General features: G+C 66.9%; 54 protein-coding genes (2 of these 54 cut by a window edge). 21 read left to right on the forward strand and 33 right to left on the reverse strand.

Annotated elements, in window-relative coordinates:
- Nucleotides 1-61: the start of a rhomboid family intramembrane serine protease gene (locus HF690_RS03285; RefSeq protein WP_113065314.1), read on the reverse strand. 605 nt of this gene lie to the left of the window's left edge; only the first 61 of its 666 coding nucleotides appear in the window; its start codon is at nt 59-61; its stop codon lies off the left edge, out of view.
- Nucleotides 62-144: 83 nt separating this feature from the next.
- Here HF690_RS03285 and HF690_RS03290 point away from each other — a divergent pair, with 83 nt between their 5' ends.
- Complete coding sequence (locus tag HF690_RS03290) at nt 145-762, forward strand: 2OG-Fe(II) oxygenase (RefSeq protein WP_168608415.1); 618 nt, start codon at nt 145-147, stop codon at nt 760-762.
- Nucleotides 763-802: 40 nt separating this feature from the next.
- On the opposite strand, the gene HF690_RS03295 is transcribed toward HF690_RS03290, so the two are convergent.
- The 3 genes from HF690_RS03295 to HF690_RS03305 all read right to left on the reverse strand — a co-directional run bounded on the left by HF690_RS03295 (nt 803) and on the right by HF690_RS03305 (nt 3,947).
- Nucleotides 803-1,561: a COG4705 family protein gene (locus tag HF690_RS03295; protein WP_168608416.1), complete on the reverse strand. Its 759-nt coding sequence runs from the start codon at nt 1,559-1,561 to the stop codon at nt 803-805.
- Between the two features lie 264 nt (nt 1,562-1,825).
- Entirely contained in the window at nt 1,826-2,521 is a 696-nt protein-coding gene (locus HF690_RS03300; RefSeq protein ID WP_168608417.1) for a YggS family pyridoxal phosphate-dependent enzyme, read from the reverse strand.
- A gap of 7 nt (nt 2,522-2,528) precedes the next feature.
- On the reverse strand, nt 2,529-3,947 hold the full coding sequence (locus HF690_RS03305) for a M20 family metallopeptidase (RefSeq protein WP_168608418.1): 1,419 nt from the start codon (nt 3,945-3,947) through the stop codon (nt 2,529-2,531).
- A 218-nt stretch (nt 3,948-4,165) separates the two neighbouring features.
- On the opposite strand from HF690_RS03305, the gene HF690_RS03310 reads away from it, so the two are divergent.
- From HF690_RS03310 to HF690_RS03320, 3 genes are all read left to right on the forward strand, one after another.
- Nucleotides 4,166-4,438, forward strand: a complete 273-nt coding sequence (locus HF690_RS03310; RefSeq protein ID WP_113065317.1) for a ComEA family DNA-binding protein — start codon at nt 4,166-4,168, stop codon at nt 4,436-4,438.
- Nucleotides 4,439-4,616: 178 nt separating this feature from the next.
- Nucleotides 4,617-5,078, forward strand: a complete 462-nt coding sequence (locus HF690_RS03315) for an SET domain-containing protein-lysine N-methyltransferase (RefSeq protein WP_168608419.1) — start codon at nt 4,617-4,619, stop codon at nt 5,076-5,078.
- Nucleotides 5,079-5,081: 3 nt separating this feature from the next.
- The gene (locus tag HF690_RS03320) at nt 5,082-5,621 is read left to right on the forward strand and encodes a GNAT family N-acetyltransferase (protein WP_113065319.1); all 540 of its coding nucleotides are present in this window, start codon (nt 5,082-5,084) and stop codon (nt 5,619-5,621) included.
- A 94-nt stretch (nt 5,622-5,715) separates the two neighbouring features.
- On the opposite strand, the gene HF690_RS03325 is transcribed toward HF690_RS03320, so the two are convergent.
- Nucleotides 5,716-6,618, reverse strand: coding sequence for a hypothetical protein (locus HF690_RS03325; protein ID WP_168608420.1), 903 nt, complete (start codon nt 6,616-6,618; stop codon nt 5,716-5,718).
- 2 nt (nt 6,619-6,620) lie between these two features.
- Nucleotides 6,621-8,849: a M1 family metallopeptidase gene (locus tag HF690_RS03330; RefSeq protein WP_240151536.1), complete on the reverse strand. Its 2,229-nt coding sequence runs from the start codon at nt 8,847-8,849 to the stop codon at nt 6,621-6,623.
- Nucleotides 8,850-9,102: 253 nt separating this feature from the next.
- On the opposite strand from HF690_RS03330, the gene HF690_RS03335 reads away from it, so the two are divergent.
- The 10 genes from HF690_RS03335 to HF690_RS03380 all read left to right on the forward strand — a co-directional run bounded on the left by HF690_RS03335 (nt 9,103) and on the right by HF690_RS03380 (nt 18,348).
- Entirely contained in the window at nt 9,103-9,789 is a 687-nt protein-coding gene (locus tag HF690_RS03335) for a response regulator (RefSeq protein ID WP_113065322.1), read from the forward strand.
- 89 nt (nt 9,790-9,878) lie between these two features.
- Nucleotides 9,879-11,213 (forward strand): sensor histidine kinase, encoded by a 1,335-nt coding sequence (locus tag HF690_RS03340; protein WP_168608536.1) that lies wholly within the window; start codon nt 9,879-9,881, stop codon nt 11,211-11,213.
- Entirely contained in the window at nt 11,210-12,655 is a 1,446-nt protein-coding gene (locus tag HF690_RS03345; protein ID WP_205300786.1) for an efflux transporter outer membrane subunit, read from the forward strand. The genes HF690_RS03340 and HF690_RS03345 overlap by 4 nt, the downstream gene beginning before the upstream one ends.
- A complete protein-coding gene (locus HF690_RS03350; protein ID WP_168608421.1) occupies nt 12,655-13,785 on the forward strand; it encodes an ABC transporter permease in 1,131 nt (376 codons plus the stop codon). Before HF690_RS03345 ends, HF690_RS03350 begins: the two co-directional genes overlap by 1 nt.
- A 4-nt stretch (nt 13,786-13,789) precedes the next feature.
- A complete protein-coding gene (locus HF690_RS03355; protein ID WP_168608422.1) occupies nt 13,790-14,530 on the forward strand; it encodes an ABC transporter ATP-binding protein in 741 nt (246 codons plus the stop codon).
- Nucleotides 14,527-15,453, forward strand: a complete 927-nt coding sequence (locus tag HF690_RS03360) for an HlyD family secretion protein (RefSeq protein WP_168608423.1) — start codon at nt 14,527-14,529, stop codon at nt 15,451-15,453. The genes HF690_RS03355 and HF690_RS03360 overlap by 4 nt, the downstream gene beginning before the upstream one ends.
- An 87-nt stretch (nt 15,454-15,540) precedes the next feature.
- On the forward strand, nt 15,541-16,389 hold the full coding sequence (locus tag HF690_RS03365) for an alpha/beta hydrolase (protein ID WP_113065327.1): 849 nt from the start codon (nt 15,541-15,543) through the stop codon (nt 16,387-16,389).
- A gap of 21 nt (nt 16,390-16,410) precedes the next feature.
- Nucleotides 16,411-16,770: an EamA family transporter gene (locus HF690_RS03370; protein ID WP_113065328.1), complete on the forward strand. Its 360-nt coding sequence runs from the start codon at nt 16,411-16,413 to the stop codon at nt 16,768-16,770.
- Nucleotides 16,767-17,147 (forward strand): EamA family transporter, encoded by a 381-nt coding sequence (locus HF690_RS03375; RefSeq protein ID WP_168608424.1) that lies wholly within the window; start codon nt 16,767-16,769, stop codon nt 17,145-17,147. Before HF690_RS03370 ends, HF690_RS03375 begins: the two co-directional genes overlap by 4 nt.
- Nucleotides 17,131-18,348 carry a DegT/DnrJ/EryC1/StrS family aminotransferase gene (locus tag HF690_RS03380; protein WP_168608425.1) on the forward strand — a complete coding sequence of 406 codons (1,218 nt, stop codon included), beginning with the start codon at nt 17,131-17,133 and terminating at the stop codon, nt 18,346-18,348. The genes HF690_RS03375 and HF690_RS03380 overlap by 17 nt, the downstream gene beginning before the upstream one ends.
- Nucleotides 18,349-18,358: 10 nt before the next feature.
- On the opposite strand, the gene HF690_RS03385 is transcribed toward HF690_RS03380, so the two are convergent.
- Together HF690_RS03385 and HF690_RS03390 are read right to left on the reverse strand one after the other, a co-directional pair.
- Nucleotides 18,359-19,240 (reverse strand): arginase family protein, encoded by an 882-nt coding sequence (locus tag HF690_RS03385; RefSeq protein WP_425495894.1) that lies wholly within the window; start codon nt 19,238-19,240, stop codon nt 18,359-18,361.
- Entirely contained in the window at nt 19,215-20,294 is a 1,080-nt protein-coding gene (locus HF690_RS03390; protein ID WP_113065330.1) for a peptidogalycan biosysnthesis protein, read from the reverse strand. Before HF690_RS03390 ends, HF690_RS03385 begins: the two co-directional genes overlap by 26 nt.
- A 109-nt stretch (nt 20,295-20,403) precedes the next feature.
- Between HF690_RS03390 and HF690_RS03395 the strand changes: the two genes are divergently transcribed.
- Nucleotides 20,404-20,682, forward strand: coding sequence for an acyl carrier protein (locus HF690_RS03395; RefSeq protein WP_113065331.1), 279 nt, complete (start codon nt 20,404-20,406; stop codon nt 20,680-20,682).
- Nucleotides 20,683-20,723: 41 nt separating this feature from the next.
- Entirely contained in the window at nt 20,724-21,944 is a 1,221-nt protein-coding gene (locus tag HF690_RS03400; protein ID WP_168608426.1) for a beta-ketoacyl-[acyl-carrier-protein] synthase family protein, read from the forward strand.
- Between the two features lie 96 nt (nt 21,945-22,040).
- Here HF690_RS03400 and HF690_RS03405 read toward each other — a convergent pair whose 3' ends face one another.
- The 12 genes from HF690_RS03405 to HF690_RS03460 form a co-directional block, all read right to left on the reverse strand.
- A complete protein-coding gene (locus HF690_RS03405) occupies nt 22,041-23,438 on the reverse strand; it encodes an aspartate aminotransferase family protein (RefSeq protein WP_113065333.1) in 1,398 nt (465 codons plus the stop codon).
- Between the two features lie 11 nt (nt 23,439-23,449).
- Nucleotides 23,450-24,139: an MtnX-like HAD-IB family phosphatase gene (locus tag HF690_RS03410; RefSeq protein WP_205300788.1), complete on the reverse strand. Its 690-nt coding sequence runs from the start codon at nt 24,137-24,139 to the stop codon at nt 23,450-23,452.
- A gap of 255 nt (nt 24,140-24,394) precedes the next feature.
- Entirely contained in the window at nt 24,395-24,715 is a 321-nt protein-coding gene (locus tag HF690_RS03415; RefSeq protein ID WP_113065335.1) for a non-heme iron oxygenase ferredoxin subunit, read from the reverse strand.
- Complete coding sequence (locus HF690_RS03420) at nt 24,712-25,263, reverse strand: GNAT family N-acetyltransferase (RefSeq protein WP_425495900.1); 552 nt, start codon at nt 25,261-25,263, stop codon at nt 24,712-24,714. The genes HF690_RS03415 and HF690_RS03420 overlap by 4 nt, the downstream gene beginning before the upstream one ends.
- 51 nt (nt 25,264-25,314) lie before the next feature.
- A complete protein-coding gene (locus tag HF690_RS03425; RefSeq protein WP_205300789.1) occupies nt 25,315-27,108 on the reverse strand; it encodes an amidase in 1,794 nt (597 codons plus the stop codon).
- A 167-nt stretch (nt 27,109-27,275) separates the two neighbouring features.
- Complete coding sequence (locus tag HF690_RS03430) at nt 27,276-28,526, reverse strand: aminotransferase class V-fold PLP-dependent enzyme (protein ID WP_113065338.1); 1,251 nt, start codon at nt 28,524-28,526, stop codon at nt 27,276-27,278.
- Nucleotides 28,527-28,558: 32 nt separating this feature from the next.
- On the reverse strand, nt 28,559-28,915 hold the full coding sequence (locus tag HF690_RS14970) for a cupin domain-containing protein (protein WP_113065339.1): 357 nt from the start codon (nt 28,913-28,915) through the stop codon (nt 28,559-28,561).
- Nucleotides 28,912-30,237 carry a Fe-S cluster assembly protein SufD gene (gene sufD, locus HF690_RS03440; protein WP_168608430.1) on the reverse strand — a complete coding sequence of 442 codons (1,326 nt, stop codon included), beginning with the start codon at nt 30,235-30,237 and terminating at the stop codon, nt 28,912-28,914. Before sufD ends, HF690_RS14970 begins: the two co-directional genes overlap by 4 nt.
- Nucleotides 30,237-31,001 (reverse strand): Fe-S cluster assembly ATPase SufC, encoded by a 765-nt coding sequence (gene sufC, locus HF690_RS03445; RefSeq protein ID WP_168608539.1) that lies wholly within the window; start codon nt 30,999-31,001, stop codon nt 30,237-30,239. Before sufC ends, sufD begins: the two co-directional genes overlap by 1 nt.
- 5 nt (nt 31,002-31,006) lie before the next feature.
- A complete protein-coding gene (locus HF690_RS03450; protein WP_168608431.1) occupies nt 31,007-31,654 on the reverse strand; it encodes a class I SAM-dependent methyltransferase in 648 nt (215 codons plus the stop codon).
- Nucleotides 31,651-33,123, reverse strand: coding sequence for a Fe-S cluster assembly protein SufB (gene sufB, locus HF690_RS03455; RefSeq protein ID WP_168608432.1), 1,473 nt, complete (start codon nt 33,121-33,123; stop codon nt 31,651-31,653). Before sufB ends, HF690_RS03450 begins: the two co-directional genes overlap by 4 nt.
- Nucleotides 33,120-33,578: an SUF system Fe-S cluster assembly regulator gene (locus HF690_RS03460; RefSeq protein WP_113065344.1), complete on the reverse strand. Its 459-nt coding sequence runs from the start codon at nt 33,576-33,578 to the stop codon at nt 33,120-33,122. The genes sufB and HF690_RS03460 overlap by 4 nt, the downstream gene beginning before the upstream one ends.
- Nucleotides 33,579-33,811: 233 nt before the next feature.
- Here HF690_RS03460 and HF690_RS03465 point away from each other — a divergent pair, with 233 nt between their 5' ends.
- On the forward strand, nt 33,812-34,150 hold the full coding sequence (locus tag HF690_RS03465) for a P-II family nitrogen regulator (protein ID WP_113065345.1): 339 nt from the start codon (nt 33,812-33,814) through the stop codon (nt 34,148-34,150).
- A 20-nt stretch (nt 34,151-34,170) separates the two neighbouring features.
- The gene (locus tag HF690_RS03470) at nt 34,171-35,502 is read left to right on the forward strand and encodes an ammonium transporter (protein WP_168608433.1); all 1,332 of its coding nucleotides are present in this window, start codon (nt 34,171-34,173) and stop codon (nt 35,500-35,502) included.
- A gap of 42 nt (nt 35,503-35,544) precedes the next feature.
- On the opposite strand, the gene HF690_RS03475 is transcribed toward HF690_RS03470, so the two are convergent.
- Both HF690_RS03475 and HF690_RS03480 read right to left on the reverse strand, forming a co-directional pair.
- On the reverse strand, nt 35,545-36,960 hold the full coding sequence (locus HF690_RS03475) for a mannose-1-phosphate guanylyltransferase/mannose-6-phosphate isomerase (protein ID WP_168608434.1): 1,416 nt from the start codon (nt 36,958-36,960) through the stop codon (nt 35,545-35,547).
- 29 nt (nt 36,961-36,989) lie between these two features.
- Nucleotides 36,990-38,267 carry a nucleotide sugar dehydrogenase gene (locus HF690_RS03480; protein WP_113065351.1) on the reverse strand — a complete coding sequence of 426 codons (1,278 nt, stop codon included), beginning with the start codon at nt 38,265-38,267 and terminating at the stop codon, nt 36,990-36,992.
- A gap of 120 nt (nt 38,268-38,387) precedes the next feature.
- Between HF690_RS03480 and HF690_RS03485 the strand changes: the two genes are divergently transcribed.
- Nucleotides 38,388-39,416 carry an aminoglycoside phosphotransferase family protein gene (locus tag HF690_RS03485; RefSeq protein WP_168608435.1) on the forward strand — a complete coding sequence of 343 codons (1,029 nt, stop codon included), beginning with the start codon at nt 38,388-38,390 and terminating at the stop codon, nt 39,414-39,416.
- A gap of 1 nt (nt 39,417) precedes the next feature.
- Nucleotides 39,418-40,119, forward strand: coding sequence for an N-acetylmuramate alpha-1-phosphate uridylyltransferase MurU (gene murU, locus HF690_RS03490; RefSeq protein WP_168608436.1), 702 nt, complete (start codon nt 39,418-39,420; stop codon nt 40,117-40,119).
- Between the two features lies 1 nt (nt 40,120).
- Here the strand turns inward: murU and HF690_RS03495 are convergent, their stop codons facing one another.
- Genes HF690_RS03495 through wecB form a run of 4 tightly spaced genes read right to left on the reverse strand, consistent with a single transcriptional unit; the run spans nt 40,121 to nt 47,373 of the window.
- On the reverse strand, nt 40,121-41,083 hold the full coding sequence (locus HF690_RS03495; RefSeq protein ID WP_168608437.1) for a DUF4434 domain-containing protein: 963 nt from the start codon (nt 41,081-41,083) through the stop codon (nt 40,121-40,123).
- Entirely contained in the window at nt 41,080-44,004 is a 2,925-nt protein-coding gene (locus HF690_RS03500; RefSeq protein WP_168608438.1) for an NfrA family protein, read from the reverse strand. The genes HF690_RS03495 and HF690_RS03500 overlap by 4 nt, the downstream gene beginning before the upstream one ends.
- Nucleotides 44,001-46,235: a glycosyl transferase family protein gene (locus HF690_RS03505; RefSeq protein WP_168608439.1), complete on the reverse strand. Its 2,235-nt coding sequence runs from the start codon at nt 46,233-46,235 to the stop codon at nt 44,001-44,003. Before HF690_RS03505 ends, HF690_RS03500 begins: the two co-directional genes overlap by 4 nt.
- Nucleotides 46,236-46,254: 19 nt before the next feature.
- Nucleotides 46,255-47,373, reverse strand: a complete 1,119-nt coding sequence (gene wecB, locus HF690_RS03510; RefSeq protein WP_113065357.1) for a non-hydrolyzing UDP-N-acetylglucosamine 2-epimerase — start codon at nt 47,371-47,373, stop codon at nt 46,255-46,257.
- A 384-nt stretch (nt 47,374-47,757) separates the two neighbouring features.
- Between wecB and HF690_RS03515 the strand changes: the two genes are divergently transcribed.
- Nucleotides 47,758-49,560, forward strand: coding sequence for a DUF2334 domain-containing protein (locus HF690_RS03515; protein WP_168608440.1), 1,803 nt, complete (start codon nt 47,758-47,760; stop codon nt 49,558-49,560).
- 70 nt (nt 49,561-49,630) lie between these two features.
- Here HF690_RS03515 and secF read toward each other — a convergent pair whose 3' ends face one another.
- From secF to HF690_RS03550, 7 genes are all read right to left on the reverse strand, one after another.
- On the reverse strand, nt 49,631-50,596 hold the full coding sequence (secF, locus tag HF690_RS03520; RefSeq protein ID WP_113065359.1) for a protein translocase subunit SecF: 966 nt from the start codon (nt 50,594-50,596) through the stop codon (nt 49,631-49,633).
- 15 nt (nt 50,597-50,611) lie between these two features.
- On the reverse strand, nt 50,612-52,504 hold the full coding sequence (gene secD / locus HF690_RS03525) for a protein translocase subunit SecD (RefSeq protein WP_113065360.1): 1,893 nt from the start codon (nt 52,502-52,504) through the stop codon (nt 50,612-50,614).
- A gap of 76 nt (nt 52,505-52,580) precedes the next feature.
- A complete protein-coding gene (gene yajC / locus HF690_RS03530) occupies nt 52,581-52,925 on the reverse strand; it encodes a preprotein translocase subunit YajC (RefSeq protein ID WP_113065361.1) in 345 nt (114 codons plus the stop codon).
- A 166-nt stretch (nt 52,926-53,091) separates the two neighbouring features.
- A complete protein-coding gene (tgt, locus tag HF690_RS03535) occupies nt 53,092-54,216 on the reverse strand; it encodes a tRNA guanosine(34) transglycosylase Tgt (RefSeq protein WP_168608441.1) in 1,125 nt (374 codons plus the stop codon).
- Nucleotides 54,217-54,491: 275 nt separating this feature from the next.
- Entirely contained in the window at nt 54,492-55,523 is a 1,032-nt protein-coding gene (gene queA, locus HF690_RS03540) for a tRNA preQ1(34) S-adenosylmethionine ribosyltransferase-isomerase QueA (RefSeq protein ID WP_168608442.1), read from the reverse strand.
- A gap of 223 nt (nt 55,524-55,746) precedes the next feature.
- Entirely contained in the window at nt 55,747-56,349 is a 603-nt protein-coding gene (locus HF690_RS03545; RefSeq protein WP_168608443.1) for a response regulator transcription factor, read from the reverse strand.
- Nucleotides 56,346-57,203: the 3' portion of a sensor histidine kinase gene (locus HF690_RS03550; protein ID WP_240151537.1), read on the reverse strand. Its footprint extends 336 nt past the window's final position; the window shows 858 of its 1,194 coding nt (coding positions 337-1,194); its start codon lies beyond the right edge, outside the window — the gene reads right to left on this strand; it ends in the stop codon at nt 56,346-56,348. The genes HF690_RS03545 and HF690_RS03550 overlap by 4 nt, the downstream gene beginning before the upstream one ends.

The following is a 57,203-nucleotide window of genomic DNA, read 5'->3' on the forward strand; positions in this document are numbered from 1 at the left end:
AAAAAACCGCCACATTGGCGATCAACAGGGCCCGAGTGGCCTTGGGCAGGTCGAAGGACATGGAATCTCCAGTTGCAAACGGCCGCGAAGAGCGTATCTTGCGCGCCCACGCCGCGCCATCGCGAGGCAGGATATCTTTCATAGATGGGCACGACACCCTCGAAGTTCCAGCCCCTGGCCGACGCCATTGAGCGCGACGGCTGGTGCGTATGCGACCATCTGTTCGACCCGGCCCTGATCGATGCCCTGGCCGACGAATGCCGCGAACTCGATGCGCAATCGCGCCTCAAACCCGCCGCCGTCGGTCGCGGTGATCGTCGCCGCCTCGCCACCGCCGTGCGCAGTGACCGCACCCGCTGGCTGGACGACACATTCAGCGAGCCGCAGAGCGCCTATCTGGCACGCATGCTGGAGCTGCGCGACGCACTCAATCGCCGCCTTCTTCTGGGTCTGCACGAACTGGAAGCGCACTATGCCGTCTACCCGGCGGGCGCCCGCTACGATCGACACCGCGACCGCTTCCGCGATGACGACGCACGCGTGCTTTCCGCCGTGCTCTATCTCAACCGGGAGTGGACACCGGCCGATGCCGGCGCGCTGCGGCTGTACCTGACCGAGAACGAGCATCGCGACATCCTGCCCGCCTTCGGCCGCCTAGTGCTGTTCCTGTCGGCCGAGTTCGACCATGAGGTGCTCGCGCCAACGCGTCCGCGCATGAGCATCGCCAACTGGTTCCGGCAACGGGATGTCGGCGTGGCCTGAACCACCCGCATGACCCAGTCGTTCTGCGCGGGACGCTACGTCAATGTGCCTTGCTGGCGGCTCGCTGGGGCAGCAGCGCCACCAGCATAACAATAGCGGCCAGCAGCAATCCGGTCGCGGTGTATCGGCTGAAGTCAAGACCGCCGTGCACCAGCGGCTTGTCGAGAAAATCGCCGACCACCGCTCCCAGCGGCCTCGTCAGCACGAAGGCGAACCAGAACAGCGCGGTGCGGTTGGCCCGCGTAAAAAAGTAGGCCAGCGCAAGGACGGCCAACAGAGCGGTGAAAATCAGGATGCCACCGGCATAGCCGATCCGGGCGCTGTCCGCCGTCCAGTCCCCCAGCGCCGTGCCCAGCGTCTGCGAGAACATGATCGTCAGCCAGTAGAACGTCTCGGCTCGCGGTGTGCGCACGGTGGCGACATTGATCGAACCCAGCGCGCGATGCCACACGACAAGAGAGGCGACCAGCAGGCTCGACAGCAGCAGCGTCCCACCGAGGTAGCCGATCCCCAGCGAACGATCGGAGAAATCGGCCAGTGTGGTGCCGACGGTGGTCGAGGCGATGATCGCGAACCAGTACAGCGCCGGCTGGAAACCCTTCGCCCGGATCTGCGCCACCACCGCCACCACGAAGACGCCCGCGAAGATCAGGGTACCGAGCAGGTAGCCCAACCCCATCGACATCGTCACCGCATCGCCTCCTGTCTCACCCAGGGTGGTGGCGAGGATCTTGATGATCCAGAAGCCGAGAGTGACCTCGGGCACCTTGCTCAGGGTTTGCTGCAGCGAGCGGGACATGTACATCTCCGGGACAACCATGGGTACCAAATGCCACGCATGGAATCGCGGATACCTCGTGATCGATGCGTGACGGTGCATTCAACCTAGCCACCGAAACTTACGACCCGCTCAGCACCCGCTGAACAGACACACAACGTTCAGCGAGTCCTCAACTTACCGCGAGACATATCGTGATGGCCGAACGGACACCGGATGCCTCGGCCTGCGGTGTTCGGAAGGCGCGCAAGGAGCCGGATTGCGGTCGCAGCCTCGCTCGACCGATCAGACCGAATCGCGTGCGCCGAAAATCGCCGTGCCGATGCGCACCTCCGTGCTGCCCTCGGCAATGGCCAGACCGAAATCGCCGCTCATGCCCATCGACAGGCGCGGCAAATCGTGGCCGGCAGTCCGGGCGCGATCACGCAATTCATGCAGCATGCGGAAACAGGCACGCACCGCCGCGTCGTCCTCGGACTGGACGGCCATGGTCATCAGACCACGCACGCGAAGGCGCGGATAGTCGCGCAGCGTGTCGAGAAAATCGATCAGCTGCGCAGGCGGCAGACCGTACTTGCTGGGTTCGGGCGAAGTCTTGACCTGCACCAGCGCATCCAGCTCGCGCCCTTCCAGCTCCAGACGACGCTGCAGGGCCTCGGCCAGATCCAGGCGATCCAGCGACTGGATCTCGGCCGCCAGTTGCGCCACGTACTTGGCCTTGTTGGTCTGCAGATGACCGATGACCACCCATTCGACACCACGATCCGGCAACGCCGCGGCCTTGTCGCGGATTTCCTGCACGCGATTCTCGCCGAAACGATGCAGACCCAGCGCCAGCGCCTGCTCGATGACCTCGGGCGGATGCGTCTTGCTGACCGGAAGAATCGTCACCTCGGACGGATCGCGGCCCGCCGTACGGCAGGCCGCATCCACACGTTCACGCACATGTTTCCAGCGTTGCGCGAGCGTATCCTGCGCCATGAGTCGCTCAGGCGCTCTTGGCGTAGTGCTGCGCCAGCACGTCGGCGACCACCATGGTCACGCGCTTGCCGGTCGGAATGTGCAGGAACTCGTTCGGACCGTGGGCATTGGAATGCGGCCCCAGCACGCCGGTGATGAGGAACTGCGCATCCGGGAACTTCTCGCCCAGCATGCCCATGAACGGGATGCTGCCGCCCTCGCCCATGTAGGCCGCGGGCTTGCCGTAGTAGTGCTCCGAGGCCTGCGACACGGCATCGGCCAGCCACTGCGACAGCGCAGGCGCGTTCCAGCCGCCGCCGTTCTTCTCCAGCGTGAACTTCACCTTGGCGCCGTACGGCGGGTCCTTCTCCAGCAGCTCCTTGACGAACTTGCCGGCCTGCTCACCGTTCAGCGTCGGCGGCAGACGCAGACTGAGCTTGGCCGCCGTGCCCGGACGCAGCACGTTGCCCGCGCTCTTCAGCGGCGGCATGCCGTCGATGCCGGTCACCGCCAGTTGCGGACGCCAGGTGCGATTGAGGATCAGCTCGACCAGATCGTCGGTGACCGGCCCCATGCCGTCCACGTACGGGAACTTGTCGTACACCTCCGAACCGAGAATCTCCGCGCACTGACCCGCCTGCTCGCGGCGCTCGGCCGGCACCTCGACGTAGAGCTCTTCCGGCTTGATGCGACCGCTGGTCTCGTCCTCGAGGCGCGAGATCAGATCGCGCAGCACGCGGAAGCTGTCCGGCACGATGCCCGAGGCATCGCCCGAGTGCACGCCTTCGGTCAGCACTTCCACCGACAGCTCGCCGCCGGTCATGCCGCGCAGCGAGGTGGTCAGCCAAAGCTGATCGTAGTTGGCGCAGCCCGAATCCAGGCACACCACCAGCGACGGGTTGCCAATGCGGTCGGCCAGGTGATCGACGTAGTGCGGCAGGTCGTAACTGCCGGACTCCTCGCAGGCCTCGATCAGGATCACGCAGCGCGCATGCGGCACGCCCTGATCCTGCAGCGCCAGCAGCGCGGTCAGCGAGCCGAAGATGGCGTAGCCGTCGTCGGCGCCGCCGCGACCGTAGAGCTTGTCGCCCTTGATGACGGGCTTCCACGGGCCGAGATCGTCGGCCCAGCCGGTCATCTCCGGCTGCTTGTCCAGATGGCCGTACAGCACGACGGTGTCGTCGCCCTGTCCCGGCACGTCGATGTAGATCAGCGGTGTACGGCCTTCCAGGCGCACCACTTCGAGCGTCGCGCCCGGCAGCTTGTCCAGCTTGGAACGCGCCCAGCGCTCCATCAGCGCGACCGCGTCGTCCATGTAGCCATGCTCGACCCATTCGGCGTCGAACATCGGCGACTTGTTGGGAATCTTGATGTATTCGACCAGCTGCGGCACGACTTCGTCGTCCCACATGCCCTCGACATAGGACTGGATGCGGCTGCTGTCCATCATCTGCTCCACAGTTCGACAAACCCCGATTGTATCAGCCCCCGGGCAACGCACAGGCGGGGACTACCCCTCACGTAAAGCAAGCCCGACAAGCGTGATCGCCCGCGTCCGACCGTACCGTCCGGTCGCAACCGGCAGCTGTGCCGCGAACGTGGCGGCATCATGGCTCCACGACACGAGGACGTGTCCGATCACCCATTCACACACGGAGGTTTCCCATGCTGCGCAAATTCGCCACGCTCGCCCTGGCCCTGAGTTTCACCCTGCCCGCCCTCGCTGCCACGCCGGTCAACGTCAACACCGCCGATGCCGCCACCATCGCCAGCTCGCTGGACGGCGTGGGCCCGGCCAAGGCGAAGGCCATCGTGGCTTACCGCAAAGCACACGGCCACTTCAAGAGCGTTGACGACCTGACCAAGGTCAAGGGCATCGGCCAGGCGACCCTGGCGCATAACCGCAAGGACATCCGCCTGGGCGGCGGCAAGAAATAAGCGCGTCCGGCGGCGCCCCACCCCTCGCGCCGCCACACATCGGCCAAGGAAGGCCGACGATATCGGACCTGCCCGCCCGCAGGTCCAGCCGGGGATGCCCAGGACGGCGCATCCCCGGCATTGCGCACCGATCCGGGCAGGCCTAGACTCGCACGTCCGCCACCGGCCCGGATCGCGCATGATCGTGCCTCGTTATCGCATCGCCGCCTCGCGCATTCCGCACGCCGGCAAGGGCCTGTTCCTCGAAGAGTCCGTGGCAGCGGGAAGCGTGCTGACTGCACCCGACGCCATCGACCGCACCTGGGAACTCAGCGAAATCGAGGCCTCCGAAGCGCTGCAGGCGTTGTCGCATGCCCGCGCACGCTGGTTCGAGGACCGCTACACACTGTCGCCGGACTGGCCCGACGAGTGCTACGTCAACCACAGTTTCCAGCCCTCCGGCCTGTGGCATCTGGGCTTCATCTTCGCCACCACGAACCTGCCCGCAGACACCGAAATCACCGTCGATTACCGCCACCTGCTGGCGCCCGGCGAGGAAGAAGGGTTCAATGACGCCCTCACTGGTGAGAAAATCATTGGATACACATGGCCGCAGAGCCTGGCCATCTCGACCCAGGCGCTGGCCGCGCTGATCCGTTAGCTCATGACCGACATCCCCATTCTGGAAACCCCGCGCCTGCGACTGACCGCGTTGGCCGAACGGCATTTTGACGACTACGCCGAAATGCTGGCCGACCCGGAGAGCACCCGCTACGTGGGCAGCGGCGTGCCGCTGGACCGCGTCAATGCGTGGCGCTCAATGGCGATGCTGCTGGGCCATTGGACCCTGCGCGGCTTCGGCATGTGGGCGGTGGAGCGACGCGAGGACGATCAGTTCGTCGGTCGCGTCGGACTGATGTTTCCGGAAGGCTGGCCCAACATCGAACTGGGCTGGATGCTGCGCCCCGAGCACCGCGGCCAGGGCTACGCCACCGAAGCCGGGCGCGCCGCGCTCGATTTCGCTTGGCGACAACTGCGCATTCCACGGGTCATCAGCCTGGTCCGCGACGGCAACGAGGCGTCGGACCGCGTAGCCAAGCGCCTGGGCGGCGAATACATCGAAGCCATCGATTTCCTGGGCAGCCCCACCCACGTGTTCGCCTACTATCCGCCGCAACGCAACGAGCCCGGCACGCCCAAGTAGATCAGCCGTAGAGCCTCGGCACTCCCGCCCCATGAAACGAGAACGGCCACCCGGATACCGGATGGCCGTTTCGTTCTGACCGCTTCGCCTGGCTTCAGGCCGGCGCCACGGTGTTGCTCCCCGGCTTCAGCGTCGCCTTGGCAACAGCGCCCATGGCCGCCACGCGCGCGGTGCGCATCCACGCCATGGAAACAATCAGCAGCAGCGTCACCAGCAGCGCGAGTGAAAAGCCGACCGGTCCCACTGCGACCTGATGCATGCGCCAGAGGCCCAGCAGGAAGGTGATCGCGAAGCCGGTCACGGTCACGGCAAGATACAGGCCCAGCGTGACCAGCGGACGCTTGAACACCAGGGCGATACCGCTGAAGAAGGCGCGCGTGGCCGAACGCTGGGCTGGGTCAGCGACGATCCGGCCACGACCGGCCTCGACCATGCTCTGCGCAATCACCAGCAAAACGATCAGCACCGTTCTGGCCACCATGGCGGCGAAGTCGGCCTGCGATTCCAGGATCGCCTGGTCCGCCTGATGCGAGGCCCACATGGCAGCCAGCCGACCCAGCATGAAGGCGATGCCGTACAGCGCCAGCGCCCAAAGCATGAAGCGGAACAACCGCCAGTACTCGCTGAGGCCGCCATGCATCAACTCGCCGAACCCCGGGCGATGCGGACCACGCACGGCCGTCACCGACATGCCGACCAGGAACGGGGCCAGCAGCAATGTCAGCAGCATACCCAGGACGGCCGCCGCGCTCAGGGCAGGCAGGCCTTGACGCCCCACCTGCACCAGCACGTCGGTCATCGCCAGACCGTGAAAACTGCGCGCCCACTCGCCGGCGTGCACCGAGTGGTCGAGCAGCGTCGACAACAGGCCATGCAGCGGACGCGCCACGATCAAGGCGGGAATCAGTGTGAAAAGGAACCACAGCAGTAGCAGCTTCCACTGCAGTGCGGCAGCGAGGGCGCGCGGAAACGCGCCGAATCCGACTCGTCGTTTCATGGTCATAGCGTCCCCACGAAGGTGTAGAAGGTCTGCAGCAAGGCCTGCGCGTCCGCGGTCCAGCGGCTGGAGGCGCTGCCGTCCTTCTTCACGCGGTAGCTGTCGTTGAGTTTGTTGGCGTCCAGATACAGCTCGCGTTTGGGATCGAGCTCGGCCGAAACCGCCTTCACCGGCTTGAGGAACGTGAAACGCTTCCAGCGACTGCCGTCATCCCACTTCACGGTCTCGCTGCTGCCGTCGGCGAACTTCACCTCCAGCCTGCGCGGAACCGGCGCACCGGTACGGCGCACCGTGACCGTGGTCAGCCACGGATACGGGCCACCGTGCTTGGCGTCCTTGTGCGCCTTCTTCCACGCGGCGCGCGCATCGGCGATCTGCTTGTCGACTTGCTTCTCGGTGACGGTCACGCGCTTGCCGTCCTTGACCACTGTGCCGGCCTGCGGCAGTTGCTCCGCACTGTCGACATCGACCACGCTGGCGTCCACGCGTTGCGTGCCGTAGACCTGTGAATCGAAGATCTGGTGGATCAGCGCGGGACGCCCCGTGCCCTCGGCCAGCGCGTCACGCAGATCCGCAGCACTGGGATGCCGGAACTTCCAGCGCTCGTAGTAGAGCTTCATGGCCTTGCCCATCGCCTCGCGACCGACGAGGTTCTCGATGGTGCGCATGGCCGAGGCGGTGCGCGAGTACACCGAGCCGTAACTGGAATTGGACAGGCGATCCCAGGAATTGGCATCCAGCGAATCGGCCGGGAAGTTGATACCCAGCACGCCACTGGCCCGCTCCATGGCGAAGGCGCCGAGCACCGGCTGGAACCCGAGCTTCTTCATCCACGGCTTGGTCACGTCGATGCCCTGCTTGCGATCGGCAAGCATGCGGTCGTCCCAGTACTCGTTCATGCCTTCATCAAGCATCGGTTCCTCGAACTCATTCGAGCCGAGAATGCCCATGAAGTAGCCGTGCCCGAATTCGTGGATGGTCACGAAGTCGATCCAGTACTGGCTGAAGGTGCCCTTGGTGTACTCCTTCGAATGCTCCGCCGTGAAGAAGGTCGGGTACTCCATGCCACCCGCCTCCGTGGCGTTGTACGGCGGGATCACCGCGGTCACCGTCTTGTACGGATACGGGCCGAGCGTGTCGGAGAAGTACGTCAGCGCGTCCGTGGTCGCCTTCATGGTCGGCTCGGCCACCACCTTGTACTCGGGCGGATAGATCACCCGCACCTTCACCTTCGGGCTGCCCGGACCGGTCCAGGTGGTGTCCATGGTCTTGTAGCCGGGGGCGGCCACCCAGGCGAAATCCTCGACGTCGGTCTGCTTGAAGTGGTACGTGACCTTGCCGTCCGCATCGACCGGCGCGCTGGCCTCGTGACCGACCGCGCCGACGGTGTAGCCCTTGGGCACGGTCAGCTTCACGTCGTAGTTGCCGTAATCGGCGTAGAACTCGCTGTGGTAATGGAACTCATGGGCGTTCCAGCGCACCCGCGTGGCGCCGCGCTCACCGGGCAACTCCAGCACCGCGATCTTCGGGAACCACTGCGCGACCAGGTGGAACTTGCCCCACCAGCCGGTGCGTTCGACCACGCGCGGAAGCTGGTCATGGAAGTCCATGTTCAGCGTCAGCGTGCCGTGCGCCGGCACCGCTTGCGGCAGATCCATCTCGACCACGGTGTGGTCGGTCTTCGGACCGTTGTCGGGCTGCACGTACCGCCAGGTCACTTCCTGGCCGTTCTGCTGCACCTTTTTCAGATCGATGTAGCCCCATTCGCCCTTCTTCAGCTTGGCCGCACCGCGAGAATGGCCGCTGCCGGCATACATGCGGCGCTCGGTGAAGAAGGTGCTGCCCGGCCCCTCGAACGCGTTGAGGTACATGTGCAGGTAGATCTTGTCCACCGGACGGTCGCTGCGGTTGCGCCAGGTCATCACCTGGTGCGCGTCGACCGTGTGCTTGTCCGGATCCAGCGTGGCCTGGATGGCATAGGTCGTCACACGATCGGACAGCGTGGCGTCGGACGGGGTGCGCGGTCCGCCCCAGGCGTCCGGCGCGCTGGCCGTGCGGATGTTGGCCGCGTGCGGCGACACGAATGGAATCGGCGCCAACGCGGCGGTACTGGCCGTCGCTGGGGCCGAAGCAGCCGCCGTCGGCGCGGCGGGAGGCGGTGCGGCCAGCGCCGCGGTGGACAGACCGATGCAACAAACGGCCATCCACGCCCGTGAACGAGTGCGAATCATGCGAGACATTGGCTCCCCCGATGCTCAGGATGCGTTATCCAGCGCCGCTTTTGCGGCACAGCACTTTCATACTGCGCTGATGCCTGCAAACCGGCAACGGGCCAAAGGTCATGGACCTCGTGCGGACTGGAGAAGCTATGCTTCGAAAGCAGTTCCTAAGCTTTGCCGCGTAGCGTGCGTATCCGATGTGTCCCCCACGGATGCAGAAGGTCCGCGACGCCCCCACGTCGCATTCATGGCGAGATCACAGCCATTGCGAGTCCTGGTTGCCGAAGACGACGATGCCATCGCCGCTGGCCTGAGTGCCGGCCTGCGGGAGAGCGGCCATCATGTCGACCACGTCGACTCCGGCCGCCAGGCTGATTGCGCACTGCTCGATCATGCCTACGACTTCCTGGTCCTGGATCTGGGACTGCCCGGCATGGACGGCGCCGAAGTGCTGCGTCGCCTGCGCCAGCGTGGCAGCGAACTCTCGGTGCTGGTGGTCACGGCGCGGGACGATGTCGACGAACGGGTCCGCGTACTCGATCTGGGCGCCGACGACTACCTGGTGAAGCCCTTCGCGCTGAACGAATTCGCGGCGCGGACTCGCGCCTTGCTGCGCCGACGCACGCATCACGGCACGCCCGAATTGAGCGTCGGTCGCCTGCGGCTGGATCTCCCCGGCCGCCGCGCGTGGGTCGACACCGACCCGCTGGAACTCACCGCGCGCGAATTCGGCCTGATCGAAGCGCTGGCGCTGCGCCAGGATCGGCTCATCAGCCGCGCGCAGCTGATCGAATCGCTGTGCAGTTGGGACCAGGACCTGACCGACAACGGCCTGGACATCGCCGTGCACCGGTTGCGCCGCAAATTGCGCGGCAGCGGCGCGCGCGTCCGCACGGTGCGCGGGCTCGGTTACCTGCTCGAGGAAGGCGACGACCCGAAGGGCAACGCGTGACTCCGTCCGTATCCGCTGCACCCCTGCCGACGCCAACGCGGTCGCGACCGAGCCTGCGCCGACGCCTGCTCGCGTTCCTGCTCATCCCGATGCTGGTCCTGCTGCTGCTGGACGCCATGCTGACCTACGCCGTGGCGCTGTCGTACTCCAACCATGTGCACGACCGCGACCTCGCCGGCGACGCCCAGTCCATCGCGGCCCTGCTGCAGCACGACGCACTGCCCGGCGAAATCTCCGCGCAGGCGCGCTTCCTGCTCGACTACGATCCCGCCGGCCGCAACTACTTCGACATCCGCAGTCGCCAGCACGGACTGGTCAGCGGCAACGGCCACCTGCACGGACCGACCGTCCACGCGCACATCGGCCAGGCGCCGATCCTGTTCGACACCCGGCTCGGCCACACTCCGCTGCGCGCGGCCACGGTGGCGATTCCCGATCCGCGCCATGCGCAGGACGTGCTGGACATCACCGTCGCGGAAACCCTGCACGACCGGCACATGATCGCGCGCGAAATCCTGCTGCTCAGCGTGTCCCTGCAACTGCTGCTCATGCTTCTGCTGCTGGGACTGGTCTGGTTCGGCGTGGACGTCGGCCTGCGCGGACTGGAACCGCTGACCCGTCGCCTGGCGCGACGTGAACGCACACTGGCACCGATCGACGACAGTGATGTCCCCCGCGAACTGCTGCCGCTGACCCGCACCATCGACACCCTGTTCGGACGCCTGCGCGGACTGATGGCACTGCAGGAACGCTTCATCGCCGACGCCGCGCACCAGTTGCGCACACCGCTGACCGGACTGTCCCTGCACGTGGAGCGGGCGCAGGCCCACGCCCACGACCCGGCACTGCGCGATGCGTTGCACCACATCGAGCGGCTCAATGCGCGCGCCGCTCGCACTGCGCGCCAGCTGCTGGCGCTGACGCGGGCGCAGACTCCGCACGAAGACGAGCAGGACCGCGCCATCATCGATCTCGGCACGCTTGTTCCCGAGACCGTCGGCGACCGCGTCCACGAAGCCATCGCCGCGGGCGTCGACCTCGGCTACGAGGGCACCACCGAGGCGACGCCGATTCTCGGCAACGCCGGCGCCTTGCGCGAGCTGCTCGACAATCTGCTCGACAACGCCCTGCGCTACGCCGGTCGCGACGGCCAGGTCACCGTCAGTCTGCGAGCGGCCGATGCCGATGGCGGTCCCCGGATCATCGTCGAGGACGACGGTCCCGGCGTCGCCGACGAGTTCCTGTCACGCTTGGGCGAACGCTTCTTCCGCACGCCCACCTCGCACGGCGACGGCACCGGACTTGGCCTGGCCATCGTGCAACGCATTGCGGAACGTCACGCAGCCAGCGTGGTCTACGCTCGCGCCCCGTCTGGAGGATTGTTGGTGGATATTCGTTTTCCTGCCATGAGCATTACGGCATGAATGCACGCAGGACCCTGTTCGTGCAGGCACGTCGCCTGCTGCTCCCTGTACTGGCCGCATCGGGCATGACGTTGCTCGGCGGCTGCATCAACACGCCCCTGCCAAAGCTCGACCACGCGCTTCCCGCCCACTGGCGGCACGCAACCGCCACACCCGCGAAAAGGCCACCGGCCGACCTGCACGACTGGTGGAAGACTTTCCATGATCCGCTGATCAACCACCTGGTCGATCAGGCGTTGACCGGCAATCTGGATGTCGCCATGGCGCGCGAGCGCCTGCTCGCTGCGCGCGCGCTGTATCAAACCCGCCATGCGCCCGTCCTGCCGAGCCTGCGCGTGCGCACGGACGATCCGGTCGACCCCGATGCCTCGTCTTCGTATTTCGTGATCGGCTTCGACGCCACCTGGGAACTGGGTCTTTTCGGCCGCGCTCAGGGCATCAGTCGGGTCGCCGCGGGGCACTTGTTCGCCGCACGTGCGACGCTGCGCGATGCACGCGTGTCGCTGGTCGCCGAAGTCGTTCGTGAAGCGATCGCGCTGCGCTCGGCGCAGGCCAGCGAGCGCTGCCTGCAACAGATTCTCCGCGCACGCCAGCGGCAGGCGGCGCTGGTGCGCCGTCGCGTGCAACTCACGCTGGCCGACCGCAGCGACCAGGCGCGCGCGGATGCCGCCGCGGACACCGCACGCGCCGCACTCGCGCAGCCGCGCATGGAGATCCAGCACGCCGCCCAACGCTTGGCACTGTTGCTCGGCAAGAACGAACCCGATCCGGCCTGGCTGCATCCGGGCGCACAGCCCCGACTCGGTCCGACCGGTCCCGTCGCAGCGCCGGCATCCTTGCTGCGCACCCGGCCAGGCATTGCGCAAGCCGAGGCGAACGTGGTGGAAGCGGCGGGCGAACTCGGCATCGCGCACGCCGACCTGTATCCGCACATCGGCTTCGGCGCCTCGATGCTGTGGTCGACGAACATCGCCACCTACAAGCACGACGGGGGCACCAACGCGATCGGCACACTGGGACCGATCATCGACATCCCGCTGTTCGACTGGGGCATGCGCATCTCGCACGACCACGCACAGTCGCACCGCCTGCGCGCTGCAGTGATGGCCTACCGCAAGGCCGTACTCGCCGGCGTCGCCGACGTCGAGAACGCGCTCGGCGATCTGCAGCAGCAACGCCAGCGCGAACGCGCCGACGCTCGTGCCGCGGATGCGTGGCGGCGCGCCAGCGGCTCTCAGCGCGTGCGTCGACGGCTCGGCCTGTCCAGCGACCTCGACACCATCGATGCGCGTGTCGCCTACGAACGCGCGCGGCTCGAACTCGTGGCGGCGAGACAGGATCGCGATCTCGCCTATGTCGCGCTGTACAAGGCGCTGGGCGGCGCGCCGCCACTGCCGGCCCGCGACGACCACGCCGCCACCGCGCACCCGGAGACGCACTGATGGTGGCCCTGGCGCGCAAGACGCTGATCTACGAATGGCGGCGCTTTCTGCCCGCGGTACTCGCGGTGGGCTTCGCCGGCCTGCTGCAGTTGCTGCAGGCCGCGCTGGTGCTGGGCATCTTCGGCGGCGCGGCGGTCTACATCACCGGTTCCAGCGGCAACCTGTGGGTCGGCTACCCCGGCACGCAAAGCGTCGACCAGGGACGCGGCATCTCGCCCGACGTGGCGACGCTGCTGTACATGCAGCCGGAAGTGACCCGCGTCGAGCCGTTCCTCTGGGTCGACGGCGACTGGCGCGGCGGCGGCACCGGCGGCGTTTCGGTGTTCGTCTCCGGTATCGACCCCGGTCCGCACGGCCTGATGTTCGCCCACGCCCTGTCGCCCTCGCTGCGCGAGCGGCTGCGCGAACCCGATGCGGTCATCGTCGATCGCGCGGACCTCGACAAGCTCGGTGTCGGCATCGGCGGCAGCGCCAGCATCAACGGACACCGTGTGCACGTGGTCGGCGTCGCCAGCGGCCTGCGCGCGCTGGGCGGCGTCAACGTGGTCGCCTCGTTGGACACGGCGCGGCGACTGGACAGCGACCCGAGCGACGTCGGTCGCCCGACCTATCTGGTCGCCCGTCTGCGCGACCCGAAGCAGGCCGCGCAGATCGCCCGCACGCTGAACGGCCGTCACGGCTTCGGCCCCTACCGCGTGTGGACGGCCAAACACTTCGCCCGCCGCACCATGCTGTTCTGGCTATTCGACACCGGCGCCGGCGCCGGCGTGCTGTTCCTGGCCGGCATCGTGTTCCTGGTCGGCGCCGTCATCACCAGCCAGGCGCTGGCCGCGGCGGTGATCGGCTCGATCCGCGAATACGCCACGCTCAACGCACTCGGCGTCGGCGTGCGCGCCCTGCGCTGGGTAATCCTCGAAGAAGCGCTGTGGGTCGGTGCGCTGGGGCTGGCCGGCGCGGCCATTCTCGGCAGCCTGCTGATTCTGCTGGCACGCCGCGAGGACGTGCCAGTGGTGCTGAACCTCCCGGTGACGCTTGCCTGCGTGTTCCTGGTCCTGGCGCTGGCCGTCGTCTCCGGCCTGGGTTCCATGCGCAGCCTGCGCCGCGCCGATCCCGCCACGCTGCTGCGGTGATCCGATGAATACCGTCACCTCGCCCTCGCTGGAAGCCCGTCATGTGTGCAAGTCGTTTCGCGCCGGACGCATCGTGTCGACCGTCCTGGACGACTTGTCGCTGCACGTGGACGCCGGCGAACTGACCCTGATCTGCGGCCCCTCCGGCTGCGGCAAGAGCACGCTGCTGTCGATCCTCAGCGGCCTGCAGCCGGCCGACAGCGGCCATGTCCACGCGCTCGGGGAATCCCTCGACGACATGGACAAGCGTGCGCTGGAGCGCTTCCGGCTGCTGCACACCGGCTTCGTATTCCAGGGCTTCAACCTGTTCCCCGCGCTGACCGCCTTCGAGCAGGTTGCGCTGCCGCTCGGCTACCTCGGTCTGAAGCGCGACATCGTCCGCGCCAGGGCACGGACCGCGCTGGACGAGGTCGGCCTGGGACCACGCATGCACCTGCGCCCCGCCGAGCTCTCCGGCGGCGAGAAACAGCGCGTCGCCATCGCCCGCGCACTGGCCAAGGAACCGGCGCTGCTGTTCGCCGACGAACCGACCAGCTCGCTCGATGCCGCCAACGGGCAGATGGTCATCGACATGCTGCACCGGATCGCCCGCCGCCACGGCACCACGGTGCTGTGCGTCAGTCACGACCCGCGCCTGATCGGCCACGCCGACCGCCTGCTGACCATGGAGGACGGCCACATTCTCGAAGATCGACGCCCCTCGGCGACCGACACCGTCCACCCCATCTCCGGAGCGTCCCGATGATTCGTTCGCAGACTTCCTTCCTGTTGCTGACCGCGCTGGTCACGGGCATGCTCGGCGCCTGTTCGCACCCGCAGAACGATGCCCAGACGCCGGCTGCTCACGAGACGCCGAAGTACGCCGCCGTGGCGCGCGGACGCATCGACATCGAGGCCGGGCTGCTGCCGCTCGACGCCTCTGTGTCCGGCGTGGTCGCGCACGTGAAGGTCCACACCGGCGACCGCGTGAAGCGCGGCGAGGTGCTGGCGAAACTGCACACCGACCAGGCACAGGCCGCCGTGACCGTGGCCCGTGGCACACTGCAGCAGGCACAGGCGCAGGCACGCCTGATCGCCGCCAAGCGCAAGGCCGCCCGGCATCAGGCCGGACTGCTGGCCAAGGCCGCAGCCGCCGGCGCGGACTCGGGCCAGCACGCCGCCGCCGCCGCCGAACACGTGACCGAACTCGACGCCCAGGCTGCTTCGGCCCAGGCCGCCGTGACCGTGGCGCAGGGTCACCTGCAGCAGGCCGAACGCGTGCTGCAACTGCACACGATCCGCGCTCCGCGCGATGCTCAGATCGTCGACGTCGCCACGCAGCCGGGACAGACCGTATCGCCGCAGAGCGGACCATTGTTCCACCTGCTGCCGGACGCACCGCGCATCGTCGTGGCCGAACTCGACAGCACGTTCGCCGACCGGGTCCATGCCGGCATGCAGGCCGAGATCGTACTCGACGACGACAGCGCGCAGTCGCTGGGCCGCGCTCACGTGATCGAGGTTGGCCAGGTCTACGAGACCGCGCGTCTGGACGGCGACAGCCCGCAGCGCGGACACGCGCGCACGGTACGCTGCCTGCTGCGATTCGATCACGCCGTGGCGCGGCGCATCGGCCAGCGCGTGCTGGTGCGCTTCCTGAAAGGCACCGGCCCGAGCACGCACGGCTGAGCACGCGCGTCTGAAAGGTTGCCGAAACCGCCGCGTGCGATGTTGCGAGGGGCGCACTGCGCCGTCCGATTCCGTTCGCGAGACAACATGATCGAGAAGGTCGACTTCCTGTTCGAAGGCGGACCCCGCGGGGTGCTGCTGATCCACGGCCTGACCGGCACGCCCGCCGAAATGCGCCTGCTGGGCAAGGGCCTGCATCGCGCCGGCTTCACCGTGCACGGCATGCAGCTGGCCGGACACTGCGGCGACGAGGACGACCTTCTCGCCACCGATTGGCACGACTGGTACGCCAGCGTGCAGGACGCCGCCGATGCCCTGCAACAGCGATGCACACAGGTCTTCGTGGCCGGCCTGTCCATGGGCGCGCTGCTGGCGCTGCTGCTGGCCGCGGACCGCCCCGACCACATTCACGGCGTGGGCGTCCTCGGCGCGACGTTCCGCTACGACGGCTGGAGCATTCCGCGACTCGGTCGCCTGTCCTTCCTGCTTCCGCTGGTGAAAAAACTGGGCATCGGCCGCCACCGCTGCTTCATGGAGCAGCCGCCCTACGGCTTGCGCGACGAACGCATCCGCGCCACCGTCAGCGCGGCCATGCTGGGCGGCGACAGCGCCGCCGCCGGCCTGCCCGGCAATCCCTGGCACTCGCTGGCCGACATGTATCTGCTCGCCGCGCACACCCGTCGGCGACTGCCTCAGGTCCAGGCGCCCTGCTTCATCGCGCACGCCACCGAGGACGACGTTGCCAGTCTGCAGTCGAACGCCATGCTGGTGCACGACCGCGTGTCCGGTCCCGTGGAAATGCTGCCGCTGGAGGATAGCTACCACATGATTACCATCGACCGGCAACGCCGCCTGCTGCATGCACGCCTGAGCGCCTTCTTCGACCGCCACGCCACGGCACCGGACGCCGACGCGCCCCTGGCCAGCGTGGCCTGAGCGCCCTGCAGACTGCCTGCCATGCAACCGACCGTCTTTTCCCTGTGGCTGCTGACCGTGGTGCTGGACACCGTGGGGCAGCTGGCCTTCAAGGCCGCCGCCGGCGATCCCGAGGCGGGCGACGGCCTGGCCCGCTGGCGCCACATGCTGGCGCGACCGTGGATCTGGCTCGGCGGCGTCTGCTATGTCTTCGAATTCCTGGCCTGGATCGCCTTCCTGACGCTGGTGCCGCTCGGACGCGGTCTGCTGCTGGGCTGCATCAACATCGTGGCGATCATGCTCGCCGGTCGGCTGCTGTTCGGCGAGACACTGACGCCCCGACGCGTGACCGGCATGGTGCTGATCACGCTCGGCGTCGCCCTGGTCGGAGCCGGCCTGTGAAGCGCTTCTACTTGATCGGATTCGGCGCGCTGCTCACGTTCGACACGCTGGCGCAGATCTGCTTCAAGCTGGCCGGCATGCATGCGCTGCCGCTGCAGCCGAATCTCGCCTGGCTGCTGCGCCTGTTCGCCCACCCGTGGGTGTACGGCGCCGTCATCGGCTACCTGGGCGCGTTCTTCACCTGGATGACGCTGCTCAAGCATGCGCCGATCGGCCCGGCGTTCGCCGCCTCGCACCTGGAAGTGGTGACGGGCCTGCTGCTGGCAGTGCCGATCTTCGGCGAGCACATCACGCCCGTGCAGGGACTCGGCGCCATCGCCATCGTCGGCGGCATTCTCGTTCTGGCCAAGGGCGAAGGCGATGCCGCACCGGACTGACCGCCGCGAGATCCCGCCCACAGCCGGGCTGCCGCTGCAGTTCGGCGACCTGTACGGCCGCGCGGACCCACTGCCTCATGCTCTTGCCCCCTTCCTCGGCACCACCGACGCGCTGACGACCTGCTCGGGCACGGCCGCGCTGGTCGTGGCGCTGCGCGCGCTGGCTTCGATCAGTGAACGCCGCGAAGTGATCGTGCCGGCCTACACCTGCCCGCTGGTCGCCATTGCGGTCGCCCACTGCCATCTGCAACTCGTGCTGTGCGACACCCTGCCCGGACACTTCGCGCTGGACCCCGAGTCACTACAGCGGCTCGCCGGCCCGGAGACGCTGGCCGTCGTGCCCGCGCACCTGGGCGGATGCCCGGTCGATCTCGGCGAGGTGTGCGCCATCGCCCACGCCGTCGGCGCACGTGTGATCGAGGACGCCGCGCAGGCGCTCGGCGCCCGCCACGCCGACGGCACGCCCGCTGGCATGGCGGGCGACATCGGGCTGTACAGCCTCGCCGCCGGCAAGGGACTGAGCACCTACGAAGGCGGACTACTGGTCACGCGCGATGCAAACCTGCGCGACGTGCTGCACGCCAGCGCGCGGGACACGCTGCCGCAGCGCTTCGGATGGGAGTTCCGGCGCAGCATCGAACTGCTCGGTTACGGGCTGCTGTACCGCCCACGCGGCCTGCGACTGGCCTACGGCGCGCCGCTGCGCCGCGCCCTGCGTCGCGGCGATCCGGTCGACGCAGTCGGCGACCGGTTCCCGATGGAGATCCCGCTGCATCGACTCGGACGCTGGCGTCAGCGCGTCGCAGCGCGCGCGGCCAAGCGTCTGCCGGCGTTCCTGCATCGAACACGCACGCAGGCCATGCAGCGGCGGGCACGTCTGGACGCCCTGCCCGGCCTGCGCGTGCTCGACACACCACCCGGCGCACAGGGCACCTGGCCGTTCTTTCTGCTGCTGTGCGATGACGCGGCCACGCGCGACGCGATCATGGCTGCCCTGTGGACGAGCGGTCTCGGCGTCAGCCGGCTGTTCATCCACGCGCTGCCGGACTACGCCGATCTGACAACGATTCTGCCTGCGGCGACCACACCGCACGCACGGGACTTCGCCGCACGCAGCTTCACATTGACCAACAGTCCATGGCTGGACGACGCACGCTTCGAACGCGTCGTCCGACAACTGCGCGCCACACTAAGCGGGTGACCGCGCAGGCTCAGCCCGCGCGCCGGGCGGCGTCGATGACCGTCAGCAGACGCCGGTTCACCGCATGCTGCTGTGCCTGCCAGGCGGCCAGGTCCGCGTCCGAAACCGGCGGCTGCCGATCCAGTGCGGACAGGACGCGCTTCCACCACTGCGCGTAGCGCGCCATCGACACCTCGCCGGTGACGTCGCTACCGACAAGACGACCGTCCAGCGCGCGGATCGCCGCATGCAGATCGTGTTCGCGCAGACAGCCCTGGTCCCAGTTGGTGCGTGCGTCCTCGGGACTCAGCACGTCCTTGTCGATGGACAGATAGACCGGCGTCTCGCTGCGCGCCATCTCCGTACGGAAAGTCTGCAGCAGCGACGGCACGTCCGCGAAGTTGCGGAACGCGGCGCCCAGCCCCACCGCACGCGCCCAACCGGTGCGCGCGCCGATGGACCAGTAGGTCAGGCGCCCCCGCCGCAGCGGACCGAGATGATTTTCCCAGGCATGGACCGGGCCGATGTCCGACGAAGTGATACCGACCACGTGCACGTGCAGCACGTTGGGCAGCTGCGTGACATCGCGCACCCACGAACCGCAATGCACGCCGAAGGCGAACCGCATGTTGTCGGGATGGTTGTCGAAGACCACCACCTCCAGCGGCCCATGCTGCAACGCGGCGCGCTCGATCAGCGGCAGGCTCAGGTGATGGAAGTCGCCGCTGCCGGTGAAGAACGTACCGCCCTCGCGCGGCAGCAGCTCGCCCAGCCGCTGCGCGAAGCCGCGCAGCTGACGCCGGCTGCAAGCGAAACGCAGCGGCGCGTTCCAATGCGCGAGCGGCACCACCACCGCCTGCGGCAGGGTGTCCACGGAGCCATCCAGATCAAGCACCACCGGGCGCATGCGCATGCTTTTCCTCGTACCAGTGACGGTCGCTTTCGAAATGCCGCGAGAGCCGCTTCAGCGCCCCGCGCAGCAAAAGATTTCGCGGACGCACCGCGTGCCGCGTGAAGGTCATGCGGGCGCCGAGATGGGCCTTCACCTCCGGATCGGTCCAGCCGGCGATGTAACGACGCAGGCCCTGCGTCCGCGCGTATTCGAGATTGTGCATCCAGCTCACCGCGTACAGATTGCATTCGCGCGCCTGCGGATAGGCGAAGCCCACGTACTTGTCGACCAGCGCATCGCCGTGGCGGTAGCACAGGTTCCAGCCGATCATCTCGCCCTCGCGCCGGTAGACGAAGACCACGCCACCGCTGTCGCCGTCCTGGAGCACGTCACGGAAGAACGCCTCGGTCAGGCGGTCGAAATGGATCTCGCTCTGCGCATAGACGGCGGCGTACAACCGCATGAACGCAGCGCGCACCTGCGGATCGCCGAAGCGCGGATCGCCCGTCGCCACGGTCTCCACCTGCAGTTGCTCACGAGCGCGCAGTTTGCGGCGAATATCCTTGCGCGCACCTTTCGACAGGCGCGCCAGATACGCGTCGACGTTTTCGAAATCGATCGGCACCCAGGCCAGCGCCTGCCCTTCCAGCAGCACGAAGCCGCGGTCGGCACAGGCTTCGGCGAAGGCGTCGCACCAGGCGTTGCCGTGCGCATCGAGCAGCGGCGAATCCTGCGGAATGTCCTTGACGATGAGGAACGGACATTCGCGCCCGTGCGTGTCGACGAGTTCCCCTGCCAGCGCGGCCGGATCGGCAGACGCCGGCAACCAGGCGTACTCGCTGACCGTGGTGCCGACGAAACGCGTGCGCGGCTGCAGCCAGCGCGACCAGCGGCGATAGCCGGGCAGACCGCTCACTCGCGCGCGCAGCGCCGGGTCGGCGGTGGTCAGGAGGTCGAACGGCGCGACGAAGCCCGGCATGCCGCCGACGACCGTGTCGGCGGCGAAGTCTTCCGGCGGATGCCGCAGGAAATGCCGCACCAGGGCCTCGGGTTCCAATTGCGATACGAAAGGCATGTGCAAGATTGCCTGACTAGATTGCGGGATACACGACGGCTACGCCGCCGTCCTTGCGCCACTGCGGCGCGGATGCGGCGGCACGGCGGTCCCCGCTGGGAGTCCCCACATGAACGCATCCGTACAAGAGCAAGTTTTCAAGATCATCGCCGAACACGGCAAGGTCGACGTCGACCAGGTCACCCCCGAGTCGACACTGAAGGATCTGAACATCGCGTCCCTCGAAGCGATCGAGATCATCTTCGACATCGAGGAGCACTTCGACATCAACATGCCCGACCGCGACCCGGACTTCGACGCCGACTCGGCCAAGGGCCTGGTCGACGCGGTCGAGGAAGCGCTCGCCGCGAAACAGGACGGAGCCGCCGACGCCGGCGCCAAGGCCTGACCCGGACGACCGTCCGCCCCCTCCGAAAACAGGAAACGCACATGCGACGCATCGTCATCACCGGCATGGGCGCGATCAGCGCTTGTGGCATGGGCGCCGAGCCGCTCTGGCAGGCCATGCGCGACGGCCGCAGCGCGATCGCGCCGCTGGTCTCGCCCGATCCCGCCGCGCAACTGCGCATGAAGGTCGCCGCGCAACTGCGGGATTTCGACCCGACCGCGCATTTCGACAGCGCGCGCCTCGGCCTGCTCGACCGCACCGGCCAGATGTGTCTGGTCGCCGCGCGCGAGGCAGTCGCCCAGGCCGGCATCGACTTCGGCCGCGACGGTCTGGCGGCGCGCACGGCCACGGTGATCGGCACCGGCGTCGGCGGCGAGATCGCTCGCGACGAGCAGGGCCGGAAGGTCCACGGCGAGGGTTCCTCGCGCGTGCACCCACTGTCCATCGTGCGCATGATGCCGAACGCGCCGGCCAGCCATCTCAGCATCGAGTTCGGCGTCACCGGACCGGCCTTCGGCGTGGTCAGTGCCTGCGCATCCTCGAACCACGCCGTGATCCAGGCCGCCGCCATGCTGCGCAGCGGCCTCGTCGACGCTGCGTTGGTCGGCGGCACCGAATCGTGCTTCAGCCTGCCCGGCCTGCGCGCCTGGGAAGCCATGCGCGTAGTCGCCGACGACACCTGCCGGCCGTTCTGCAAGCAGCGCCGCGGCATGGTGCTGGCCGAAGGCGCGGGCGTGTTCGTGCTGGAGACGCTGGAGCATGCCCGCGCGCGCGGCGCGACGATCCTGGCCGAGTTGGCCGGCTTCGGCATGAGCGCGGACGCCGGTGACATTGTCGCGCCCTCGGCGGACGGCGCAGCGCAGGCCATCCGCGCCGCACTCGACGACGCCGGTCTGGCGCCGGAGCAAGTCGGCTACATCAACGCCCACGGCACCGCGACGCCGGCCAACGATCCGACCGAGACGCGCGCCATCCGCCAGGTCTTCGGCGCGCATGCCGAACGGCTGGCCGTATCCTCGACCAAGGGCGTGCACGGCCACGCACTGGGCGCCGCCGGCGCGCTGGAACTCATCGCGGCCATCGGCGCGCTGCGCGAAGACATCCTGCCACCCACGGCGAACTTCCTCGACGCCGATCCTGCCTGCGACCTGGACTACGTGCCCAACACGGCGCGCGCGCAGCGCGTCGACGCGGTGCTGTCCAACTCGTTCGCCTTCGGCGGTCTCAACGCCGTACTGGCGCTGCGCCGCTGCGAGGACTGAGCGCCGACCTGCACCACTGCACAAAGCAAGGCCCCGGCGCGAACGCCGGGGCAGACTTGCAGCGGACTCCCCCATCATGCCTTGCACCGGGCGCGCTCAGGCAGCGCGCTTGGCCTTGGTCAGCAGCTGGTCCAGCAGCGCGATGCCGAGGTCGATCTCCTCGGTGGTGATGTGCAACGACGGCGCCAGCGTGATGACATTCTTGTAGTAGCCGCCGATATCCAGCACCAGACCGATCTTCTTGCCGTTGTGCTCCAGCTCGCCGGCCAGACCGATGTCGACCATGCGATCGACCAGCGCCTTGTTCGGCGTGAAGCCGTCCTCGGTGCAGATCTCGCAACGCAGCGCCAGGCCCAGGCCGTCGACGTCGCCGATCTCCTTGTGCCGCTTCTGCAGGTCCTGCAGACCCTCCAGGAAATGCGCGCCCTTGGCCATGACCATGGCTTCGTAGTCGGTCTCGTGCATCATGCGCAGCGCCTCCAGCCCGACCGCGGTGCCCAGCGGGTTGGCGTTGAAGGTCGAATGCGTGGAACCCGGCGGGAACACCTCGGGATTGATCAGCTCTTCGCGCGCCCACAGGCCCGACAGTGGATTGAGGCCATTGGTCAGCGCCTTGCCGAAGACGATCATGTCCGGCGTCACGCCGAAGTGCTCGATGGACCACAGCTTGCCGGTGCGGAAGAAGCCCATCTGGATCTCATCGGACACCATCAGGATGCCGTACTGGTCCAGCACCTTCTTCAGGCCCTTGAAGTAGTTCATCGGCGGAACGATGTAGCCGCCGGTGCCCTGCAGCGGCTCGATGTAGAACGCCGCGTACTCGCACTCGCCGACCTTCGGGTCCCACACGCCGTGGTACTCGGTCTCGAACAAGCGCGCGAACTCGGCCACCAGATGCTCGCCGTACTCTTCCTTGTCCATGCCCTTGGGGCGGCGGAACGGATACGGATACGGCAGGAACATCGCGCGCTCGCCGAAGTGGCCGTAGCGGCGGCGGTAGCGGTAGCTGGAGGTGATCGCCGACGCGCCCAGGGTACGGCCGTGATAACCGCCCTCGAAGGCGAACATCAGGCTCTTGCCACCGGTGTAGTTGCGCACGATCTTCAGCGAATCCTCCACCGCCTGCGCGCCGCCGACGTTGAAGTGCACACGCCCCGGCAGACCGAACTTGCGCTCGGCGTCGACGGCGATGGTCCGGGCCAGCTCGATCTTCTCGCGGTGCAGATACTGGCTGGCGACCTGCGGCAGGTGATCGATCTGGCGCTTCAGCGCATCGTTCAGACGCGGATTGGCGTAGCCGAAGTTCACCGCCGAGTACCACATCTGCAAATCCAGGAACGGCGTCCCGGCGGTGTCGTACATGTAGCTGCCTTCGCAGCGGTCGAACAGCTTCGGCGGATCGGTGTAGTGGACGGTGTCGCCGAAGGAGCAGTATTTCGCCTCGTCGGCCAGCAGGGCCTCGTCGGTCTCGGTCGCGGTCTCGGGGACCCGCATTGCAACGGTATTCATGCCAGATGGACTCGCAGGGGGAAGAGTTCGGGGAAGGTGTCGCCGAGCCGCTCCGGCAGCGTGTCGAGCAGTGCGCACGCGTCGGAGAAATCGACGATGGTCCGGTGCGGGATGCCCGCGCGCCGGCAATGGGAAATCAGTTTCTTCTTGGCGAACACGTAATCGGCGATGCCGGCGACGCAGAAGTCGGACTGGCCGTCGCCGATCATCAGCACCTTTTCGTGGCCGCGCGCGATCGCGCACTTGCACGTGCCGCTGGCGGCGGCGCAGGCGACGTCGGCATGCGGCGAGTTCAGTTGCCAGCCGCGCTCGCCGTCGTGCAGCAGGCGGTTGGCGCGAACCGGAAGGTCGCCCAGGCCGTGGCGCGCCAGGATGCGGCGGATCGCGTAGTCCAGGCCGTCGCTGACGACCTGCACCGCCATGCCGCGGCGCTGCGCTTCGGCCACGAAGCCGGGAAAGGCGGGATCGATGGGCAGGGCATCGAGCGCCGCGTCGACCTCGTCCAGCGAGGCGTCGATCAGCGCGATCTGCGCCGTCATGCACTCGCGCGAACCGATGGCACCGTCACGCCAGCGCGCTTCGATCGCCTCCCATTCGGGAAGCGCGAAACGACTCAGCAGTGCATCGGTGACATCGTCGAGGGCGATGGTGCCGTCGAAGTCACACAGAATGGTCCAGTCGTGCAAGGCAGCGGTTCCGCAGCAGTTCGATGGGCTTTCAGCCTAGAACCGCATTCTTTCGACGCCCTTTCCCGCTCCTGCCGCCGCACAGAGGTACTCAGCCCGTCTTCAGCCGAACCGTCGTGCAGCGTGAAACGGACGCGATTCCCTGTCTAGCAGCCGTCCGCATGCTCGAACCCTGCCTGCTCCACGCAGCATCGACCGTCACGGACGAAGCATGTCCACGACGAAACCATGCGCGTGCCGCCCGCGCGACGAATCTCAGTCGAAACGGTCGTCCCGCGTCCAGATCACGCCGTCTTCCTGCTTGACCGGGAAGCAGGCGATCGGCTCGTAGGCCGGCGGACAGGTCGGCTTGCCCGAACGCACGTCGAAACGCGCACCGTGCCGCGGGCATTCGACCTCGAAACCGTGCACCTCGCCACCGGCGAGGTCGCCGCCATCATGCGTGCAGGTGTCCTCGACCGCGTAGTAATCGCCGTCGATGTTGTAGACCGCGATCGGCGTGTCGCCGTCCCACACCACCTTGAACTCGCCCGGCAGCAGTTCGCCGCTGGGACCGACCTCGATCCACTCGCTCATGCGGCGTGCTCCTCGGAAAGGGGCTTGGACAGCCATTCGAAGCGCAGATCATCGCGCTTGGGGATGCCGAAGCGTTCGTCGCCGTAGGGGAATGGCGCGTGCTCGCCGGTGCGCCGGTAGCCGCGACGCTCGTACCAGGCGATGAGGTCGTCGCGCACGTCGATGACGGTCATGCGCACCTCGCGGCAGTGCAGGTCGTCGCGCAGACGGCGTTCGGCCTCGGCCAGCACCGCGCGCCCCAGGCCGCCGCCCTGGCGTCCCGGCTGCACGGCAAACATGCCGAAGTAGCCGAAATCGCCCTTGCGCTCGATGTGGCAGCAGGCCAGCAGTATGCCGTCCTGCTCGGTCAGCAGTACCTGACTGCCGGCGCGTTCGATGTCAGCGGCGACGCCCTCGGGATCGATGCGCTGGCCGTCCAGCAAGTCGGCCTCGGTGGTCCAGCCGACGCGACTGGCGTCGCCGCGATAGGCCGATTCCACCAGCGCCACGATGGCGGGGATGTCCGCGCGCTGCGCGGCGCGGAAACTGAGGGAAAGCTCGTTCGTCATAGCCGCCATGATAGCGTCCGCGCGGCCGGATCGGCCACGCGGACGCTGCGGTCAGAATCCGGACGGACGCTCGTGCGCGACCTTCAGCTTGCGCTCCATGGCGCGCCCGACGCGGGCGATCACGCCTTCCTCGAACAGGCGGCCGACCAGCGTCACGCCGTACGGCACGCGACGCGGCGGCGAGAAGCGCGGCAGCGGATGTGCCGGATCGGGCGCCCAGTCGCTGCGCGCCTGCGAGATGTGCACGAAACCGGTGCGCAGGGTCAGCGACGGCTGCCCGGTCATGTTGCTGATGACCATCATGTCGTCGCGCATGGACGGAATCAGCAGCAGGTCGACTTCAGACATGAGTTCCGCCATCGCCTGGGCGACCTTGCGCCGCAGACGGTCGGCCTGCACGTAGTCCACCGCCGACAGGAAGCGCGACTCACGGAACAGGTTCGGCCAGGCGTCCGGCGTCTGTACGGTCAGCTCGGCGTCCTTGCCGCTCAGGGTCAGCTCCTCGAACGCCGCCGCGGCCTCGGCGAACAGCAACAGGTTGAGCGAGTCGTAGGGCCAGTCCGGCAACGAGACCGGCTTGGTTTCCAGTCCCAGTTCGCGCAGGGTCTTCACGGCGTCGCGATCCAGCTCGGTGGCCGGCGCTTCCTTCATCCAGTCCGGGAAGTAGCCGACCCTCAGCCCCTTCACCGACGCGCCGGCGTCGTAGTCCAGTCGGCTCGGCACACTGTAGACGTCACCCGCGTCCGGTCCGGTGATGGCGTGCAGGATCAGCATGGTGTCTTCGACCGAACGCGTCAGCGGGCCGAGCTTGTCCATGGTCCAGCACAGCGTCATCGCGCCGGTGCGCGGCACGCGGCCGAAGGTCGGGCGCAGACCGGTGACGCCGCAGCGCATCGCCGGATCGATGATGCTGCCCTGGGTCTCGCTGCCGATGGCGAAGGCCACCAGACCCGCGCCGGTCGCCGAGCCCGGCCCCGCGCTGGAGCCGCCGGAGCCCTCTTCCGGCACCCACGGATTCATGGTCTGCCCGCCGAACCAGATGTCATTCAGCGCCAGCGCGCCCATGCTGAGCTTGGCCACCATCACCGCGCCGGCGTCGTGGAGCCGCTTCACCACCGCCGCGTCTTCCTTCGGCACGCGGTCGCGGAACGGCTCGGCGCCGTAGGTGGTGCGGATGTCAGCGGTGTCCAGCAGATCCTTGCCGCCCCAGGGAATGCCGTGTAGCGGACCGCGGTACTTGCCGGCGGCGATTTCGCGATCGGCCTGACGCGCCTGCTTCAGCGCGTGGTCTTCCAGCAGCGTGATGACGCAGCGCAGCTTCGGATTGAAACGCTTGATACGCGCGATGTAGATCCTGGTCAGGCGCTCGGACGTGAGCCTGCCGCTGCGGATCCACTGGCTCAGCTGGACTACGCTGGAGAAGGCGATGTCCTCGTCGCGCGTCGGAAGCGGGCCGGCGTCGTCCATGGCTGGCTGGAAACGGTCCGCGGCAGGGCCGACCGCATGACCGGGCAGCTGCGGATTCCACACCGTGGCTGGCGCCAGACTGTCCTCCAGCGCCACCTTGTTCGGCCCCGTGCGGCGCTCCAGCACGCCCGCCATCGACGTGCGCCAGCTCGACGCGGCCTGTTCGCGCTGCGCCGGAGTCATGCGGACCTGCACCAACTTCTCGGCCTGCGCGAAGGTCATGTCGGTGACCTCCGGACCGGCACCGGCGCCGTCGTTGAAGGTCGGCGCCGTGCCCGGCACATTCTTCGTGGTGGCCTGGGCCTGGAGCTTGAAGGCAGCGAAGGCGCCCAGCACGCCGATGGGCAGGCGGGTCAGAAACTGGCGACGCGATTTCATGGACATTCCCCAACAGGGCGCGTCCGCTGCTCCAGCCACGCATGCCGGCCGCTGGACGACGCGCCGGTGATCGGTGGCGTCCATGTGCTCCCTGGACTGCGTGCTTCCGGCCGGCCTCGAGCTTCAGAGCATAGCGCATGCCCGAGCCGCTGGACGCCCGATGCGGATCAGGCCAGCAGCTTGCGCACCTTGGCCAGCGCCTCGATGAAACGGTCGATCTCCTCGCGCGTATTGTAGAACGCCATCGAGGCGCGCGCCGTGGCCGGCACGCCGTAGAAGTCCATCAGCGGATGCGCGCAATGATGCCCCGAACGCACGGCCACGCCCTCGAGATCGAGCATGGTCGCCAGATCGTGCGACTGCACGCCGTCGATCAGGAACGAGATCACCGCCGCCTTGTGCGCGGCCTCGCCGAAGATGCGCAGCCCCGGCACCTGCTTGAAGGCCTCCGTGGCGTACTCGAGCAGCGCCTGCTCGGTCGCCGCGACCCGTTCCATGCCGAGGCCGGAGAGGTATTCGGCGGCTGCGCCCAGACCGATGAAGCCGGCGATGTTGGGCGTACCGGCCTCGAACTTGTGCGGCGGATCGGCGAACTCGGTGCCGGAGAAGCGCACCTTGCGGATCATGTCGCCGCCACCGAAGAACGGCGGCATGGACTGCAGATGCTCGGGTCGGGCCCACAGCACGCCGGTGCCGGTGGGGCCGGCCATCTTGTGTCCGGTGATGGCGTAGAAATCGCAGCCGATCGACTTCACGTCCAGCGGCAGATGCGGCGCCGCCTGCGAACCGTCGATCAGCGAAGGGATGCCGCGCTCGCGGCAGGCCCTGGCCAGCTCGCGCACCGGATTGACCGTGCCCAGCACATTGGAGACATGGGTGAACGCGGCCAGCTTCACGTCCGGCGTCAGCTGCTCGACGAACTGCTCGACGATCAGCTCGCCCGCCTCGTTGATCGGTGCCACCTTCAACGTCGCACCGGTGCGTTCGCACACCAGCTGCCACGGCACGATGTTGGCGTGGTGCTCCATGGTCGTGACCAGGATGGTATCGCCGGGCTTCAGGCGCGGCAGCGCGAAACTGTAGGCCACCAGATTGATGGCGTGCGTGGTCCCGGAGGTGAACACCAGCTCGTCGCGGCTGTTGGCGCCGAGAAACTTCGCCAGAATGTCGCGCGCGCCTTCGTAGGCGGTGGTTGCTTCCTCGCCGAGCGCGTGCACCGCGCGCGCCACGTTGGCGTTGAAGCGGCTGTAATAGGCATCGACCGCATCGATCACCGCCTGCGGCTTCTGCCCCGTATTCGCGCTGTCCAGATACACCAGCGGCTTGCCGTGAACTTCGCGCGCGAGCACCGGGAAATCGGCGCGGATGGCGGACGGATCGAGCGGCTGGACCGGAGCTGGAGCTGACTTGGCGTTCATGACGGACTCGTGTGGGGAAACGGGAAATCGACCTACGGCGCGACGTCGCGATCACCGTGACTCTTCGGCGCCGACACGACGAGGAAGCGTACCGCAGCGCCGGACGCGTTGCGCAGACAATGTGTCGCACCCGGCGGCACGTGCAGTCCCTGTCCGGCACGGAGCCGATGATCAACGCCATCGAGCTCCATCGTCGCCTCGCCTTCCAGCACGTAGAAGAACTGGCGCGCACGGGCATGGCGATGGCGTGTCTCGCTGGCCCCGGACGGCATGCGTTCCTCGATCACGCTGAGGTCGTCGCCGGCCAGCAGATGCCAGCCGTCGCAATCGCCGCCCCAGCGGTAGTGCTCGGCCACGCGCGCGTCGATGACGGGCGTGGCCGAGCTCACGCCGCGGTCTCGCCGCCCGGAAGGCGTTCGGCCAGACGCTCGCCCAGGTGTTCGCACAGGGCTTCGTGATCCAGGTCGTCCAGCGCTGCGCGGCAGAACGCCAGCGTCAGCAGCGTGCGCGCCGCCACCGCCGGAAGTCCGCGCGAGCGCAGATAGAACAGTGCGCGTTCGTCCAGCTGACCGACCGTTGCGCCATGCGCAGCCATCACTTCGTCGGCGTAGATTTCCAGCACTGGCTGCGTGTCGATCTCGGCATGCGGCGACAGCAGCAGGTTCTTGTTGCTGAGCGCGGCGTCGGCGCCGTCGGCGCCCTCGGCCACAGTGATCGCACCGTGGAACACGCCCCGACCGCGCTGATCGGCCACGCCGCGCCACAGCGCATCGGTGGCGGTGTGCTTCGCCACATGCCGGATGTCCAGACGCGTGTCCAGATGCTGCCGACCGCCCGGCAAAAAGACGCCGCGCGTGTCCAGCCGCGCGCCTTCGCCGCGCAGTTCGGCGTCCAGCTCGCGGCGCACCAGACTTCCGCCCAGCTCCATTGCGTGCACGCGCGCGTGCGCATTGGCATCCAGGCGCACGCGATCGCGGCGCATCAGCAGCGCGCCGTCGGCGGCTTCCTGCAGACCGATCCACGCCAGTTTTGCCCTGGCATGCAGCACGATGTCGCTGACCTGCGTGCCCAGGTGCTTGTGCGGGCCAGTGCCGACATGATGCTCGATCAGCGTCAGCGACGCGTCCTCACCCAGCTCGACGATGTTGCGCGCGTGCCAGGCCAGGTCCTCGTCGGCCGGCGTGCCGATCTGCACCAGATGCACCGGCGCGTCGATGCGCGCGCCCTGCGCCACGCGCAGCACCATGCCGTCGCCGGCGAGCGCCGCGTTGAGACGCGTAAAGGCATCAGCCGCCTGCTCACCGCCGCGACTGAGGAAGAAACGCAACGGTTCGGCATCCTCCACGAGCGCCTGAGACAGCGGATGCAGGCGCAACCCCTCCGGCAAGGCGTCCAGCGAGGACAGGTCCGCGCGGAACACGCCATGCACGAATACCAGACGCGGACCGTCCACGCCGGGCAAGACGAAATCCGAGATATCGACCGCACGCGCGGCGGCCTCTGCATCGCCGGTCAGGAACGCGCGGCGCTCGAGCGCACGCAGCGCGGTGTATTTCCAGGCCTCGTTGCGCGCACCCGGAAGCCCCTCGCGCACGAAGGCCTCCAGCTGCTCGCGACGCAAGGCATCCAACCAGGGCAGACCGGCACCGGGCAGGCGCGCCAGCACGTCTGGAGCGCGCTCGGCCTGGGCTTCGACGAACGGCGACGCCATTACGCCGCTCCCGCCGGTTCGCCGTGCTCGGCGACCCAGGCATAGCCGTGCTCTTCAAGCTTGTGCGCCAGGGTCTTGTCGCCGCTCTCGACGATGCGGCCGTCGGCCAGCACATGCACGAAGTCCGGCTCGATGTAGTCGAGCAGGCGCTGGTAGTGCGTGATCAGCAGGAACGAACGCTGCGGGTCGCGCTGTGCGTTGACGCCCTCGGCGACCTGCTTGAGCGCATCGATGTCCAGACCCGAATCGGTCTCGTCCAGGATCGCCAGCTTCGGCTCCAGCAACGCCATCTGGAAGATCTCGTTGCGCTTCTTCTCGCCGCCGGAGAAACCTTCGTTGACGGCGCGGTTGAGCAGGTCCGTCGACAGATTCATGACCTTGAGCTTCTCGCGCACGAGCTTGAGGAACTCCATCGAATCCAGCTCGCTCTCGCCGCGCGCCTTGCGCTGCGCGTTGTAGGCCGCACGCAGGAAATAGGTGTTGTTCACGCCGGGAATCTCGACCGGGTACTGGAACGCCAGGAACACGCCGGCAGCCGCGCGTTCTTCCGGCTCCAGCGCCAGCAGGTCCTGGCCCATGTAGGTCACCGAACCCTCGGTGACTTCATAGCCGTCGCGCCCGGATAGCACATTGCCCAGCGTCGACTTGCCGGCGCCGTTCGGCCCCATGATGGCGTGCACCTCGCCGGGCCCGATCTCCAGCGAAAGGCCCTTGAGAATCTCTTTGCCCTCGACGCGGGCGTGCAGGTTTTCGATTTTCAGCATGGCAGTCATGAGGTCGTGTTTCCGGTTGCGTCATCGCGACGACGCAGGGTCAGATAGGTGAAAGGCTGTTCGGTATCGAACGGAGTGCGATGCACGTCGCGGCACGCGTCAACGCATTCGAAATGCGGCGCGAAACGAGCCGCCAGCGTGCCGGCGTCGTAACGTGCCACGGGCAGGCCGCTGCAACGTTCCGGACCGTCGGCGGCGAAGGTGGCGACAATCACGTATCCCCCTTCGCGCGTGGCGTGGGCGGCGGCATCGAGATAGCGCTGCTGCGCGATGTCCTCGATCAGGAAGTGGAACACCGCGCGGTCGTGCCACAGCGCATAGCGCGCGGCCGGCATCTCGGTTTCGGTGACATCATCAGCCAGCCAGTGCACAGAAGCGGTCTGAGCGCCCAGGCGCGCGCGCGATTGCGCCAGCGCGGCCTCGGACAGATCGAGTACGGTGAGATCACGAAAACCACGATCGAGCAGGTCGTCGACCAGGGTCGAGCGACCGCCGCCGACATCGATCACCGGCGCATCGTGCGGCAGATCCAGCGCGTCGATCGAACGCAGCGAGGCATCCAGGTGCGGCCGATACCAGCTGGTCTGCTGTTCGGAGGTGCCCCGGTAGACCGTCTGCCAGTGGTCCTGGCGCGAGGCGTTCATCCGACCGCGCCTTCCAGCGAGACTTCCAGCAGCTTCTTGGCCTCGACCGCGAATTCCATCGGCAGCTCGCGGAAGACCTGCTTGCAGAAACCGTCGACGATCATCGACACCGCGTTCTCCTCGTCCAGTCCGCGCGCGCGGCAGTAGAACAGCTGGTCGTCGGAGATCTTCGACGTGGTGGCCTCGTGCTCGACGATGGCGGTCGAGTTCTTCACTTCCATGTACGGGAAGGTGTGCGCACCGCAGGTCTTGCCGATCAGCAGCGAATCGCACTGCGTATAGTTGCGCGCGCCCTCGGCGCCCTTCTCGACCTTCACCAACCCGCGGTAGGCGTTGGAACTCTTGCCCGCACTGATGCCCTTGGACACGATCTTCGAACGCGTGCCCTTGCCGACGTGAATCATTTTGGTGCCGGTGTCGGCCTGCTGGTGATGATGGGTCAGCGCCACCGAGTAGAACTCGCCCACCGAGCGGTCGCCCCGCAGCACGCAGCTGGGATACTTCCAGGTGATCGCCGATCCGGTCTCGACCTGGGTCCACGAGATCTTGCTGTCGTCGCCGCGGCAGTCGCCACGCTTGGTGACGAAGTTGTAGATGCCGCCGACGCCGTTCTCGTCGCCCGGATACCAGTTCTGCACGGTCGAATACTTGATGCTGGCCTTCTCCAGCGCGACCAGCTCGACCACCGCCGCATGCAGCTGGTTCTCGTCGCGCATCGGCGCGGTGCAGCCTTCCAGGTACGAAACGTAGGCCTCGTCCTCGGCGATGATCAGGGTGCGCTCAAACTGGCCGGTGTGGCCGGCGTTGATGCGGAAGTACGTGGACAGCTCCATCGGGCAGCGCACGCCCTTGGGAATGAACACGAACGAACCGTCGGAGAAAACGGCCGAGTTCAGCGCCGCGAAGTAGTTGTCGCCGGTCGGCACGACCGTGCCCAGGTACTCGCGCACCAGTTCCGGATGTTCCTTGATGGCTTCGCTCATCGAGCAGAAGATCACGCCGGCCTCGGCCAGTTCCTTGCGGAAGGTGGTGCCGACGGACACCGAATCGAACACCGCATCCACGGCGACGCCGGCCAGACGCGCGCGCTCGTGCAGCGGCACGCCGAGCTTGTCGTAGGTTTCCAACAGCTTCGGATCGACTTCGTCCAGCGACTTCGGCCGATTCTTCGGCGCGGCGTAGTAGCTGATGGCCTGGAAATCGATCGGCGACAGCTTCAGCTTGGCCCAGTCCGGCATCGGCATGGTCAGCCAATGGCGATAGGCCTCCAGTCGCCATTCGGTCATCCACTCGGGCTCTTCCTTCAACGCCGACAGCGCGCGGATGATGTCCTCGTTGAGGCCCGGCGGCAGGCTGTCGGTTTCGATGTCGGTAATGAAGCCCGCGCCGTAACGGCGCGAGAGCGCCTCGACGACCTCGGGGTTGTTCTCGCGAAGCGTGGCTACGTTGTCGCTGCGTTCGGCGGTCATGTGGGGGATTTCCGTGATTCGGCGGGCCGCGGCGCGAACTGCACCGGCTGCGGCGCCGGTTCCAGCATCTCGGCCAGGGTCATGGCGCGCAGAGCCTGCGCCACCACCGTGTTGATGCGCTGCCAGTTGCCGCGCACCGTGCAATAGGATTCGTGGTCGCAGCTGCCGACGCTGACGCTGCACTCGGTCATGCTCAGCGGGCCTTCCATCGCCTCGACGATCTCGGCCAGATTGATACGCCCGGCCTCGCGCGCCAGCCGGTAGCCGCCATTGGCGCCGCGGAACGACTCCACCAGACCGGCATGACCAAGCGTCTTCAACAGCTTGCTGACCGTCGGCAATTCCAGGCGCGCTTCTTCCGCGATCTGCACGGCCGAAAGCACCTCGCCCGGCTGCGAGGCCAGGCAGGTCATCACCACGGTGGCGTAATCGGTCAGGCGGCTGACGCGGAGCATGCAGATTCGGTGGCGGCTAAAACGTACCAAAATGGTACGGATTGCGCCTGCACGGGTCAATCGAAACTCCGCCCCAGCTTGGTGCAAGCATCCGCCGACGGTGCGCACAGCATGGTGCAAATCGGTTGCGCACCGCGCGACGATCACCGCAAGCCATTGATTTCATGGATTGAGATGCGTGGCACACCTCGTGCAAGAGCGGCTGCAGACGCTACCGCCACCGGGGAACAACGATGAAATGGGTCACCGTCATCATCAAGCCGTTCAAGCTCGACGACGTGCGTGAAGCACTCGCCGAAGTCGGCGTGCAGGGACTGACCGTCACCGAAGTGAAGGGCTTCGGTCGACAAAAGGGCCACACCGAGCTCTATCGCGGCGCCGAGTACGTGGTCGATTTCCTGCCCAAGCTGAAACTGGAGATCGCCCTGAGCGACGAGCAGTTGGAGCGAGCCATCGAAGCGATCGTCGGCGCGGCGCGCACCGGCAAGGTCGGCGACGGCAAGGTGTTCGTGTCCGACCTCGAACAGGTGATCCGCATCCGCACCTCCGAAACCGACATCGACGCGCTGTGAGCGCACGCCGAGGACATGCCATGAAACGCCGCTCCCTCCCCGTCCGCGCGCTGCTATTCGCGCTGCTCGTCGCACTCGCACCGGCCGCGCTGGCGCAGTCTCCGACGCCCACGCTGGACACCGGCGACACCGCCTGGATGCTCACCGCCACCTTCCTGGTGCTGATGATGACCATCCCCGGCCTGGCGCTGTTCTACGGCGGCATGGTGCGGGCCAAGAACGTGCTGTCGGTGCTGATGCAGTGCTTCGCCATCACCGCCCTGGTCAGCGTGTTGTGGGTCGTCTACGGCTACAGCCTGGCCTTCGACACCACCGGCATGATCGCCGACACCGTGAACCTGCACTCGGTCATCGGCAGCCTCAAGCAGGCCATGCTGGCCGGCATCCAGCCGTCGAGCCTGTACGGCACCGTGCCGACCAGCGTGTTCGTGATGTTCCAGATGACCTTCGCCATCATCACCCCGGCGCTGATCGTCGGCGCGGTGGCCGAGCGCATGAAGTTCACCGCACTGCTGTGGTTCGTCGGCCTATGGTTCACCATTGTCTACGTGCCGATGGCGCACATGGTCTGGGGCGGACCCGGCTCGCTGCTCGGCGGCTGGGGTGTGATCGACTTCGCCGGCGGCACCGTGGTGCACATCAACGCCGGCATCGCAGGACTGGTCGCCTGCCTGGTGATCGGCAAGCGCCACGGCTACCCGCACGTGGCGATGGCGCCGCATAACCTCGGCTACACCCTGATGGGCGCGAGCATGCTGTGGCTGGGCTGGTTCGGCTTCAACGCCGGCTCGGCAGTCGCCGCCAACGGCTCGGCCGGCATGGCCATGCTAGTCACGCAGATTGCCACCGCCGCCGCCGCGCTGGGGTGGATGGTCGCCGAATGGCTGCGCCACGGCCGCCCGAGCATGCTCGGCATCGCCTCCGGTGCGGTCGCCGGCCTGGTCGCGGTCACACCCGCCGCCGGCACCGCCGGACCGGGCGGCGCACTGGTGCTTGGCCTGGTCACCGGCATCATCTGCTTCTTCTCCGCCACCAGCCTGAAACGCAAGCTCGGCTACGACGACTCGCTCGACGTATTCGGCGTGCACGCCGTCGCCGGCATCGTCGGCGCCCTGCTCACCGGCCCGCTGGCCGCTGCGGCATTCGGCGGCTACGGCGACATCGCCGGCCCGTGGTCGCAGCTGTGGATCCAGTTCAAGGGTGTCGCGTTTACCGTCGTCTGGAGCGGCGTGCTGACCCTGGTCATCCTCAAGCTGATCGGCTGGACCATCGGACTGCGCGTCGACCAGGAAGAAGAGCAGCTCGGCCTCGATCTCGCGTTGCACGAAGAGCGCGGGTACAACCTGAGCTGAGCACGCAGCGCCGGGGGCGACCGCTCACGGCGCTCATGCGCGTCAGCCGTTGCTGCGCCCGTAGATGTCCTCGAAGCGCACGATATCGTCCTCGCCGAGGTAGCTGCCGGACTGCACCTCGATCAACTCCAGCGGCACCTTGCCGGGATTCTCCAGGCGGTGCTTGGTGCCGACGGGGATGAAGGTCGACTGATTCTCGCCGAGGATGAACACGTCCTCGCCGCGAGTGACGCGCGCGGTGCCGCTGACCACGATCCAGTGCTCGGCGCGATGGTGATGCATCTGCAGGCTGAGCGACGCCCCCGGCTTCACGGTGATGCGCTTGACCTGGAAGCGCTCGGCCATATCGACCGAATCGTAGGAACCCCACGGCCGGTAGACCTTGCGGTGCAGCACGGCCTCGCTGCGCGCATCGCCCTTCAGGCGTTCGACGATCTGCTTGACCTCCTGCACGCGATCGCGACGCGCGACCAGCAGGGCGTCGTCGGTGTCGACCACGACGGTGTCGTCGAGACCGATCATCGCCACCAGGCGACGCTCGCTCCAGGCGTAGCTGTTGCGGCAATCGACGGCCATGACGTCGCCGCGATACGCGTTACCGTCGCGGTCCTGCGTGGCCACTTCCCACAACGCGGCCCAGGAACCGACATCGTTCCAGCCGGCCTCGATGGGCAGCACCTCGGCGGCATCGGTCTTCTCCATCACCGCGTAGTCGATGGAGTCGGACGGACAGGCCTCGAAGGCGTCCTTGTCCAGACGCAGGAAATCGCAATCGCGCGCGGCCTTGTCGAAGGCGTCGCGACAGGCCGACAGTATCTCCGGCCGATGTTTCTCCAGCTCCTGCAGATAACGCGAGGCGCGGAACAGGAACATGCCGCTGTTCCAGAAGTACGCGCCGGAGTCCAGGTACTGCTCGGCCGTGGCCGCATCCGGCTTCTCGACGAAGCGCTCGACCGCGCGCACGCCCTCGCCCGGCGCGGCCTTGATGTAGCCATAGCCGGTCTCCGGCGAGCTCGGCACGATACCGAAGGTAATCAGCGCGCCGTCCTCCGCGCGCGGCACCGCCGCCTGCACGGCCTCGCGGAACGCCGCCTCGTCGGCGATGACGTGATCGGAGGGCAGCACCAGCAGCAGCGGATCCGCACCCTCGCGCGTGGCCTGAAGGGCCGCCGCGGCAATGGCCGGCGCGGTGTTGCGGACAGCCGGCTCCAGCACGATGGCGGACGGCTCGCAGCCGACCTGTCGCAACTGCTCGGCAACCATGAAGCGGTGCCGCTCGTTGGTCACCACCAGCGGCGCGCCCTGCGCCATCATCGGCGCCACGCGCAACCAGGTCGCCTGCAGCATGGAGTGCTCGCCGGACAGCGCCAGGAACTGCTTGGGGTAACCCTCGCGCGACAGCGGCCAGAGCCGCGTACCGGAACCACCGGACAGCAGAACAGGGATCAGGTCATTCATGCGTACAACATTTCCGTTCTTGAATGCAGTCAGAGCCGGCCGTCGACATCCTCGACCGGGAACAGTCCCTTGACGTCGTAGAGCACCGCGCCCGGCTTGCCGAAGGCGCGTACGCCCTGGGCGCCCAACTCGGCAAACTGGCGATGGGCCACGGCCAGAATGATGGCATCGTAGCCGCCCGCCTGCGGTTCGGCCACCGGCGCGATGCCGCACTCGGTGCGCGCTTCCTCGGCGTCAGCCCAGGGATCGTAGACCTCGACACAGGCATGCGCGTCCTTCAGTTCGTGGATCACATCGACCACGCGCGTGTTGCGCAGGTCGGGGCAGTTCTCCTTGAACGTCATGCCGAGCACCAGGATGCGCGCATCGACGATATGCATGCGGCGCTGGGACAGCAGGCGGATCACGCGATTGGCGACGTATCGCCCCATGCCGCTGTTGATGCGGCGCGCGGCCAGGATCAGGTCCGGATGGTAGCCGCTGACCTGGGCGCGATAGGTCAGGTAGTACGGATCCACGCCAATGCAGTGACCGCCGACCAGACCGGGGCGGAACGGCAGGAAATTCCACTTCGTGCCGGCCGCTGCCAGCACCTGCTGGGTGTCGATGCCCAGGCGGTGGAACAGCATCGCCAGCTCGTTGACCAGAGCGATGTTGACGTCGCGCTGCACGTTCTCGATGACCTTGGCGGCCTCGGCCACTCGGATCGACTCGGCCCGATGCGTGCCGGCGCGGATGATGCGGTTGTACAGTGCATCGACGAACGCGGCGATCTCGGGCGTGGAGCCGGAGGTGATCTTGCGGATGTCGCTGACGCGATGCTCTCGGTCGCCCGGATTGATGCGCTCGGGGCTGTAGCCGCAGGCGAAGTCCTCGTTGAAACGCAGCCCCGACGCCTGCTCCAGAATCGGCACGCAGACTTCCTCGGTGGTGCCCGGATACACCGTGGACTCGTAGATCACCACGTCGCCGGCCTTGAGCACGGCACCGAGCATGGCGCTGGCCTCGCGCAGCGGCGTGAGATCGGGACGCTGCGCCTCGTCGATGGGTGTCGGCACGGTGACGATGAAGACATTGCAGGCACGCAGGTCCTCGCGATCCGCGCTGAAACGCAGTCCCGACGCCGAGGCCAGTTCCTCGGCATCAACTTCCAGCGTATGGTCGCGGCCGCCGCGCAGCTCCTCGACGCGCTCGGCCCGGATGTCAAAACCCAGGACCTCGTCCTGCCGCCCGAACTCGATCGCCAGCGGCAGGCCGACGTAGCCGAGACCGACGATCGCGATACGTGACTTTTCAGACCTTTGCATGGCGCATCCTTCGCTGAAAGTGGCAAGAGTACATGAAGCGCGCCCCGGTCGAGACGCATGGACTCGGCAGCATCGGTGCGAAACGCTATCCTCGTCCCCATTACCGCTCCGCGAAGCCCCATGCCCGCCCTTCCCGACACCGAACGCTGCCGCCAATGCGCCCGCTGGACACGCAGGGCGCTGGATGACGACGACGCCACGCTGGAGGTCGCCTCGGCCGACGCCAGCTTCCGCAGCTACTACCGCGTGCACAGCGGCGGGCGCAGCCTGATCGTGATGGATGCCCCGCCCGGCCAGGAGGATATCGCGCCCTGGCTGGACATCGGCCGCCGCCTGCGTGCGGCTGGCCTGCACACGCCGGAAGTGCTGGCCGACGACGCCGGACAGGGCTTCGTGCTGATGAGCGACCTCGGCAACACGCACTACCTGGACGTACTCGCCGACGACAACGTCGACGCCCTGTACGGCGAGGCCATGGAGACGCTGCTGCGCATGCAGACCGGCGTCGATCCGCAGGGCCTGCCGCCTTACGACGAGCCGTTCCTGGTCCGGGAAATGGAGCTGATGCCGACCTGGTTCCTGGAACGGCATCTGAGCCTGACGCCCGACTGCGGACAGTGGGACGTGCTGGAACTGGCCTTCCGCCACCTCGTGGTCAGCGCCCTGGCGCAGCCTCGTGTGTTCGTGCACCGCGATTTCCACAGCCGCAATCTTCTGGTCACGCCCGACCGAAGCCCCGGCATCATCGATTTCCAGGGCGCACTCGTCGGGCCGCTGACCTACGACCTCGCTTCACTGCTGCGCGACTGCTACATCGTCTGGGACCGCGAACACGTGGAAGCCTGGACCGAACAATGCCGGCTGCAATGGCGCCAGGCGGGACATCTCGACGCCGACGTCGACGCGGCACGCTTTCGGCGCTGGTTCGACCTGATCGGTCTGCAGCGGCACATCAAGGTACTGGGCATCTTCTGCCGCCTGCACTACCGCGACGGCAAGGACGGCTATCTGCACGACCTGCCGCGCGTGCTCGACTACGTGCTCGACGTCGCCGGCCGCTACCCGGAGCTGCACGACTTCTGCGAACTGCTGCGCCGCGCCGTCGGCGACCGCGACGTCGCGCAGGCCCGCGTCAGGGCGGCGACCTGACGTGCGCGCACTGATCTTCGCCGCCGGTCTCGGCACGCGCATGCGGCCGCTGACCGACCGCACGCCCAAACCGCTACTGCCCGTAGGCGATAAGCCGCTGATCGTCTGGCATCTGGAAAAACTGTCCGCCCTGGGCGTGCGCGAGGTCGTCATCAACACCGCGCACCTGGGCGCACAGTTCCCGCCGGCGCTGGGCGACGGCACGCGCTGGGGCCTGCGCATCCACTACGCCCACGAAGGCGACACGCCGCTGGAAACCGGCGGCGGCATGCTGCACGCCCTGCCCCGCCTGGGCGACGCACCGTTCCTGGTCGTCAATGGCGACGTCTGGACCGATTTCGACTTCGCGCGGCTACCCGCTTCGCCACGCGACCTCGCACACCTGGTACTGGTCGACAATCCGCCGTTCCACCCTGCGGGCGACTTCCGGCTGGACGCGGAGGGGCGCATGCACGAGGAAGGCGAACCGCGCCTGACATTCGCCGGCATCGGTCTGTACCGTCCGCAGCTGCTCGACGACTGGCGGCGCGTGATCGGCGACGAAGACGGTGCGGCCATGCAACCGCCGCGCTTCGCCCTGGCGCCGCTGTTACGTGCAGCCATGCGCGAGGGGCGCATCGACGGTCAGCATCATGTCGGTCGCTGGACCGACGTCGGAACGCCCGAACGCCTGCGCGCGCTGGACGCGATGCTGCGCAACTGATTCAGGGGCTGTCCGCCCAGCCGTTGTGCATCTCCGGCGCGAACCCCGCCGCCTTGCGATCGGCCTCGCGGATGCGCTGCATGCCCGGCAGGTAGCGCATCTCGAAGTACACGCTGTCGCCGTCGCACGGCGCCTGCTGCGCCAGGGCCTCGCGGATCGAATCGGCGGCCAGCGGCCGCGCCGCGAAGCGTTCGTCTCCGGATGTCTGTTCGAACAGCTCGTACACCACACCATGCGCCAGACGCGCCTTGCAGCGCTGCAATGGCGCCATGTACAACGCGCGCTCATGATGCGTGAGCCGTCCAGTGCCCGCGCCATCCTGCACCCACACGCGCACGCCGGTCGCATCCAGCTCGCGCAGCAGTCGCGCATAGGCCTCCGGCGCCATGTGTCCGGCGAAGAACGTGCTCACATACACCGGCGCCCGGTGCAAGGCCTGCAAGGCGCGCACCTCGGTACGCAAGTGTTCCAGCAACACGGCACGCGCGTCGCCTTCCCGCCAGCGCAGATCGTCGACTTCGATCGGCAGGTACCACGCAAGCACGGCGTCGGAACCCAGTTCCCGCAGCCAGGTCCGCGCCAGGGAGCGATCCGTCTCGGCCAGCTCGCGAAAGTAGGTGCCAAGCTGCTCCGGCGGCGCCTTCTGCCGCGTGAAGAACTGCGGATCGGCGCCCAGACCGAGCACCAGCTTCAACCCCGACGCACGCGCTTCGCGCAATCTGTTCGCCAGCCAGCTGCGTTCGCGTTTGCCCGTGAAGGCATCGCCATAGGCCACCCACTGCACGGCCAGCGTGTCGAAGCCCATCGCGCGAATGCGCTGGAAGAATTTCGGCCAGTCCGCATCGGGCACGGCGAGATCGGCGCGTTGCGGCTGATAGAACAGCACCTTGGGTGCCGCCCAGGCACCAACATGGATGCAGCTCGCCAACGCGAACAGCGCGACCAGGACAAGGCGCCGGCTCACCAGTGTTTCCCCACGGTCAGATACACGGCGTTGCGCTCCGGCAGATAGCTGGTGAATGCATGCTGGACTTCGACGCCGATGCTGAAGCGATGCCGGTAGGCGTCGTACCGGCTTTCGCCGTACCAGACGTTCCAGCGCACGCCCACGCCGACGCGCACGTCGCGTCCGAAGCCGGCGCCGTGGGCGCGGTCGAGGCCATTGAACTGCGCGTGCGCGTAAGGCTCCAGCGTCTGGCCGGCGGCAAGACGGCGATGCACACTCACGCGGTAATCCACGGTGACGGCGGTCTGCGTGCTGCGGAAGTAGTGCGCCAGGTCCAGGTACAGATTCTGCGTCGCCCACCAGCGCGTGCCCGGCCGCCAGTCCTGGTTGTAGCGATCGCGGAACGCGGTGGAATAGCTGAAGCGCGCCATGGTGTCGCTGCGCGTGTCCGGATGGTTGTCCAGTGGTGCCTGCTGCTCCAGCGAAAAGACCGCGTTATGCCTGCGCCACGGCTTCCAGTGCAGACCGACGCCCAGCATCGGCGTATGCGTCGGCCACACGTCTCCGCCGCGGCCGCTGCCGGCGAAGACGCGCGCATAGGCCGACAGACCTCCGCTGCGCTCGCTACGCCAGGCATCGTCCAGGCGATACTGCGCCTCGGCCTGGAAGTAGCTTCGGTAGGATACGCCCGGCGCGATCGGATTGGACGCGGAGCTGATCGTGTCGCCCAGAATCAGATCGGCATCGAAGCTCCAGCGGCGCCCCAGGTCCTCGTGCAGGCGTCGCAGCGCGAAACGCTGCTGCGACTGCGCGACGTCCTGCCCCTGACCACCTTGCGCATCGAGACGATCGATGGCCAGTGCCGCGTAATGCCGCGCCGCGCTGCGATCGCCGCGCTCCTGGTTCAGATACATCAGCTGCCGGATGAGCGAGGCGTCGCTGGGCATCGCCTCGCGCGCGCGCTCGAACTGCTCGATGGCCGGTCCGATCGCGCCGCGCTGCAAGTGCACATAGCCAATGCGACGGGCCAGCACGGCGTTCTGCGGCATCATTCCCTGCGCCTCCAGCAACGCATCCAGCGCTGCCTCCGAATGGCCGCTGTGCTGCTGCGCGTCGGCCAGCGCCATGTAGTAGTCCGGATCGGGCCGCAGTGCGATGGCGCGCTGCATGGCGTTGATCGCCGCCGGCGACGCATCCGGTTCGGCGCGCGCACGCAGCCACCAGTAGCGGTCGCCCAACGCAGCTTCGCGCTCGGCATACGTCTGCAACCACGTACGCGCCTCCTCGCGATGGCCGGCCTCCAGCGCCGTGGTCGCCGCGGCCAGAAGATCCTCGTCACGCAATTGTTCCGGCGTCATGTCGCGCCAGATGCCCATGGCCGTGTTCATGTCCTTCGCGGCGAACGCCTGATAGGCGAGCATGCGCGCGGTCTCGGCATCCGGCTGCAGGCGATAGGCCTGTGCGTAGGCGTGCTGCGCCAGACCGGGGTGTCCCACGCGGTAGCAGTCACCCAGCGCCCGCCACGCCTGTGGCGGCGCATCGCCGGGCAGTCCGCCCATCGTCGCACGCAACCCCCGGCAATCCTGTAGCGCCACCCAGACACGCAACTGCCCCGCGCGAAGGCGGGCGTCAGACAGCGGGGTGCGCAACCGCACGCGCGCCGCGTCATCGATCAGGCTCGGCCGTGAACCGGCCAGCAACGCCAGGCGAGCGAACAGTGGATCGGGATCGGGCGCCGTGGCGAACGGGTAGGATTCCATCAACAGCGCAACCGCCTGCGCCTCCGCTCCGGCATCGAGCAATCGATAGCTGGACACATCCAGTGAAGCCTGCCCGCCTGGAGCGTCGCGCATGGCCCGTGCATGCGCCAGCGCTTCGTCATAGCGCCCCTGCCGCAGCGTGACCTCGAAACGCTGCTCGCGGAAACCGTTCGCCGGGAGACGCCGCAGCATGCGCTCGGCCAGCGACCATTGCTCGGCGTGCATCGCCTGCGGCAACAGCAGCCCCGCATGCAGCCGACGCCCGGCCGCCGTGCGCGGCTGATATGCGCGCATCAGCGAGGGCTGCTGACGCCTCACCTTCTGCAGCAAGTAGATCCACTGTTTTTCCTGTGTCTCGTCTTCGAACTCGGGAGCGCCCGTACGCAGGTAGCCGGCCAGCACATTCAGATCGCCGCGTCGGGCCAGCAACTGCGCCAGCGCCAGACGCTGCGTGGCCGCATCCAGACCGCTGCGCTGCTGCAACTCCCGCGCACGCTGCGGACGGTCCAGCACCAGCAGCACGTTGAACCACTGTTCGCCTTCGGCGCGACTGAGCGCGCCCTGACGTTCGAGCACCTCGAACTGGCGCGCGGCGAGCGCCATGTCGCCATCGTGAATAGCGCGTTGCGCCAACGAACGCCGCAGAGCCAGCCCCTCCGGACTGCGCGTGAAGTAGCCCGCATCCAGTTCCCGCTCGGCAGCCTGCAACCGACCGTCACGCAGCGCCTCGAAGCCGCGCTGCGCGCGACAGGTCGCCGAATCATGCTGTGCACAGTTCACCGCAGTCTTCGCGGTCGCGGCATCCAGAGCCTGCAACGCGGCCACCAGGCGAGGATCATCCGGGGTATCCAGCAATTGCCGGACCAGCACGCCGCGCGCACGCGACGCTTCGCTGAAACGCTGATAGGCCGTCGCCAGATCCAGCGCGGTGCCCACACTCTTCGGTGCCAGTGAGCGCGCATGCTCGAACTCGGCAATCGCCCGCGCGGCGTCGCCGCGGCGCATGGCTTCATGGGCTCGCTGTTGATGCGGATAGATGAGAAAACGCCGGTAGGCGCTGACATCATCGTAGCGACCGGATGCCGATTGCGCCGCCGCCGGCGCGGTCGGCGTCTGGGCGCTGGCGGCCGCAGCCGCCAGAAGCAGCGCGATGCATGCGGAAAGCCGACGCACGTTCATCCTCGTGCTCCTGCAGCCAGCGGCGTTCGCGCTGTGTGCGTTGCATGGAAATCGCTCAGCATGTCCTCAATCTGCGGCTGGAGAGCCGCCTGCATCGCCAACGCATGACGTAGCGTGTCCGGATCGATCGCGCCCTGCTCGACCAGGAAGTCGCCAAGCCGTTGTTCGCTGCGGGCGTGATTGAGCAACATCGCACGCAGCACGATCTCGTCCAGATAGCCCCGCGCGACCAGCACCTCGCCCAGCATCACCTGGTGCGAGACATAGCGTTCCCACAACGCACTGGCCTGCTCGCGGCGGATTCTCCCCGAGCGTACGGCCTGATCCAGCGCCTCGATGCCGGCCGCATCCCCCGCCCGGGCATGCCAGTGGCGCAGACCGACCGTGACCTGCCCCTTGTGCGCCAGCACATAGCGCACGCGCCGATCGAGCTTGCGCGCCAAGGCCGCCAGCGAGACGGGATCGATGTAGGCCTCACTGGCCAGCACCAGTTCGTCCTCCTCGACCCGCAGCGGCAACACGGCGTAGTGCAGCGCAACGTGCGCGGGCATGCAGGCGATGGTCGCGGGATCGATCATGCGCGCATCGATCGATTCGCACGGCACACCGAACTGCTCAGCCATCGGCTCCGCCAGTTGTTCGGGGCGCACCAACCCAGCGTGGATCAACGAACTGTACAGATGCAGGCCGTCGATGCGATCGCGTGTGGCCTGCGATATCTGCGTTTTGCTCAAGGCCCCCTGCGCGACAAGGATGTCCTCCAGCGCCCGCAGTCCGCGTCCCGCGCCGCCCAGGCTCGGGAAATCGTGCGTGGTCTTGTCCCAGGCCACACGGCGCGGATCGCCGCAGCGAATGATCTGCATGATCGCGCGGCAGTTGGCCAGGAAGTTGATGAGGTTGCCCCACAGCAGGCGCGGAATCGACAGTAGCCCCTGCACCAGCCCGTAGTACCCGGAGACGAAGATCACGCGCTGCAGCATGCGGTTCGCCATCAGCAGCAGGTTGGCCATCAGCAGGGCATGGAACCACCAGCCTCCGGTGAAGATGGACAGGAACTTCGGCGATGCCGGCCACAGCAATTGCACCAGCCAAAGAATTGCCAGCTGCAGCAGAATCAGCATCGCGGCGAAGCTGACGAAATTGTTCAGCGCGCCCTTGCGATCGCGCCACAGGAAATAGTCGAGCACCGGCTTGCCGGTCCAGCCGTGGGTGCGGAACCCCTGGTAGACGATGCCGATGATCCAACGCGACTTCTGCCGTACCGCCGTGCTCAGCCGGTCGGGAAAATATTCGCGCACGCAGATCACGCTCGATTCCCGCCGGCTGTCGCCGAAGTGACGCGGCCGCCCGCACCGTGCATTCGCGGCGCCCACGGCGAAGCGCACGAAGACTTCCTGCATGCCGCGCTGCTTCAGCCGCAGACCGATGTCGTAGTCCTCGGTCAGGCTCTGCACGTCGAAGGCGATGCCGTTGCCCTCTTCGATCAGCGCCAGCACCGCGCGTCGGCTGAAGCAGGTGCCGACGCCCGCGCTCGGAACCTGACCGGCCAGCGCCTCGCGCACCGGCACGTCTTTGCCGTGCAGCTCGGCGAATTCGTCCAGGTAGTGCAGGCTGGTGAAGTTTGCCCACTGCCGTTCGAATGGATACACCGGCACCTGGATCAGATCCTTGCGCGCGACCAGATAGTTGAACAGACGCAACTCCATCGCGGACAGCACATCCTCGGCGTCGTGCAATATGAAGCCGGCGAAGGCGATGCGCGCCTGCGACTCGAACCGCATGATCGCGTCGAGCACGTTGTTCAGACAGTCCGCCTTGCTGGTCGGCCCGGGGCGCGCGCAAACCACCTTGTGCACATTGGGAAACCGCGCGCAGACTTCGTCCACATCGCGCTGGGTAGCCTCGTCGTTGGGATAGGTGCCGACGAAGATGTGATAGTTCTCGTAATCGAGCGTGGTGGCCGCCAGTTCGGCCATGTGACCGATCACGCCCGTTTCCTGCCAGGCCGGCACCATGATCGCCAGCGGCTTCTCGTCCGGTTCGTACAAGGTGCGGTAGTCCATCCGCTCGGAACGTCGGTACACCGTCAGCGCACGCCAACCGCGCCGAAACCAGTACACGAGGTCGATGAACAGGTCGTCGAGACCGCTGATGAGCATCAGCAGCGCGACCACGATGACGACAAGGCTCAGGCCGAACAGGTAGGTCGAGAAGACATCCACCAGTGACATGTCACGCCTCCTTGATGGCTCATGCGACCGTGGCCATGGGCGCAGTCTCCGCGACACGCAATGCGTCATGCAGGACCCGCTCGATATGCTCGCAAGCATGTCCGTCGCCGAATGGATTCCCGGCGTGGCACATGCGCATGTATTCCTCGCGGTCGTTCCACAGCGCCTCGACCTGCGCCACAATGCGCTCGCTCTGCGTGCCGGCCAGTCGCGCGCAACCGCGCTCGATCGCTTCGGGCCGTTCGGTCTCGTTGCGCAGCACCAGCAGCGGCACGCCGAAGGTCGGCGCCTCTTCCTGCAGGCCGCCCGAATCGGTCAACACCAGCCATGCATCAACCAGTGCCTGCTGCATCTGCAGATAGTCCATCGGTGGCGTCAGCAGGACGTTGTCCAGATCGCCGAGAATCGCATGCACGGGACGCTGCACCACCGGATTGAGATGCACCGGGAAGTGCACAGGAAGGTCCGGATGCCGTCTCGCCACCTCGGCGACTGCGCGGCAAATAGCTTCCATGTCGCTGCCCCAGTTCTCGCGTCGGTGCGCCGTGACCAGAAGGTGACCGCGCCCGCGAACGCTGCGCCGGATGCGCCGATGCTTGACCACCCAATGCTGCGCGTCGACCACCGTATTGCCGGTGACTGTCACCAACGGCGACGGAATGCCTTCCTCGTGGAGCGAAGCCGCGGCACGATCGGTGGGCGCGAAATGGAAGCGCGTGATGCGACTGATCATCTGCCGCAGTCCCTCTTCCGGAAACGGCCGCTGAAGATTGCCGGTGCGCAGCCCGGCTTCCACATGTGCCACCGGCACGTGCTGATAGAACGAAGTCAGGGCGCCGAGATATGTGCTTTCCGTATCACCCTGCACCACGGTCAGTGACCACGATCGCGAAGCCAGAATTGCGTCCAATTGCAGTCGGCAACCGGCGCTGAACTCGGTCAGACTTTCGCCGCCGCGATTCAAGGAAAGATCCGGCACGATGTCGAAGCAGCCGTGCATCTGCCGCGCCATCGCGTCGTGCTGTCCGGTGTGTAGCCAGCAGGGACGCGCCCAGGATGTCGCGCGCAACGCATGGTAGAGCGGCGCGAGCTTGATCACCTCCGGACGCGTTCCCGAAACCATCAGAATGTCATGCATGGCGTTTGCCTCCTCATGAGGTATTCGTTCCCCCCATGACGTCCCGGTCAACTCGCTTTCACGGCGTTCCGGCGACTCCTTCGCATTTTTGATTGCAGCCATGCAGTGGCACGAAACACCGATCTTTTCTAAGCCTCCAAATCGTTCGGAGGGGATATCGAGTATCCGCGCTTCGGCGCGCTATTTCGCCTGTCGAATCGTTCTATATCCAACGGGGGTAAAGCCAAGACGGCTTTTGTGGAGCACACTTTTCAGACACGAGATTCCGCTCTCGAGGAACGCGAATCGCCATCGCACACCACCCGAGCGGGACACCCACACAAGCTCGATGAGGACATCCCCATGTCTGGCTCAGACTCCCCTCTCCGCACACCAGGCAAGGTCATGCACACCGTGTGGCTGACCGCGCTGACCCTGTTCCTCGCCACACCGGCGCTGGCCGGACCGGCACCGCACGATTCGCATGGCAAACCGAGCATCCAGCTCCCACTGGCTCCTGGCGGATCCATCGCCGACCGCACGCTGCCTGCGCCTCCCGCGCCGTCCAGCGCGACGCTTCCGACGAGCCGTCCGAGTCTCGACAGCGCATCGCGCTTGCAGATGCCGACGCCGCAAACCTTCGCCGCGTTGCTCTCGCCCTCGGTGCTGCCGGCCGCCGTGCCGACGCTCTTTGCCGCCGCACCCGGCGCGGATGCCGAACGCAACACGCTGATCCTGTACGACAGCACCGGCGCCTGGGCCTGGCTCGGCGAAGCCTATGCGGTGCAGACCGGCAACCTGGTCTCGCACGCCAGCCGCTACACCATGCATCCGGCCATCGATTACGTCGCCGGAGAAATGGACGGCTATACGGGTATGATCTATATCGGCTCGACCTACGACGAACCGTTGCCGACCGCCCTGCTCGATGATGTGCTGGCCACCGACAAGCCCGTGCTGTGGATGAACAGCAACATCTGGCAGCTCAGCCAGCGCGCGGGCGATTTCGGCACGCGCTTCGGCTGGATGCCGCTGTTCTACAACTTCGACGAGGCCCTGACGGTCACCTACAAAGGCGTGGATCTGACCCGCAGCGCACTGGCGGTTCCCTCCGGCCTGCTTCAGACGTCGATCCTCGACCCGACCATGGCCGAGGCCATCGCCACCATCACCGACAGCAATGGCGTGACCTCGCCCTGGGCCACCCGTTCCGGCCATTTCACCTACATCGGCGAGATCCCCTTCAGCTATGTCGGTTCCGATGACCGCTACCTCGCCGCCGTCGATCTGATCGGCCAGGTGGCCGATCCGAACATGCCTGATCGCAATCGCGCGCTGGTGCGCATCGAGGACGTCGGTCCCGATGCCAGTCCGAACCGGCTACGCCGTATCGCCGACTACCTCTACAGCCGCGGCGTGCCCTTCAGCGTGGCGGTATACACGCATTACCTCGATCCGAACGGCGTCTACAACGACGGTGTGCCGGTCAGTCAGCCGATGTCCGCACGCCAGTCGCGCCGCGTGCGCGCCGCGTTGCAGTACATGGTCGAACGCGGCGGCACCCTGCTGATGCACGGCTACACGCATCAGTATCAGGACATCCCCAATCCGTACAGCGGCGTCAGCGCGGATGATTTCGAGTTCTATCGCTCGCACATCAGCGCCGACGACTACGTGATCTACGACGCGCCGCCGGCAGAGGACTCGGCCGCTTGGACGCAGCTCCGCATCGATGCCGCCTTCGCCGAGTTCGCGGCATCCGGTCTGCCGACACCGACCATCTTCGAGTTCCCGCACTACGCGGGCTCGGCCATCGACTACCAGGTCGTGCAGCAGAACTTCGGCGTTCGTTACGACCGCGCTCTGTACGCCGCCGGCTGGTGCCCGAACGGCGCCTGCGGAAGCGGCACGCCGGACTACACGCGCATCTACGGACAGTTCTTCCCGTACACCGTGCGCGATATCTTCGGCTCCATTGTCCTGCCGGAAAGCCTGGGCAACGTCGAACCGGTGGAGGTAAACCACCATCCGCCACGCTCGGTGCAGGACATTCTTGCCAGTGCGCAGCGGAACACGGTCATCAAGGACAACGTGCAGAGCTTCTTCTTCCATCCCTACCTGCCGCTGAACCAGCTCAAGAAACTGGTCCAGGGTATCCAGGGCATGGGGTACGAATTCGTCTCGCCGGAAACGCTCAAGGACGGCTGACGCGCATCGCGGATACACAAAGGGCCCGGCATGACCGGGCCCTTTGCATGTTTCGGCGGAGCTGCGAGCGTCAGGGGCGACGCGCGAGTTCCGGGTTGTCCTTGGTCACCGGCATCAGGTCCTTCTTCGACACGCCCAGCCACAGCAGGATCGGGCTGGCGATGAAGATCGAGGACAGCGTGCCGATCAGGATGCCGATCAGCATGGTGATGGCGAAACCGTGCACGGCCGGACCGCCGAAGAAGTACAGTGCGGCCATGGTGATCGCCGTGAACAGCGAAGTGATGATGGTTCGCGACAGCGTATTGTTGATCGAGCGGTTCAGCACTTCCTCCGGCTCGGCCTTGCGCGCCAGACGGAACAGTTCGCGCACGCGATCGAACACCACGACCTTGTCGTTGATCGAGTAGCCGACCACGGCCAGCACCGAGGCCAGCACGGTCAGGTCGAACTGGCGCCCGGTCAACGCGATGATACCGACGGTAACCAGCGCATCGTGGACCTCGGTCACTACGGCGGCGATGGCGAAGCGTCGCTCGAAGCGGATCCACAGGTAGCCCATGATACCGATGATGACGAAGATCACCGCATAAATGCCGCTGGTGCGCAGTTCGGCGCCGACCTGCGGACCGACGAAGTCGGGCGCGCGGTTCAGCTTGACGTCGCTGCGCTTGGCCTTCAATGCGGCCAGCACGTCCTTGGCGACCTTTGCGGCATCCATCTTTCCGCCGGCCTTGACCGCGTCCGGGTCGGCCTTCGGCTGCAGGCGAATCGACAGGTCGGTGGAGTTGCCCAGGCTCTGTACCACGGCCTCCTTGAAGCCGCCCGAAGTCAAGGCTGCGCGCGCATTGGCGATCTGCACCGGCTTGGAATAACTCACCTCGACGAGTACGCCGCCGGTGAAGTCCATGCCGTAGTTCAGACCGCGCGTGGCGATCACGAACACCGAGCCCAGCATCAACAACACGGCCAGCACGATCGAGATCTTGCGCAGGCCAAGGAAGTTGACGTTGCTGTTGTGATTGAAAATTTCCATGGAGCTTCCCGGCCTTTAGACGGAGAGGGTCTTCAGCTTGCGCCGACCGTGAATGAGTGCCGTGATCGCATGCGTGACCGTCACCGAAGTGAACATCGAGGTCAGGATGCCGATGAACAGCGTCACGCCGAAGCCGCGGATCGGGCCCGAGCCCATGGTCATCAGCGCCATGGCCGCGAGCAGATGGGTGACGTTGGCGTCGAGAATCGTCGCCCACGCCTTCTCGTAGCCCGCGCGGATCGAGGCATGCGGCGTCGAACCGTTGCGCAGTTCCTCACGCACGCGTTCGCAGATCAGCACGTTGGAGTCGATGGCCATGCCCAGTGTCAGCACGATGCCGGCGATGCCCGGCATGGTGAGGGTCACACCGATCATCGACATCACCGCCACCAGCAGCACCAGGTTCAGCACCAGGGCGATGTCGGCGACCAGGCCAAACAGCTTGTAGTAGATCAGCGCAGCCAGCAGCACCAGGCTCAGACCCAGGATCACCGCGCTGACACCCTTGCGGATGTTGTCGCGTCCCAGGCTGGGTCCGATCACGTGCTGCTCGACGAAGGTCATCGGCGCGGCCAGCGAACCGGCCTTGAGCAGCAGCGCCAGATCCGACGCTTCCTTCGGACTGTCCAGACCGGTGGTCGAGAACTGGCGGCCGAACACGCCATTGACCGTGGCGTAGGAAATCACGCGCTCGCTGGTCTTGAAGCTGTGCACTTCCTTGCCATCGACCATCTTGGTCTGCGGGATGTGATCGATGTAGACCACCGCCATCGGCTTGCCGACGTTGGACTCGGTGAAGGTGCGCATGCGCTTGGCGCCGGCCGCGTTCAGCGTGACCTGCACCTCGGGCGAACCCTGCTGCTGATCGAAGCCGGAATTGGCGTTGGTCAATTCATCGCCAGTAACGATGACCTGCTTGCTGAGCAGGCAGCCGCGCGGGCAGGCCTTGCCGTAGTACAAACGCGCATCCGGCGGAACGATACCCTTCTCCACCGCATCGATGACACGCTGGTCGGGATACTGGGCAATACCGGCGCGGTATTCCAGCGATGCCTGCGCACCGAGGATGCGCTTGGCCTGAGCCGTATCCTGAATGCCGGCCAGGTCGACCACGATGCGGCTGTTGCCCTGCTGCTGCACCAGCGGCTCGGACACGCCCAGCGCGTTGACGCGGTTGCGCAGCGTCGACAGGTTCTGGCGGATGGTGTTCTGCGCCAGCTCGCGCAGTTTGTCCGGCTTGATCTGCATGTCCAGCACGAAGCGGTTGCCGGTGCTGGGGCCGTTGCTGATGTCGAGATCGGGGTACTCGGCGCCGATGGCATCCGTGGCCGCCGAACGATCGGCCTCCGAACGCAGCACCGCCACCACGCCCTTGCCGCCGTGCGACACCGACAGATAGCGGATGTTCTTCTCGCGCAGCAGCTGACGCACATCGCCCGTGTACACCTGCTCCTGACGCTGGCGCACACCGCTCTGGTCGACCTGCATCAGGAAGTGGACGCCGCCCTGGAGATCCAGGCCCAGCGGCATGGAATTGGCATGCAGCGAACGCAGCCACGAAGGCACCGTGCTGGCCAGGTTCGGCGCCACCACGTACTGGTTGCCCAGACCGTCCTTGAGCGCTTCGACCGCCTTGGTCTGCACGTCATCGCTGTGGAAACGCACCAGCATGCGCTGGCTGCCTTCCTGCTTGCTGTCCCCGGTGATGTTGATCTTGTCCCAGGTCAGCTTGTCCTTCTTCAGGATGCTCTCGACCTTGTCCTGCATCGACGCATCGATCCGGGCGCCGCGATTCGCGGAAATCTGCACCGCGGGCTGCGGCGCGAACACGTTCGGCAGCGCGTACAGAAGACCCAGCAGCAGAACCACCACCACCAGCGCGTATTTCCAGCGTGGGAAATCACTCATGCCTAAATTCCAATGGATGCCGGAACCCGTCGTTCCAGCGCTTGCTTCTGGCCGGCACGCGCCGACCCTCCCCTTCTTACGACGACTTCAGCGTGCCCTTGGGCAGCACCTGCGCGATCGCGGCGCGCTGCACCTTGATCTGCACGCCTTCGGCCACTTCGACGGTCACGAACGACTCGCCCATCTCGGCGATACGACCGGCCAGGCCGCCATTGGTGACCACTTCGTCGCCCTTGCCCAGGGCCGCCACCATGGCGCGATGCTCCTTCTGCCGCTTCATCTGCGGACGGATCATCATGAAATACATCAGGCCGAACAGGACCACCATCATGATGATGAAGCCCATGCCGCCACCCGCCTGACCGGCGCTGCCGCCGGCCGCGGCGCCCTGCAGGAACACTGCGGAAGTGAAAACGCTCATAATTTTTCTCGCAAGTTGCGGTGTGGAAAGGAAATCTTTCCGGACCGGTAAAAAGACCCCGGATTATGCCACGTGCACCGCCCCGTTGCATGGAAGCGGTCGCCCCGGACATGCGACCGCGCTCACGCCGCCGGGTTCCGGTCGCGGGTCCGGGCCGTTCCGCCGCTCAGTCCGCGCCGGAACGCAGCGCGGCGTAGAAATCGGCGACGAAATCCTCCAGCCCGCCTGCCGCGATGGCGTCCCGCAGCCCCTGCATCAGGCGCTGGTAGTGGCGCAGATTGTGCATGGTGGCCAGATGGCTGCCGAGCATCTCGTTGCAGCGGTCCAGATGGCGCAGATAGGCACGGCTGAAACCGCTGCGACAGGTGTAGCAGTCGCAGCCCTCCTCGATCACCCGCGTGTCGCGCGCGAACTTCGCGTTGCGGATGCGCAGCGTACCGGTGCGGGTGAACAGGAACCCGTTGCGGGCGTTACGGGTCGGCATCACGCAATCGAACATGTCAATGCCGCGGCGTACCGCCTCGACGATGTCCTGCGGACGCCCCACGCCCATCAGGTAGCGCGGCTTGTCCGCAGGCAGCAGCGGCACGGTGTGCTCCAGTGTGCGGTTGCGCTCGTCCTCCGGCTCGCCCACGGCCAGTCCGCCGACCGCATAGCCGTCGAAGCCGATGTCCACCAGTCCCCGCGCCGATCGCGTGCGCAGCGCCTCGTACACACCACCCTGGACGATGCCGAACAGGTTGTTGGGATTGCCCAGCTCATCGAACGCGCGGCGCGAGCGCTCGGCCCAGCGCAGCGACAGCTCCATCGAGTCCGCCGCCTGCTTCTCCGTGGCCGGGTATGGCGTGCATTCGTCGAAGATCATCGCCACGTCGGAATCCAGCACGTGCTGGATGCGCATCGATTCCTCCGGCGACAGGAACACCTTCGAGCCGTCCACCGGCGAGGCAAACGTCACGCCCTCTTCGGTGATCTTGCGCTTGTGCGCCAGCGAGAACACCTGGAAACCGCCCGAGTCGGTGAGGATCGGACCGTCCCAGCCGACCATCCGATGCAGGCCGCCAAAATCGCCGATCACGTCCAGCCCCGGACGCAGGAACAGATGGAAGGTGTTGCCGAGAATCATCTGCGCGCCGATCTCGGTCAGATCGCGCGGCGTCATCGCCTTGACGGTGCCGTAGGTGCCCACGGGCATGAACGCGGGGGTTTCCACCGTGCCGCGCGGGAAGGTCATGCGGCCGCGGCGGGCCGCGCCGTCGGTGGCCTGGAGGTCGAATTTCAGGGAAGGCATCGGGGCATTATCGCGGGGCACGGGCGGTTCGTCATGTGGTCTTCGGCATGTGGGTGCATTTCTGTTCCCAAACAGACTTGCCTGCCGACCATAGCCTTCAGATCTCGGAACCCGGAGGTCTACTGGACTAGCCCGATGGAGTTGCAGGTTGCAGTTAGGGTTTCGACCGCAGTTCGGCGGCCGAGTAACTTCTCTTTGGACAAGCAAAGAGAAGTTACTCGGCCGGCGCCAGCCGGTCGGAACTGCACTTAAACAAGCAACGCAAGCAGCGCGGATCAAGCACCCTGCGGCAGGATCAGCATCGCATCGCCATACGAAAAGAACCGGTACTCCGCCTCCACCGCATGCCGATAGGCGTCGAGCATCAACTCGCGACCGGCCAGCGCCGACACCAGCATCAGCAGCGTCGACTCGGGCAGGTGGAAGTTGGTCAGCAGCCCGTCGATGCTGGTGAAACGGTAGCCGGGGAAAATGAAGATCTGCGTCTCGCCCGCGAACGGGTGCAGCTCGCCCTCGACCGTGGCGCTCTCGAGCGCGCGCACGACGGTGGTGCCGACGGCGATGACGCGGCCGCCTGCGGCGCGGGTGCGGTGGATCTTCTCGATCAGCTCGGCGCCCACATTGAGCCATTCGCGGTGCATGTGATGGTCTTCGATGCGCTCGGCGCGCATCGGCTGGAACGTGCCGGCGCCCACGTGCAGGGTCACGTAACCGCTGTCGACGCCGCGCGCGCGCAGCGCATCCAGCAACGCGTCATCGAAGTGCAGGCCTGCAGTCGGCGCGGCCACGGCGCCCGGTTCGCGCGCGAACACGGTCTGGTAGCGCTCGGCGTCCTCGGCGCTGTCGTCGCGCTCGATATACGGCGGCAGCGGCATATGGCCGACGCGCAGCAGCACCTTTTCCAGCGGCTCTTCGGTGTCGAAGCGCAGGCGGAAGAACGCATCCTCACGGCCGAGCACCTCGACCGGCGTGCCATCGTCGAGCAGGATGCGGCTGCCCGGCGCCGGCTTCTTGCTGACGCGCATCTGCGCGCGCGCCTCGTGCGTGCCGGTCACGCGTTCGAGCAGAATTTCCACCGCGCCGCCAGTCTCCTTGCGCCCGAACAGACGCGCCGGCAGCACGCGGGTGTCATTGAACACCAGCAGATCGCCTTCGCGCAGAAAATCGGGCAGCGCGCGCACGCTGCTGTCCTGCCAACGCGTGTTCGGCACATCCAGCACCAGCATGCGACTGGCCGAACGCTCGGCCAGCGGGGCCTGTGCAATCAGGTGCTGCGGCAGGTCGAAATGGAAATCGGACTTCTTCACGGCAAACGAATTCAGCGGCGGAATCCGCAAAGCATACCCGAGCGTCGTTCCGGCGCATGCCGGGGCCGGCCTGCTCGACGGGGCGACGAAGACACTGGATCCCGACGTGCACCGGGATGACGACCATTGGGCGTACCGCAATGCGAACGGGGGATGGACGCCGTACGGAACGTGCCCGGCGCAGTCGCGCCCGTCCATGCGCCCCGGCATGGTTACGCCTTTTTCAAAGCCACCCTTTCTGCCGCGCCAGACGGTAGGCCTCGATGCGGTTGCCGACGCCGAGCTTGCCGATGGCCTCGGACAGGTAGTTGCGCACGGTGCCGTGCGAGAGATTCATGCGTACAGCGATATCTCCGGCTGACAGCCCCTCACCGGCCAGACGCAGCGCCTGGCGCTCGCGATCGTTGAGCGGGTCGGCCTCGGACCAGGCCTCGACAGCCAGCTCCGGATCGATGGCGCGACCGCCGCGATGCACCATGCGCAACGACTCGGCCAGTTTTTCCGCCGGCGCGTCCTTGAGCAGATACCCAAGCACACCGGCATCGAGCGCACGCCGCAGAAATCCTGGACGGGCGAAGGTGGTCACGATCACCACCTTCACCGGCAACTCGTGCCGCTGGATGCGCTGCGCCAGTTCCAGACCGGTCAGTCCCGGCATCTCGATGTCGGTGACCAGCAGATCCGGCTTTAACCGCTGTATCTCGCGCCAGGCGGCTTCGCCGTCGGCGGCCGAGTCGAGCACCTCGATGTCCGATTCCATATTCAGCAGCGCGGCCAGCGCGCCGCGCACCAGGGCCTGATCCTCGGCCAGCAGAACGCGCATCATGACCATCCTCCCTGCGGCGTGCCCGTCAACTGCGTCGGCATCGCCTCGACTGGCGTGTCCGCACGCGGCGCAGCATTACGCGCCGGCAGCGGCACCGTGACGTGCAGCGTCGTGCCCCGGTCGCGTGGCGAATCGACGCGCAGGGTACCGCCCAGACCCTCCACGCGCTCGCGCATGCCGGCAAGACCGTTGCCGAACGCATCCAGACCGCCGCGTCCGTCGTCGCGAATGCACAAATTCAACACACTCCGCTCCACACTCATCTCCACATCCGTACGTGTAGCGTGGGCGTGCCGCGCGATGTTGGTGACCGCCTCGCGCACGACCAGCGCCAGCACCGTCTCGACGTCGGCCGGCAGCGCACGGCCCGGCGGCTCGTAGCGCATGACCACGCCGCGTGTCTCCAGCATCAGATGCGCCGAAGCCAGCTCCGCCGCCAGATCGGTGGCGCGGATACCGGTCACCGCCGCGCGCACCTCGGCCAGCGCGTTACGCGCAATGCCTTCGGCCTCGGCCAGTTCGCGCCGGGCCGCTTCGTGATCGCGATCGAACAGCTTGCGCGACAGTTCCAGCTTGAGCGTGATCAGCGACAGGGTGTGCCCCAGCAGGTCATGCAGGTCGCGCCCGATGCGCTCCCGTTCGGCGGTCGCCGCCAATCGCCGCACCTCGTCCTGCGAAAGCCGCTGCGCCGCGTTCTTCTGCATGTTGAGGCGTCCGGCCAGACTGCCCGAGGCGGCACTGACGCAGACCGCCACCATCAGCACCATGGCGAACCAGGGCATCCCCACCCACCAGGCTTCGAGCAGCGTCACCGACACGATCATGGCGATGCGCATCCCTGTCGCGCGCAACGA

It is taken from the genome of Oleiagrimonas citrea (genome assembly GCF_012395255.1).
GTDB lineage: Bacteria > Pseudomonadota > Gammaproteobacteria > Xanthomonadales > Rhodanobacteraceae > Oleiagrimonas > Oleiagrimonas citrea.

Coding starts and splice junctions, on each gene's coding strand:
- HF690_RS03480 (WP_113065351.1), bottom strand. CDS start 38,267: ATGCAAAGGTCTGAAAAGTCACGTATCGCGATCGTCGGTCTCGGCTAC.
- HF690_RS03420 (WP_425495900.1), bottom strand. CDS start 25,263: ATGACGAACGAGCTTTCCCTCAGTTTCCGCGCCGCGCAGCGCGCGGAC.
- HF690_RS03340 (WP_168608536.1), top strand. CDS start 9,879: ATGCTGGTCCTGCTGCTGCTGGACGCCATGCTGACCTACGCCGTGGCG.
- HF690_RS03355 (WP_168608422.1), top strand. CDS start 13,790: ATGAATACCGTCACCTCGCCCTCGCTGGAAGCCCGTCATGTGTGCAAG.
- HF690_RS03385 (WP_425495894.1), bottom strand. CDS start 19,240: ATGCGCATGCGCCCGGTGGTGCTTGATCTGGATGGCTCCGTGGACACC.
- HF690_RS03315 (WP_168608419.1), top strand. CDS start 4,617: ATGATCGTGCCTCGTTATCGCATCGCCGCCTCGCGCATTCCGCACGCC.
- HF690_RS03475 (WP_168608434.1), bottom strand. CDS start 36,960: ATGAATGACCTGATCCCTGTTCTGCTGTCCGGTGGTTCCGGTACGCGG.
- tgt (WP_168608441.1), bottom strand. CDS start 54,216: ATGCCTTCCCTGAAATTCGACCTCCAGGCCACCGACGGCGCGGCCCGC.
- HF690_RS03545 (WP_168608443.1), bottom strand. CDS start 56,349: ATGATGCGCGTTCTGCTGGCCGAGGATCAGGCCCTGGTGCGCGGCGCG.
- HF690_RS03450 (WP_168608431.1), bottom strand. CDS start 31,654: ATGAACGCCTCGCGCCAGGACCACTGGCAGACGGTCTACCGGGGCACC.
- HF690_RS03350 (WP_168608421.1), top strand. CDS start 12,655: ATGGTGGCCCTGGCGCGCAAGACGCTGATCTACGAATGGCGGCGCTTT.
- HF690_RS03295 (WP_168608416.1), bottom strand. CDS start 1,561: ATGTCCCGCTCGCTGCAGCAAACCCTGAGCAAGGTGCCCGAGGTCACT.
- HF690_RS03470 (WP_168608433.1), top strand. CDS start 34,171: ATGAAACGCCGCTCCCTCCCCGTCCGCGCGCTGCTATTCGCGCTGCTC.
- HF690_RS03380 (WP_168608425.1), top strand. CDS start 17,131: ATGCCGCACCGGACTGACCGCCGCGAGATCCCGCCCACAGCCGGGCTG.
- HF690_RS03330 (WP_240151536.1), bottom strand. CDS start 8,849: ATGATTCGCACTCGTTCACGGGCGTGGATGGCCGTTTGTTGCATCGGT.
- HF690_RS03515 (WP_168608440.1), top strand. CDS start 47,758: ATGCACACCGTGTGGCTGACCGCGCTGACCCTGTTCCTCGCCACACCG.
- HF690_RS03400 (WP_168608426.1), top strand. CDS start 20,724: ATGCGACGCATCGTCATCACCGGCATGGGCGCGATCAGCGCTTGTGGC.
- HF690_RS03345 (WP_205300786.1), top strand. CDS start 11,210: ATGAATGCACGCAGGACCCTGTTCGTGCAGGCACGTCGCCTGCTGCTC.
- HF690_RS03465 (WP_113065345.1), top strand. CDS start 33,812: ATGAAATGGGTCACCGTCATCATCAAGCCGTTCAAGCTCGACGACGTG.
- sufB (WP_168608432.1), bottom strand. CDS start 33,123: ATGACCGCCGAACGCAGCGACAACGTAGCCACGCTTCGCGAGAACAAC.
- HF690_RS03500 (WP_168608438.1), bottom strand. CDS start 44,004: ATGAACGTGCGTCGGCTTTCCGCATGCATCGCGCTGCTTCTGGCGGCT.
- HF690_RS03415 (WP_113065335.1), bottom strand. CDS start 24,715: ATGAGCGAGTGGATCGAGGTCGGTCCCAGCGGCGAACTGCTGCCGGGC.
- HF690_RS03430 (WP_113065338.1), bottom strand. CDS start 28,526: ATGAACGCCAAGTCAGCTCCAGCTCCGGTCCAGCCGCTCGATCCGTCC.
- wecB (WP_113065357.1), bottom strand. CDS start 47,373: ATGCATGACATTCTGATGGTTTCGGGAACGCGTCCGGAGGTGATCAAG.
- HF690_RS03320 (WP_113065319.1), top strand. CDS start 5,082: ATGACCGACATCCCCATTCTGGAAACCCCGCGCCTGCGACTGACCGCG.
- secF (WP_113065359.1), bottom strand. CDS start 50,596: ATGGAAATTTTCAATCACAACAGCAACGTCAACTTCCTTGGCCTGCGC.
- HF690_RS03485 (WP_168608435.1), top strand. CDS start 38,388: ATGCCCGCCCTTCCCGACACCGAACGCTGCCGCCAATGCGCCCGCTGG.
- HF690_RS03290 (WP_168608415.1), top strand. CDS start 145: ATGGGCACGACACCCTCGAAGTTCCAGCCCCTGGCCGACGCCATTGAG.
- yajC (WP_113065361.1), bottom strand. CDS start 52,925: ATGAGCGTTTTCACTTCCGCAGTGTTCCTGCAGGGCGCCGCGGCCGGC.
- sufD (WP_168608430.1), bottom strand. CDS start 30,237: ATGGCGTCGCCGTTCGTCGAAGCCCAGGCCGAGCGCGCTCCAGACGTG.
- HF690_RS03305 (WP_168608418.1), bottom strand. CDS start 3,947: ATGGACAGCAGCCGCATCCAGTCCTATGTCGAGGGCATGTGGGACGAC.
- HF690_RS03365 (WP_113065327.1), top strand. CDS start 15,541: ATGATCGAGAAGGTCGACTTCCTGTTCGAAGGCGGACCCCGCGGGGTG.
- HF690_RS03505 (WP_168608439.1), bottom strand. CDS start 46,235: ATGTCACTGGTGGATGTCTTCTCGACCTACCTGTTCGGCCTGAGCCTT.
- HF690_RS03425 (WP_205300789.1), bottom strand. CDS start 27,108: ATGAAATCGCGTCGCCAGTTTCTGACCCGCCTGCCCATCGGCGTGCTG.
- secD (WP_113065360.1), bottom strand. CDS start 52,504: ATGAGTGATTTCCCACGCTGGAAATACGCGCTGGTGGTGGTGGTTCTG.
- HF690_RS03390 (WP_113065330.1), bottom strand. CDS start 20,294: ATGCCTTTCGTATCGCAATTGGAACCCGAGGCCCTGGTGCGGCATTTC.
- sufC (WP_168608539.1), bottom strand. CDS start 31,001: ATGCTGAAAATCGAAAACCTGCACGCCCGCGTCGAGGGCAAAGAGATT.
- HF690_RS03325 (WP_168608420.1), bottom strand. CDS start 6,618: ATGAAACGACGAGTCGGATTCGGCGCGTTTCCGCGCGCCCTCGCTGCC.
- HF690_RS03300 (WP_168608417.1), bottom strand. CDS start 2,521: ATGGCGCAGGATACGCTCGCGCAACGCTGGAAACATGTGCGTGAACGT.
- HF690_RS03360 (WP_168608423.1), top strand. CDS start 14,527: ATGATTCGTTCGCAGACTTCCTTCCTGTTGCTGACCGCGCTGGTCACG.
- HF690_RS03405 (WP_113065333.1), bottom strand. CDS start 23,438: ATGCGGGTCCCCGAGACCGCGACCGAGACCGACGAGGCCCTGCTGGCC.
- HF690_RS03395 (WP_113065331.1), top strand. CDS start 20,404: ATGAACGCATCCGTACAAGAGCAAGTTTTCAAGATCATCGCCGAACAC.
- HF690_RS03370 (WP_113065328.1), top strand. CDS start 16,411: ATGCAACCGACCGTCTTTTCCCTGTGGCTGCTGACCGTGGTGCTGGAC.
- HF690_RS03310 (WP_113065317.1), top strand. CDS start 4,166: ATGCTGCGCAAATTCGCCACGCTCGCCCTGGCCCTGAGTTTCACCCTG.
- HF690_RS03460 (WP_113065344.1), bottom strand. CDS start 33,578: ATGCTCCGCGTCAGCCGCCTGACCGATTACGCCACCGTGGTGATGACC.